Below are 57,671 nucleotides of genomic sequence, written 5' to 3' on the forward strand. Positions count from 1 at the left end.
TTACCCCAAATTTACATGAAACAGGATAATGGTATGAACATCAGTTGCATTTTCTTTTTAGTTTATTCGGTTAACAACCGAGCAAGCTCCGAACATGATCCGAATAAACACCGAATAAATATCGAATAAAAGGTAAGGTATGTGTAAATAAGAAGTAGCGAAGAAGTACAGCAGGGGTAACCTATGCAGGCGCGGCTACCGAACCCAAGCAGTGCCCAGCATGCTGTCGCGCTGACCATGAGGGACGATATACCTGGACCGAAAAACAGTTGCCATTATCCAAAAAAACCTTATCTTTGGCACCAATGCTTTAGGGGTGTTTCCCGCGGTAATACGCGGGAGGCTGAGAATAACCCTCATAACCTGCTCAGGATAATGCCTGCGAAGGGAAAAGTAACGGATTCCTCACACCTTGGTGGCTTCCTAAAGCATGTTAACACATGCTCACTATGGAAGTCATTATTAACCACCAAACAGTTGTTACAAAACCGGAGGCGCCACTTTCGGAAGTGTTGCGCACCTATGGCGTTGTACACGCCAAAGGCGTGGCTGTAGCGGTCAACGAAACCATTATCCCACAAAGCCATTGGAATACCAAACTCCTTGAACCCCGGGATCGCATCATGGTAATCAAAGCGGCCCAAGGGGGATAACCCATCCAAAATAGAACGATATGAAAACCGAAAAGCTCCCTAACGAAACCACCATCACACGGACACCATTTCCGCAATCAAAGAAGATCTATGTGTCAGGAACGCTCCATGATGTCCGTGTGCCAATGCGTGAAATTTCGCTTTCCAAAACCACAGACCGCTTCCGCAATGAGGTGGAGGATAACCCGCCCGTAACCGTGTATGATACGAGCGGACCGTATACCGACCCTAATGTCGATATCGATGTGCGGCTTGGGTTGCCCCGCATCCGCGAACGCTGGATTGCCGGACGTGGCGATACCGACATGCTGCCGGGGGTATCTTCCGCGTATGGCCAATCGCGCCTTTCCGACCCTGCACTAAACTACCTGCGGTTCGAGCATAGTGCGACACCCCGTGCGGCCAAAGCGGGGAAAAACGTGTCGCAGATGCATTATGCCCGGCAAGGTATCATTACGCCGGAAATGGAGTTTGTCGCCATCCGCGAAAACCAGCGGCTGGAGCAATGTTACCGCAAGGACGACGCGATGTGGCAGCAGCACAAAGGCCAGAATTTTGGCGCACATGTGCATGATGGCTTCATCACGCCGGAGTTTGTCCGGCAGGAAATAGCCCTGGGCAGGGCAATACTTCCCGCCAACATCAACCATCCCGAGACGGAGCCCATGATTATCGGGCGTAATTTTCTCGTGAAAATCAATGCCAACATCGGCAATTCGGCGGTGACCTCCAGCATCGAGGAAGAGGTCGAAAAACTCGTGTGGGCAATCCGGTGGGGCGCCGACACGGTGATGGATCTCTCCACGGGTAAAAACATCCATGAAACCCGCGAGTGGATCATCCGCAACTCGCCCGTGCCCATCGGCACGGTACCTATCTACCAGGCGTTGGAAAAAGTGGGAGGTAAAGCGGAGGAATTGACATGGGAAATATTCAGGGATACCCTTATCGAACAGGCCGAGCAAGGGGTGGATTACTTCACCATCCACGCGGGGGTGCGGTTGCCTTATGTGCCGTTGACGGCGAAACGGACAACCGGTATCGTGTCGCGTGGTGGGTCTATTATGGCTAAATGGTGCCTGGCCCATCACCAGGAGAGTTTCCTGTATACGCATTTCGAGGATATCTGCGAAATTATGAAGCGGTATGATGTGGCGTTTTCCCTGGGTGATGGCCTGCGCCCCGGCTCCATCGCCGACGCCAACGACGAGGCGCAGTTTGCCGAACTGGATACCTTGGGTGAGCTGACGGAAATCGCCTGGCGGCACGATGTGCAGGTGATGATAGAAGGACCGGGGCATGTGCCGATGCACATGATAAAGGCCAACATGGATAAGCAACTGGCCGCATGTAAAGAAGCCCCATTCTATACGTTGGGGCCGCTTACCACGGATATTGCGCCGGGCTACGATCATATCACTTCGGCCATCGGGGCCGCGATGATCGGCTGGTTTGGCACCGCCATGCTTTGCTATGTAACGCCCAAGGAACACCTTGGCCTGCCTAATAAGAAGGATGTCAAAGACGGGGTTATTACTTACAAAATAGCAGCACATGCCGCAGACTTGGCCAAGGGGCACCCGGGTGCGCAGCATCGGGACAATGCCATGAGCAAGGCCCGGTTTGAGTTCCGCTGGGAGGATCAGTTCAACTTAGCGCTGGACCCCGATACGGCCCGCGAATATCACGACGAAACGCTGCCGGCCGAAGGGGCCAAAACGGCCCACTTTTGCAGCATGTGCGGCCCGCATTTCTGTAGCATGAAAATCACGCAAGATGTGCGGAAATATGCCGAGGACAATGGTATAGACAGTGCGGAAGCCCGGGCAAAGGGGATGGAGGAGAAGGCGAAAGAATTTCGGGAAAATAATTTTGAACTTTATTCTTGATGGCCGTATGCAACTGCTGGTGATTACGCAAGAAGATTTCTTTCCGGGAGAAGCCGATGTGCTCAACAGCATGTTTGAAGCTGGTTTATCCGGGCTTCACCTGCGCAAGCCCCAATCGAGCCGATACGAGATGCGGGCGCTGTTGCGAAGAATCTACGCCGATTTCCATAAACGTATCGTTATCCACGGGCACATGGCGTTGTCTGCTGAATTCGGCCTGCTGGGTGTGCATCTTCCGTTGGGTGTCCTGCTTGAAAAAGGGGTGCCACCCGTTGAGGGGTTGGTGTCTTGTTCGACGCACACACCTGCGGAGGTTTCGGCGGCTGCCCGGGTGGCCGACCGTGCGTTTATCAGTCCGGTGTTTGACAGTATTTCCAAAAAGGGCTATCCGGGCAATGCGCCGTTACTGACTAGCCACCGGCCTCAAGGAAATACGCTGTGGGTCGCTTTGGGCGGAATTACGCCAGAACGGCTACCCGCCGTGTCGTCACATGGGTTTGGTGCTGCTGCCGCCCTGGGATATATCTGGAAGGGCGGGCAACCACTCCAACGGTTTGAGACGTACCAAGCGGCGGCTGCGACCCTGCGACCGGTATCGGCCATGAATTGACAATGATTAATGAGGAGAAACGTGAACACCATTGATAAATTGCATTACATCACGCACCCATTACCCGATTATCCTATTGCCCAGCAGGTGGAAGACGTCTGTCGGGGCGGATGCTCGTGGGTACAGTTGCGCATGAAAGAGGCCCGTACAGAAGAGCGGTTGGCTGAGGCGCTGCGGATACTTCCGCGAATAAGACACTACGGCGCCACGTTGATCATCAACGATGATGTCTACGCGGCAAAAGCCGCGGATGCAGACGGTGTGCATCTTGGTGCAGACGATATGCACCCATCGGAGGCACGGCATCTGCTTGGTGCCGGCAAGATAATAGGCTGCACCGCCAATACCTTGGACGATGTGCTCCGGCTTAGCCAATACGACATCGACTACATCGGGGTAGGGCCTTTCCGTTTTACATCGACAAAGGAGAAGCTAAGCCCCGTACTGGGAGGGGAAGGTATACACCGGATTGTAGCCGCTGCGCGGATCCACGGTGTCCGCATCCCGATAATAGCTATTGGCGGCATTACCCCCGAAAATATCGGCGGACTGCTAAATACGGGTATACATGGTGTAGCTGTTTCCGGAGCGATACACGCCGCCATGGACAAGGCAACCGCTTGCGAAGCCATTATCGCACAGCTGAACACCCATCACCCTTCACCGATTACCCACCACCCATCACTGACCACCAATCACCAAAAAAATGAACGACATACTAAAAATAGCTGACAAGACATTTTCCTCCCGCTTATTTGCAGGTACAGGGAAATTCGGCGACCATCAACTGATGGAAAATGCCCTGCTGGCTTCGGAAACCGAGCTTGTGACGGTCGCACTGAAGCGCGTGGAGCACACCGGGCAGGAAGAAGATACCTTGCTGCGGCATTTAGCACATGCACATATCCAACTACTGCCGAATACTTCAGGCGTACGTAATGCTACGGAGGCAGTATTTGTTGCGCAATTGGCGCGGGAAGCGCTGGAAACCAACTGGTTGAAACTGGAGATTCATCCAGACCCGAAATACCTCATGCCCGATCCGATTGAAACGCTGGCCGCCGCTGAGCAATTGGTTAAGCTTGGTTTTGTGGTGCTGCCGTATTGCCATGCTGATCCGGTGCTGTGCAAACGGCTGGAAGAAGTAGGCGTGGCAGCCGTCATGCCATTGGGCGCACCCATCGGCAGCAACAAAGGGCTGGCCATGCTGGATATGCTGCGCATCATCATTGATCAGGCCAACGTACCGGTGGTGATAGATGCGGGCATTGGAGCGCCCAGCCACGCCGCACAGGCGATGGAATTGGGTGCCGATGCCGTGCTGGTCAATACCGCAATGGCTACGGCGGGCGACCCGGTGCAGATAGCTGAAGCGTTCAAATGGGCGGTCCGTGCAGGGCGGCAGGCTTTTCTCGCCGGGCTGCCCGGCGAGCAATCGGTCGCTTCCGCAACAAGCCCGCTTACGGCATTTTTGGATTAGAAAGTATGTTTACATCGATATTCAACCAATACGATTGGAACGAGGAGCTGCGGTCTATTTACAATAAGACCGATGCGGAGGTCCGGCGGGCGTTGGCCAGGAAGCAACGGACATTGGACGACTTCAAGGCGTTGATTTCTCCGGCGGCCGCACCCTATCTGGAGCAGATGGCGCTACTCAGCCAGCAGGCCACACAAAAACGTTTCGGTAAGACCATCCAACTGTACGCACCGCTATACCTCTCCAACGAATGCCAAAATATCTGCACCTACTGCGGATTCAGCCTGGATAACCAAATCCCCCGCAAAACGCTAACAGCTGCAGAACTGCTGCAGGAATTGCTTGCCGTGAAGGCGATGGGGTATCAGCATATCCTGTTGGTCACGGGCGAGGCCCAGCAACTCGTGGGGATGTCCTATTTCCGCCAGATGCTCCCCTTGGTGAAACAACATTTCCAGCACATTGCCATGGAAGTGCAGCCATTGGACGAGGCTGACTATGCCGAGCTGCGTGCTCGGGGCGTGAATACCATCCTCGTCTATCAGGAAACCTACCACCGGGAAGATTACCGGAAGCACCACCCCAAGGGCAAAAAGTCCAACTTCGATTACCGGTTAGCATGCCCTGACCGTATTGGCCGGGCCGGTATCCATAAAATCGGCATCGGCGCCTTGCTCGGGCTCGATGATTGGCGGACCGATAGCTTTTTTGCGGCGCTGCACCTGCAATACCTTGAGCGGACGTACTGGCAAAGCAAATTTTCGGTGTCCTTTCCCCGCCTACGTCCCCATGTGGGCGGTCTGCAGCCCAAGTCGGTCATCACCGACCGGGAATTGGTGCAGCTAATCTGTGCATGGCGGCTGTTCAATGGCGAGGTGGAACTGTCCATGTCTACCCGTGAAAGCCCGCGGTTTCGCGACAACATCATCAAGCTGGGGATTACGTCCATCAGTGCCGGGTCGAAGACCAATCCCGGTGGTTATGCTGTGGAGCCTCAGAGCCTTGAGCAGTTTGAGATTGACGACGGGCGCAGTCCGGCCATCATCGCACAGGTCATCAGGGAAGCAGGGTATGAACCCGTCTGGAAGGACTGGGACCACGCGTTGCATGGCGGCGAAGCCAACGGCAAATTCCCGTTACCGGAAGAAATTGGTTAAGTTTGCCTTGAATATGGCACAGCAACTGACGCAAACGGAAATCCATTATTTCGACCGCCACCTGAAATTATCCGGCTTCGGGCGGGAAGCCCAGCAGCGCCTGAAAGCCGCCCGTGTATTGGTTGTGGGGGTAGGGGGGCTGGGATGCCCCGTGTTGCAATACCTGGCCATGGCCGGCATAGGGCACCTCAGCGTCATCGATGCCGACACGGTAAGTTACCACAACCTGCACCGGCAGGTGCTGTTTTCGCCAGGCGATGTCGGGAATAACAAAGCCGAAACGGCCGTGCGGCGGTTGGCCGCCCAGCAGCCGCTTGTCCGGTTCACTGCCTATGCCGAAGCGCTGTCAACCAGCAATGCACTGTCGCTCGTCGGCGCGCATGACCTGGTGATTGACGGCACGGACAACTTTGAAACCCGGTATTTGGTCAACGATGCCTGCGTCATCCAAGGCGTGCCGTTCGTGTCGGGCGCTATCGACCGCTACACGGGGCAGGTGTCGGTATTTAATTATGCGGGAGGGCCCACCTACCGCTGCCTGTACCCTGAGCCGCCGGCCGAATGCGGCTCATGTGCCATCGATGGCGTGCTCAACGTGTTGCCGGGCATCATCGGTACCCTGATGGTTAATGAAGCCCTTAAAGTGTTAGGGGGGTATGGCGAAGTGCTGGCAGGCAGGTTGCTTTTGGTGGATATCCGCGGCAACGGTTATCAGCAGTTCAGCTTTTCAGCCGTTGAGGAAAACAAGCATATCCAGGCATTACAGACGAGCTATGTCCCGGAAGCGGAGTCCGGGGGAAGGCCTGTTGAAGTGAGTGCTCTGCCCGGTGGCGCTTTGTTGGTGGACGTACGGGAAGCGTGGGAGTACGAAGAAGGTCACGCGGATGACCACATTAACATTCCGCTTCATGAATTGCCGCAGCGTGCGGCCGAATGGGCCGGTAATGACCGGACGGTTGTTTTTTACTGCACCACGGGGAAGCGCAGCCGTATGGCCGTGGAGGTGGCCAAGAAACATGGCATCGCCGCAATTGCAGAGCGGTTGGGGTAATTGCCGTTATTCGTCTTCCGCCGGGTGAGGCATCCCGATAAACTCCCGGTACGGGTCGTTGGGATAATGCACCGCATCAGGATTATGGCGGAAGGGAATGTCCGGGTTGAACAGCTCCTCCAGCGTCTGCCGCAGGAATACCTCGAATTGGGCTTTGATATCTTCCAATGCTGCACCTTCGGCAAGGTACCGCCCGCCCCGCCCGCTCATGTAAAACAGCGGCCCTTCTTTGCGTAGCCTGCGGGCAATGTACAGGTTGGGCTCCACGCCGCGCTTGCCTGTTACCTGCTCATACACATAGGTATAAAACAATGTCTGGATCATCGCCTTATTGCTCTTGGCCGATGCCGGTGCGAACAGCGTGTCCAGTCCATTGTATTTCACCTCGTCGCGCCCCGTTTTGTAGTCTACGATGCGCGTTTTGCCATTCACTTCATCCACCCGGTCAATAATGCCGTATAGCCGCACCGTGCGGGGCTGGCCCTGCACCGTAATGGGAAAGGCAAAGGAATAATCGCGCTCGTTTTCCAGCTCCACGATGCGCAGCGGGGCCACGTGCGTGGCATCATAATGCAGGAACACCGCGGCATACTCTTCGGCGACCTTGAGCAGGATGCGCTGCATGCTGTTGGGCGTTTGTATCCTTCCGGCCTCGCCGTATAGTTCCTTTGACAGCGCTTGCAGGCAGGTACGCGGCAACGCCTTAATTTGCTGGCGGATGCCTTGAGCCGTGATGGGGTCGTTCTCCGCTTTCAGCTGGGTATACGCATCCTCCATCGCCCGGTGCACCACGGAGCCCAGTCGGTTTAGCTCAAATTCCTCCGTCACCCTGGGCGGTTCCTTGATGCCTGCTACATATTTGAGGAAAAACAGCAAGGGCGATTGCAGGTAGGTGGTCAGCGCTGAGGCCGAGAGCTTCGGCCGGTCTGGGTTCGTATCGTCCAGGTAGCGGCTCAGCTTGTGCCACGCCGCCCCGGTTTTCGGCAGGTTGAGCGAAGGCGGTGCGGATATCGTTTTGATGGGTTGCTGCTGGCTGCGGTGGGCAAACGCAAACCGGCTTTCAAAAGCCAGCTGGCGTACAAACCGGCTCACCTCGCCGCTGTTGCTGTCATCCACCACGGCATTGTATACCACGGTAATGCGCCTGGGGTGGTGCAGCAAGCGGTAAAACAGGTATGCCGAGAGGGCATCCTGGTTTTCCAGCACCGGCAGCCCATGTGCGCGTCGGATGGAGTCGGGAATAAAAGTAGGCGCCGCCGTGATGTTGGGCAATGTCCCCTCGTTCGCTCCCACGACATACACTTCATCAAAGTCGAGGCAGCGGCTTTCCAGCAGCCCCATAATCTGGATGCCTTTTAACGGTTCGCCTTCGATGGGAGCCGACACGCCTTGGAGCGCCTTCCGGATGAGTGCACACAGGAAAGGCATCGGCAATTCAGGGTGGTTGGCCAGCCCTTCCTGCAGCAGATTGAGCGCTTTCTTCACCGCCAGGATGAGCACGGCTTCCATATGCCGCAGGGTATCGGTACGCTGGCGGTGGTGTAGCACGCCGTCCAATAAGACGTGCAGTGCCTGGAGCACGGCCTCATTGCTGCTATGCAGAACGAAGAAGGCCGGATAGCTGCCTGACTTCAGCCGGAGTTCAGCGGCGGGCACTTCAAGCCATTCGTTGGCGGTTATCTGTTCTTGCAGCGCCATCCGCTCTTCAAGCGATATACCGCTAAGCGGGTGGGTGAGCATGGCTTCCACGTCTAGGTGATGCACGAAACGGCCTTGATTGGCAGCCAGCTGCTGCTGGACGGCCAGCCACCCGTCGATGTACCCGAACAAGGTAGACTGCATGAGTGGATAGCCCATGGTCACGTTAAAATCCAGGCCATCCGGCAAACTTTGCAACACCGGAATCAACAGGCTCTCATCAGCGAGGATGACGGCCGTGCTGGTGGGCGCCTCACGGTCCGCCGCCCGGTCGGCCAACAAGTTCGGCAGGAGTTTGGCCTGTGCCACCTTGCCCGCGGTAGCCAACAGCTCAATGCGGTCGGTTTTTGCGCCCAATACGGCCGGGAAATCGCCCAGCGCATTCCGAAGGCCGTATTGCCGGATATTTTTGCGGAGGAAGAGCCCAGCCTCCTGCAACTCGTCATCGAGGTAGTAGCTGTCTGCGTCGAAATAGAACAACGCCTTTCCGGCGTCTTGCCACCGGGTGAACAGGCTTGCTTCGCAACGGTTGAGCGCGTTGAAGCCTACAAATGCGGCCTGTTTATATGCCGCAAGGAAATTAGGGTTGGCGGCGCGCCCCTCCACGAGGTCGCGGTAAATGCCAGCCGTTGTGGCCAGCCGCTGGCGGGCCAATTCTTCTTTGAACCGTTGGTACAGCCGCGGCAGGCGCCCCCACAGCTGCAGAAATTTCTGCTGGATGGCCGTTTGTTTGCCCACGGAAAACGACTCCCAAAACTGCCGCATAAACCGCTGCTGTTCGGCCGAGAGGTGGGGGAAGCGCTGCTGAAGCAGGGCGATGTCGCGCAGCTCGGCGTAAACTTCTTCCGGCTGCACGAGGTCATAGTCCAGCTGGGCAAAATCACTCAGGATGGTTTCGGCCAGGGGATAAAACTCATCCGGCGACTCCTCGGGCCGTCCCTCCTCCCGCAGCAATCCGTTATGCAGGCCATGCAGGACAAAAAATTGGGTGAGCGGACTGGCTTCCGGCAGGGAAGCCGACTGCCGAAGAAATTCCTGGATGGTAAAAAATGACGGACTCCAAAGCGGCTTGCCCGACAGGTCGGCCAGGTGCTTCCGCAGGAATACGATGGGACGCTTGTTGGTCAGCACGACAGCCACGTCTTTCAGGTCATCGCCAAAGCGCGATAATAAATCTGCTGCAACTTGTCTGAGGAATGGGGGCATGCCGGGAATCTGGAGTTTAACGTTCGCCGAGCAAACATAATGAAAATCGTTTACAAATTAACGGGCAATTGTCTTCGTTCAACCACCCATTGCAACGACCACTCCGGACGCGGGTTACAGGCGGTCGCCCTTAAGGCCGATTTGCGGCAGCAAGGAAGTTTCTGTACCTTTAAAGCCATGGATAACTTTTTGGCTGCTTTGCGAAAATATGTGCCGATATCCGAAGAGGATGCGGCATATTTCTATTCTTTTTTCAAGAAGAAGCAGTATCAACGCGGAGAATTATTGCTTAAGGAAGGCGAGGTGGCTCATGAAGTGTTTTTTGTGATGAAAGGCGCGTTGCGTCAATATTTCTTCAATGAGCGCGGTGATGAACGAACATGTAACTTTACTTTTGAGCATCAGTTTGTGACCGATTTGGAGAGTTTTTCAAGGCAGGCGAAATCGGCCACGCATATTATTGCCTTAGAGCCTGCAGCTTGTCTGGTGTTGACTTGCGAGGATGCCGTAACCTGCCTTAAGGAGTCGCCGGCTGTAGCCTCGCTGTTCGGCCTGATTGTCGAAAATTTAGCTACTGATACTATCCGGCGGATTCGATCGCTTTTGTCCAAAACGCCCGAAGAGCAGATTGAAGAACTGACGAAGACAAACCCCGAGATGCTGCGGCGCGTGCCGCAGCGGTATATCGCCCAATATCTTGGCGTGGCACCCGAAAGCCTCAGCAGAATTAGAAAACGGATGATTGCCAATCAAAAATCTTAACCCAAGTCATCGTCCGAGATAAATACCGCACCGTAGTTTTGTATAAAATTAATTGGTATGCAAACGATATTAGGTTCTGGGGGAGCAATCGGTAACCTGTTGGCGAAGGAACTGACGGCGTTCACCTCAAAGGTAAGACTGGTCGCCCGCAATCCCACACGCGTAAATGAAAATGACGAGTTATTCCCTGCAGATTTATTGGATGCCTCGCGGGTATCGGAAGCCGTTGCAGGCTCGGATGTGGTATATCTGACAGTCGGATTGCCTTATGACAGCCGGGTATGGCAGCGCCAATGGCCGACGGTAATGCAGCATGTGATCGATGCCTGCTTAGCGCATCAGAGCCGGTTGGTGTTTTTCGATAATGTATACATGTATGATAAAGACAGTATCCCACATATGACCGAGAAGAGCCGGATAGATCCGCCTTCCAGGAAGGGAAAAGTGCGCGCGCAATTGGTGCGTATGATTGATAAAGCTATGGCTGATCAGTCGTTGCGAGCACTCATTGCACGAAGTGCCGATTTCTATGGACCGGACGCTAGTAACGGGTTGCTCAATCTGCTGGTGCTGGAGGATATGGCGAAAGGAAAGAAACCCAAATGGCAAGGCGACGTTCACAAAATCCATTCGTTTACCTATACGCCCGATGCGGCAAAAGCTACGGCGATTTTAGGGAATACCGCCGGTGCATACGGCCAGGTATGGCACCTGCCTACCTCGGCCGAGCGGTGGACCGGCCAGCAATTTATCGAAACAGCGGCTGCCCTGTACGGCACGAAGCCGGCATGTATGCTGCTGCGGCCATGGATGCTGCGGTTTGGCGGGCTTTTTAGCCGGACAATTGCTGAGTTGGTAGAGATGCAATATCAGTACAACCAGCATTATTTTTTTGACAGTGAACGGTTTTGCCGCGAATTCGGGTTTACACCGACAACCTATGAGGCGGGAATGAAGGCGGTGCTGGCCTCCCGCTATTCAGACTTCCACCAACGTGCCTAACATTCCATAATACACATACCCTTTCACGTCAGGCATGCCCATTTCTCGGAGCGTCAGCATGTAATCGGATACTTGCCTGCGGTGTGCATCGTCTTCGTGCTGCGTAAATTTGAAGTCCACCACGATGGTTTCATCCGGCCTTACCAGCACCTTGTCAGGGCGCATGGTGCGGCCATTCGGCAGGATGATGCTCCGCTCGTTCCAGTGCTCATAGTCACCGCTGAACCACTGGGCCAGTTGCGGGTGGCTCAAGGTCGACAATGCGAGGGTACGTACGTCCGCCCGATCCTCTTCCATGAGCATGCCCTCCGTCTGCAATGCGTCCAAATGCGCGTCCAAATCCGCTGCCGAAACCAGTCCGGCCATCAGCTCATGCAACAATTGCCCCTGGCGTTTGGCGGCATCCAGCCGTACGATGTCCAGTTCGGCCTGTATCTCCGGCCGGACCAGCTCCTCCTTCAGCCGCGCGGAGGCGGGGTAGTAGGCAAAAGACCAGCCGTCGGGCGCGGGGGCTTCGGTTACGCGGGTATCCGGTGCTGGAACGTCACCCACCTGGATGCCGCTGCGGAACGCCACTTCCAGTTCATCCGCAATGCCGGGCAATACCTCAAGCAGCAGGTCACCGGCAAGCAGTGTGTTGATTTCGCTATCGCCTTTCTTGCCGGGAGCGGTAACATAGAGGTGTTTGCGCGTGCGGGTAGTGGCTACGTAAAGTGTGTTGAGGGCATCCATGTAGTTGAACAGCATCTCTTCGAAATATGCTTGGTATAGGCGCGACTTGCCAAGGTCGCTCTTGTACTTGACGGGGGTTTTGTGCAGCAGCGCATAGGGCGTGTCTTCGGTACCTACCCAGAAATTGCCGTTGGTACGCCCGTCGATGGGCCAGCTGCAGAAGGGAATCATCACCACATCAAACGCCAGTCCCTTGGATTTATGGATGGTCAAGACCTCTACGGCGTCTGACCCGCCCGCGGCAGGTAGTGCCCGGTCGATGCCATCCTCTTCCCAGTAAGTGAGGAATGCCGGTATTCCGCGCTCGCCAGTGGCCGTAAACGCGGCAATGAGGTCGCGGAAGGCAAAGAGGTAGGGAAGGCTTTCCTCGTTTTTCTGCAGCCCATATGCCACGATAAGCGACTCGATGAGTTCGGCCAGCGGCAACTGCGACCATGCCTCCCAATTGCTGCACAGCGGTTCGGGCAGCAGTCCCGCCAGTTCCGTGGGCTTGCAGGTGCTTATCCGCGTCCAGTCATCCGGCAATACTGCTTCGCCCGGGCGGAGCAGTTGGCTGTACAGGTGCACACAGTTGGCTGTATACAATGCCGCGTCGGGCAGTTTACCTACCAACGCGCGCAGGGTGTCTACCAGCAGCCGGATGGCAGGGTGATTGGCCAGGGCCAGCGCATCGCCCGATATCACGTCAAATGTCAAGGACGCTTCCCGTTGTTTATCGAGCAGGTACTGGATGACTTCCCGGGCTTCGTTGTTGGTGCGTACGAGGATGCCGATTTGCCCCGGCCGGTAGGTGCCCGCGGACAGCCAGCCGATGAGCGTACCGGCCAACCGGGTGAGTGCTTCTTCCTTCACTGCGCTGGCGCGGTGGTTGTTGCTCGTTACATCGATGAATTCCACCTGTACGGTACCGCCTGGCTTCTTTGCGCTGGACGGTAGTTGCTGGTGGCTATCCCGGTAAGCCCGGATGATGGTATCGTGGTTGCCGGAGGGTTTCCACCAGCGTGCATATTGCTCTTCGCCCAGTTCGGTGAGGATACGGTCATTGAGGCGTTGCTGCAGCCACTGGGGGGCACGTTCGAAAATGCGGTTGTTGAAGGCCACAATGTTGGCATGGCTGCGGTAATTGACTTCCAGTGTTTCATTGCGGATGAGTGCAGCGGTATCCGTTACGTTGAATGCCGTGCCGATCTGCTGCTCCGCACGGTCCAGCAGGATGCGCCAGTCGCCATTGCGCCAGCGGTAGATACTTTGCTTGACATCCCCCACGATGAGGTGTTCGGCATGTCGGCCCGATGCATTTCCCATGGCGTTGATGAGCAGCGGGCGCAGGTTGTCCCATTGCTTGCGCGACGTGTCCTGAAATTCATCGAAGAGAAAATGGCGGAAGCGGTTGCCCGTCTTTTCCCAGATGAAGGTCGGGTCGCCCGACTCATTAACGCCGATGTTATTGAGCAGTATCTGCGCATCACTGATGAGCTGGGCGCCGTTATCCCGGCGCCATTCTGCGAGCAGGGTACTCATTTCTTTTAGGAGGCGCAGGTAATAGAGGTTCTCGTCGATGGCTTTGGCCAGGTAGTAATCCGGGCTTTGCTCCGTGTACAGGTTGTACAGCCTTTCCAATACCGGGTTCAGCTTGCCATACAGCGAAGCCATCTGCCCCGTCAACCCGCCTTTCTGCCATTCATCCGGGTTGTGGATGTACTTCTCCAGTTTTTTAACGGTATCGTGCGGGTTCTGCGCTGAGAGGCTGGCCAGCTTACCCAGCTGGTTGCGCGACTTCCCCGCCATATCCATCACATCCACACCCGAGGCGGCGAAGGTATCGGCGGCCATTTTGAGCAGCTGCTCAAAAGCATCCTCAAACTGCTTGATGGCCGCTTTGCAGTAGCTGTCCAAGCTGGCAAACAGCTCCTGTTCGGGGATGTCCGCTACCGCCTTGTCGAAGTCCTGGAAATCTTCCTTAAAGATTTCCGAAGCCAGATCGCTCAGCGCCCAGCGGTAGTTCCAGTTTTCATCCCGGTCTATCCGCACCTGTGCGTAGTCCATGATCCACTGCAGCAGGTCCGGGCGCTCGTCCAGCAGGCGGTTGAGGCGGAGCACGAGGTCGGCTTTGACCTTGCGGATGTTCATTTCCAGTTTATATCCCGCGTCGATACCCAGTTCGAACGTGAAGCCGCGGATAACCTTCTGCGTAAACCCATCGATGGTGCTCACGGCGAAGCGGCTGTAATCGTGCAGGATTTTGCGGTACACCGCCGCTGCACGTTGCTGCAACGTGACCGCATCCCACTGCGGATAAGCTTCCAGCAGGATTTCGCGGTAGCCGGTGGCTTTATCCGTTTGCTTTCCATCCCCGATGGCCAGTGCTTCCAGCACCTCAAGGATGCGGCCTTTCATTTCGGCTGTGGCCTTGTTGGTAAATGTGATGGCCAGTATCTCCCGATATTTGGTTTCGCCTGAAAACAGCAGCGTGAGGTAATGCGCCGTAAGGCTGAAGGTCTTGCCGGACCCAGCGGAGGCTTTCAGTATTTTCAGTGGAGGTACGGTGGGCATTGTCCTGTATTTTCGGGATGAAGATAAGGAATTTTACGCACAGCCGCCTTCCTTCCTTATACATGCCGACTTACGATTTGCGCTTACCGTGCCCAGGTTGCGAATAGGAGGGCGGGTCGCTGGCCGGAAAGGTTTGCTCGACTTCCTCGTCCATCCTACGCTCTTGTTTTTCCCTTTCTTCGTCCTTCTCTGTTTCCTTCAGATCGTCTTTTTCCTCATTTTCCGGTGGTGTTGTTTTCTTGTTGTCGTTCATGGCTAACTACTTGTTTGCTGTACGGAACATTCCGTTTGAAGGAAAACAATCAGGAGCAGTCGATGTTTTCCCGAATATAAAACCACAGGCTCCGTGTATACTTTCTTTACACGAACAGCGACTGTTGTTTATAGGGGCTTTCATGTTCGAGTAACCATTTTTTCCGCCACAGTCCTCCCGCATAGCCGATGAGGGAGCCGTCACTGCCGATGATCCGGTGGCATGGCACCACAATCCAAAAGGGGTTTTGTCCGTTGGCCGCCGCTACTGCACGAATAGCTTTCACATCGCCTAACCTCCGTGCGAGCTCCAGATAGGAGCAGGTTTTCCCAAACGGGATGTCAAGTAAAGCCTGCCAAACCCGACGTTGAAAGTCGGTGCCTTTAAAATTCAGCGACAAGTCGAACGTCGTGCGTTTCCCGTCAAAGTATTCCTGCAGCTGTTTCACCGCTGGTTTGAGACTCTCTGGAACAATTGCCGAAGTTGGTGTGGTTCCTGGATCGGAGATGGAAATCGATGTAAGGCCGCTTGTGCTGCCTTTGATGGCAGTAATACCGAGCGGGGTCTGTATAAAGGCTTCTTGGGGCTCCATACGCAATGATACTGAATTTCCGTCAGCTTGCCGGATGATTTCTTTAACTTTGCCACCACCATGCAGCGTTTCTCGCATCCCATCTATAATATACCATTTGCCTTACTTTGCCTGAGCTCGCTACTGTTTTCTGCGAGTTTTAACATGCTGATTCCCGAGCTGCCGGCATACTTGAGCAGCTTGGGCGGCGGTGAATACAAAGGGCTTATCATTGCCCTGTTTACGCTTACGGCCGGTATTTCTCGCCCGTTCAGCGGCAAGTTGACCGACACGATAGGCCGTGTGCCGGTGATGGCTGTGGGATCTGTGGTTTGTTTTGTATGCGGATTCCTTTATCCTGTGCTGGGCAGTGTGGCGGGCTTCCTGTTCCTAAGGCTTGTTCACGGATTTTCCACTGGTTTCAAGCCCACGGCCACAGCAGCGTACGTGGCTGATGTGGTGCCCAGGGCGCGTTGGGGTGAAGCGGCGGGTATCCACGGGCTTTGCTTCAGCATGGGGATGGCCATTGGTCCGGCGGTGGGCAGTGCCATCAGCCAATATTATTCCATCGATGCATTATTTTATTGCTCGTCAGTTTTTGCATTGCTTTCCATCGTGATATTGATGAATATGAAGGAGACTTTAGCTCCGGAACAGCGGCAACCGTTGCGGTGGTCATCCTTCCGCATCGCGCGCACGGATATCATTGATGGCCGCGTAATGCCAGCGGCCATTGTTACCTTGCTGTCTTATGTGGCCTATGGAGTCATTTTGACGCTGATTCCCGACTGGTCGGGGCATCTCGGTGTGGCCAACCGGGGCGTGTTTTTCGTCGTTTTTACGATCGCTTCATTGTTGATTCGCTTCGTTGCTGGCCGGCTTTCCGATCAGTATGGTCGGGTGGTGGTGATCAAGTATGGGCTGATTGCCCTTATATTATCGTTATCTATATTGGGCTGGGGCGATAACCTCCTTTGGCTGATGGTGGGGGCGGCCGTATACGGGATCGCTACCGGTATTCTTTCTCCGGCGGTAAACGCTTGGACGATAGACCTCAGCCATCCTCAACATCGTGGCAAAGCAATGGCTACCATGTATATCGCGCTAGAGGCAGGAATCGGTATCGGGGCATTGGTGTCGGGTTGGATATACCATGATGCGGTTTTCCGTATACCGCTTATTCTATATGGCGCTGCTGGTGTAGCAGTCATTGCCTGGTTATATCTTTTGGGCTACCGGAACGACAGCAGCGGCGAAAAAATTACCAACTTGTGATCTCGGCCAATTCGTTATGTTTGCGTTATGATTGTTTATAGTTCCAAAGACTGGTTTCATGCTACGTTTACGTTGCATAAGTCCGATACGATACGCAAACTATTCCCGTTGCTGCTACTGATGGGTCTGTATTCATGGGGAATTGCCTATTGGGAACTCGAGTATTTAAAACTGTCCGAGCGGAGCTGGGTAAGAAACATCACGATTTTGCACAATCTATTGGGGTTTGTTATGTCTATCCTGCTGGTCTTTCGTACTAATACAGCATATGATCGCTGGTGGGAGGCACGGAAGCAATGGGGAGCATTGACCAACGCGAGCCGCAACATGGCCATTAAGTTAAATGCCTTCCTTACACCACAAGATGAGGCCAACCGGGATTTTTTCCGGAAAACCATTGCTATGTACGCCCATACGCTGTTTGAGCATCTGCGTTCAAATAGGACGAAGTTTATGCTCGATGAAAAATACCACTCCGAATTTGAAGTGCTGGACAGCCGCAAGCATGGGCCGAATCAGGTGGCTGCGCTGCTGTACACCCGTACGAATCGTCTGTATAAGGAAGGTTTGCTTACCGGCGACCAATTGATTGTGGTTAACAACGAGTTGTTGGCGCTGACCGATATTTGCGGCGCTTGTGAGCGGATCAAAAATACGCCCATACCCTGGTCATACAGCTCGTTTATCAAGAAGTTTATCATCCTCTACGTCGTTACCCTACCGCTGGGTTATGTGTTTTCCATGGGGTATTTCGTTATTGCCGCGGTGCCATTTGTCTTTTACGTGATGGCATCATTGGAAATTATCGCCGAATCCATTGAAGATCCGTTTGGGGAAGATCCCGACGACCTACCCATTGACAAAATGGGAGAGAATATCCGTAAACATATAGAAGAGATTATCCGCTGAGGGACGACCGCTCATTGCATATCAAACAGGTGTTTCTCTGCGTGGTAGGACGATCGTACCAACGGACCACTTTCTACGTACTTAAAGCCCATCCGTAATCCGACTTCTTGATAATACTTGAACTGGTCGGGAGTAATCCACTCCACCACGGGATGGTGTGCCTTGGTGGGCTGCAGGTATTGACCAAGGGTGAGAATATGCACGCCCGCTTCATAGAGGTCGGTCATCGCCTCGATGACATCAGATTCTGTCTCGCCGAAACCGAGCATGATACCGGATTTGGTACGCAGCCCGGCAGCGGCGATGCGGCGTAGGCAATCCAAGCTTCGGTCGTACTTGGCCTGTATCCGCACCTCGCGGGTAAGACGGCGTACAGTCTCGAGGTTATGCGATACCACTTCAGGCCGCACGGCCAGCACGCGTTCCAGGTTTTCCCAGTTGCCTTTGAAATCGGGGATGAGGGTTTCCAGCGTAGTGCCGGGGCTTTCGCGGCGGATGGCATTGACGGTCTCGGCCCAAATGGTGGAACCCCCGTCTTTGAGGTCATCGCGGTCCACCGAAGTGATCACACAATGCTTCACCTGCATGAGTTTCACCGATTGAGCCACCCGGTTGGGCTCATCCCAATCAACCGCCAAGGGCCGTCCCGTAGCGACGGCACAGAATGAACAAGAGCGGGTACAGATGTTGCCCAATATCATGAAGGTGGCCGTGCCGGCGCCCCAGCACTCACCCATATTGGGGCAGTTGCCACTCTCGCAGATGGTATGGAGTTTGTGTTCGTCTACCAATCCGCGCACATGCCTGTATTCTTTACCTACCGGTAGCTTTACGCGCAACCAATCGGGCTTACGTTGCAATTGGTTTGCTGGAATGACGGGAAGTTCAATCATAAAGGCAAAGTTAGGGATTAATCTTGAAATTGTCTATACCTACTCCCCGGTGCCCGATATTCTGACATTCGGTAAGCAAACATCGGCACGTTAGCCCGCCGCCCTTGCACAGATTGTTTAATTTTCCTTTGTCGACTCATACCCTGCAAGCAGGGCATATTCTGCCGCAAAGGCAAACTCAAACATCCCTTCAACGTTGTGGTTGTCTTCATTCCATCCCTGCAGCAGGTCGGGAGGCAGTAAGCCGTTATGCAGGAAATTGTCGTACCCGTAGTCAAGGTTTTGCTGATATGTATTGATATACGGGCCAACTTGGTCATAAAAGGGATAAGCCGCTACATACGCACGCATAAGTACCCCATTGAACCAGTTGTTGAAACCGCTTACGTCGTATACGTAATATCCAGGTAGTGTTTCGCTCATCTTGGCGAAGTGCCAAAAACTGTTGTCGGACAGGCTCTTTAGGTCATCCAGGTAAGTTGCTTTTTGGGTTACACGGTAAAGATCTACTGCGCCGGAGAGTATCGCCCCTGTGTTGTAGGAATATGGTGGCCCCACGCGGTCGGTCAAAGGCGTGTTGGCACGGTATCGAACGCCATTATTTATTTCGTAGGTGATTTCACAATTTCTGCAGCCTCCTAAAAAGTCGTCATACACACCATCGTTCCGTAGCAGGTGTTTTTTTTGCCAGGCATACACGGCTTCCGCAAACTGTAGGTAGTAGTCGCTCTTTTTCATCGCCTTTGTTTCACGGTTACCGTTAGTGCCGATGTAGCGGTGGGTAATTTCTTCGTTATTGTCGGCATATCGTTCATGTAGCCATACCAACGAGCTAATAAAGGGACCGTTGCTACAGGCATGTTTGGTGGTATAGCCGGGACCCCATGGGATACCACCATGCTCCTCGCCCGATTCATCGCGTGTGCAGTCCCACCCATCCAACACGTAGCTTGTCAGGTATTCAGCTTGCTCAAGATATCGGGGTTCTCCGGTGAGCTGATAGGAATGTAGTAGCTCCCTGACCAGCCATTGCTGGTCGTCGTATACATTCTCGATACCGGCAACGTTGGCGGTACCCTTGCTGGAGGAACGATGCACGCCATAGACCGACCATTCGCGGGTTTGGGTAAATGAAGTCAGTTCGAAGGTGCCCTGGTAGTAGGCCAAGTTGTCATACAGCCGGTGGAGCAGATTGCAATAACGCCCGAAGTGCGCATCATAACGTGCATGCTGCCCCTGTGCCTGTTGCGTCTCCAACGCATGCAGGATGGCATTGACGGCTTCTATTGCAGCCGTGTACATCCATACACTTCCTTTTTCCTCCGAACGTACGTCGGTATAGGGATTGTAGAACCGTGCCATGGCCATGTCGTCGCCGCTGAAGTAACGAGCAACGGCCTCATCGGCGATTTCGATGGCGCGCATTAAATTTCGCCCCGAAATATCGGCGTTGGCGGTATCAGTCATATTCCCGTCATCGCCGGCAGGGCCTTGGTTTTCCCAACTGCTTGGACCGTCACTACAGGTAACCGAGGCTAATGTAAGTGACAAATATAAGAGTATTAGCGATTTCATGTTTTTTAGTTTTGTAAGTCACGCAGTACCCTTGGGGAAACAAAAAAGGAGCTTTATAGCTCCTCTAGTTTTTCAGCGGTTACTTCCGCTTTGATTTTTGTTTCCAGTTCATCCATTAAATCCGGATTGTCAAGGAGCAAATTCTTCACGGCGTCGCGTCCCTGCCCGAGTTTGGTGTCGCCATAACTAAACCAGGATCCGGATTTTTTGATAATATTGAAGTCTACCCCTAAATCAATGATTTCGCCGGCTTTGGAGATGCCTTCGCCAAACAAGATATCAAACTCGGCGACACGGAATGGGGGAGCTACTTTGTTCTTTACAATCTTTACTTTTACCCGATTGCCGGCTACTTCATCTGCATCCTTAATTTGCGCCATGCGACGGATGTCTAAACGCACTGAGGCGTAAAATTTGAGGGCGTTACCACCGGTGGTTGTTTCCGGGTTACCAAACATGACACCGATTTTTTCGCGCAATTGGTTGATGAAGATGCAGCAGCAGTTTGTCTTGGAAATCGTGCCGGTAAGCTTACGTAGGGCCTGGGACATCAAACGGGCTTGGAGTCCTACCTTGGAGTCGCCCATCTCGCCCTCAATTTCACCTTTGGGTACAAGGGCAGCGACAGAGTCTATGACGATAACATCGATAGCTCCGGAGCGGATTAAGTTGTCAGCAATTTCCAATGCTTGTTCGCCATTGTCAGGCTGGGAAATCAATAAGTTTTCAATGTCTACACCCAGCTTTTTCGCGTAATATTTGTCGAACGCATGCTCCGCATCAATGATGGCAGCAATACCACCTTTTTTCTGAGATTCGGCGATGATGTGTGTGGCCAACGTTGTTTTACCGGAAGATTCAGGACCATATATTTCGATGACCCTGCCTTTCGGCACACCGCCGATACCTAAGGCAATATCTAGCCCGATGGAACCGGTGGATATGGCATCTATAGGCTCAACTGCAGAATCACCCAACTTCATGATCGTGCCCTTCCCGTACGATTTCTCCAGTTTATCTAAAGTAAGCTGTAGCGCCTTTAATTTATCTTGGTTGCTCATAGTTTTAGTAATTATTCAGTCAAAGGTAAAATTTATTCGGATTATATACTAATTTTTTTCGTTTTTTTTGTTGACGGCTGGTCGCCGTTATTATTCGGCTACGGCTGCACCGGGTTCTGGGACATTCAATCTTCTCGATTTTGAAATGTCTTCTGGTCTGCTAACCTGCCAACTTTCTCATAGTACCGGCACATCCATGTAATGGGGCATTCCTCACATTTGGGCTTCCGGGCTATACAGATATATCGGCCATGTAAAATTAACCAATGGTGGGCAATTGCCAAAGTGTCTTTCGGTAAATATTTGACCAATTGTTTTTCAACGGCGAGTGGAGTCTTGGCGTTATCGGTAAGTCCGATACGATTGGCTACCCGAAACACATGTGTATCCACGGCGATAGCCGGGGCGTGGTAGATCACGGATGCAATAACGTTGGCGGTTTTACGGCCTACACCAGGGAGCTTTTGAAGGTCTTCTATCTTTTGTGGTACAACGCCACCGAAATCACTTATCAGCTTTTGTGCCATTCCCACCAAGTGTTTCGCTTTGTTGTTTGGATAACTTACACTTCGGATATATGTGTAGACTTCATCCGGAGAACTTGCGGCGAGGCTTTCGACGTCAGGAAAACGGCTGAACAACGCAGGCGTTACCTGATTGATTCGTTTGTCCGTGCATTGCGCGGAAAGGATCACTGCTACGAGCAATTCATAGGGATTGCTATAATTCAATTCGGTCTGAGCATCTGGATTATGAGTAGAAAAATGGGCAACAAAGGCCCGGTACCGTTCCTTCTTGAGCATTGCTGTTTCTCATATCAATGGCGTACGCCTGGCCTTAGAGTAGGAGGTGATTTTGCTGATGCTCCGGGCATGTGGTTGACGTAGAAGTGCATCCATCTGGCCTTTTATCAGATCATAGAGCAATTCGTCATCAAAATCCAGCCGGATGTTTTCCTTGTCTAATTTTTTGATGATTCCCTGGGTAGGGATTTTCGTGGTATAAGTTTCTGTCATAAGCATCAATCAATAAGTCATACGTACATTATAACGCCATAAACAGCGTATTAGTATGATGCTTGGTGATGGTCTGGGAAATTTTGCTATTTATTAGCGGGTTCTGCGGCTTTTTCAGCAGCGAGCTGGAGTGCCTTATATGCATTTACGATACCACCTGTTACGCAAATTTCATTCATGGACACCCGCATGCTCCGGCCGTCGGGTCCGGTTACTTTTACCCGCTGGTCTACGCGTGTGACAGACTGCATGATAATGCGCTTCACCTCCACTGCTGGAAGCTGCGGATAGTAGGAGCGTATTAGCGCCGCAAGCCCGGCTACCACGGGAGCAGCCATGCTGGTGCCCTGCTGGTCCTTGTAGGTCGAGCCAGGCATGGTCGAGTGGATATCGACACCGGGAGCAAATACATCAACTGATCGGCGGCCATAGTTGGAGAACGAAGCGATCAGATTCCCGTCATTTTTCCAGTGGCTAGCGCCTACTTCTATCCATGCGTCGGCTTCTCCTTTATTGATGCCCAGGCTGTCGACGTAATTGCGGTTGGGAAAGTTGGGATTGGCGTCGTTATCCTGGCCTTCGTTGCCAGCTGCGTGGACAAGAAGTACATCATTTTCCATGGCAAACTGCACAGCGTCATCCACCACCTGCTTGTCTTTGGCGAATGCTTTGCCAAAACTCATATTGATGACTTTTGCGCCATTTTCCACCGCATACCGGATGGAATTGGCTACGTCCTTGTCACGTTCGTCTCCATCAGGTACAGTGCGTAGCACCATGATGCGCACATCATCCGCCACGCCTTTGATGCCCATGTCATTATTGCGTATCGCTCCAATGATACCGGCCACATGGGTGCCGTGATCGGCGTCCGGACCAATGACGTCGGGATTGCCGTAATAGCGTTCACGACTGTTTTCATAGTCATCGCCTACAATAGGACGGGAGTCGTACTCTTTGTTGAGGTGGTAGTTGACTTGGTTATTGAAGTGGGTAACCCCCTCTTCGAGCTCTTCATAAAATTTATTGAAATCAGGCTTGTCTTTCAGTTCTTTACGGACAATTTTCAATGCCATCTTTTCGAAATCCCCTTCGGGTCGATAGTTGTCAAAGTCAGCAAGCGTCGGGTTTTCCTTGCCCATCCGGGCCACCATCGTATCGATTGTACGTTTCAAGCCGGTGTAACTAATCTGCCCGAACCGTGCTTCCTGCATTTTGTTGGCATAGTAAGTGACCATTTTTTGGTATTCCTGGAATTCCCTGCGTTCTTCTCCGCTCATGGGGGTAGTGGGCAGCACGGATACGTACTTAGGCTCCAGTTCCCTCACCAAGCGTGTTACCTCCAAATTGTCATATTGCACGTTTTCACCGTTGGCATTGCCCAAAAAATTCCATCCATGCTTGTCGTTGATGTAGCCATTGCCGTCTTCATCAACACCGGTGATCGTACTGTCTTTTTCGTTTATCCAGATGATATCTTTAAGATCTTCGTGATTGACATCTACACCGCCGTCAATCACGGCGACAATTATGGGGGTGCTTTTTTTGTCTTTCAGTAACTGCTCATAAGCTTTCTCAGTGCTAATACCCATAACCCCATCTTGCTCATAATCCAGATTGAACCAATTGGCAGGCGGCGTATTTTTTGTTTGTCCGAAAGAAAAAAGGGGTAACAGAATGATGAAAAATGCATTGAGCAATTTGTGGAACGCCATACAGTGGTTTCTTTTAAAGTGTGCGGGCAAATATACTGTTTATTGCCGCGACGTAATGATTAAAATTCATCTTTTGCGGTAAGCTGTTCAATGGCGGACAAGCGGCCGGCAACTTACCTAACAAAGACGCGAATCGTCTCATTTTGATAGGTATCGGGGGAAAAAGTTTAATCCATTAATGAGAATTTATTCCAGATCATCATAAAACTTATTCTTCAGCGGTGGTTGGAGAGCAGTATCAGGCAAACGCATAAACACAAAAGAAAACAAACACTTGTTAAAAAAAGCAATTTTATCTTAGTTTGTATTGGAGTAACCACCGTGTGAACAAAGCATCTTATTTGACAACTGTGCTACCGTTTTTCCTAACGTGTCTGGGTGTGCCGCTCCACACTTTGCGAATAGTTGTTTCACATTGGTTTATTATTAGCTTTTACTCTCATGGATACTAAAATTATTTATATGTTGCTAATGAGCACAATAGCTTCCGCTTGTACCCAAACCAAAATTAGTCGGACACCGTATGAATGGCCTGATGCCGATGCGCCTGTGGCGGACATAAAGCCGCATGTCCGTACACTACATGGGGATACGGTGATTGATAATTATTTCTGGCTGAACGATTATTTCAAAAAGGGGCCCGATTCGGCAGCCGTTATTGCCTACCTCGAAGCGGAGAATCAGTACACCGATACAATGATGAAGGATACCGAGCCGTTGCAGGCAAAGCTATTCGACGAAATGAAAGGCCGCATCAAGGAGCAAGATGAATCCGTGCCATACTTCAAAAATGGCTATTATTATTACACCCGTACCGAAGAAGGTAAGCAGTACTTCAAATACTGCCGGAAAAAGGGCTCGCTGGATGCGTCCGAAGAGGTGCTCCTTGATATCGATGCCATGGCCGAAGGATACCCGTATTATGCAGCAGGAGGCTTCAATGTTAGTCCAGATAACAAGTTGCTTGCTTATGGTGTGGATACCGTGTCGCGGCGTCAGTATACCCTTTATGTCAAAAATTTGGAGACCGGTGAAATCTTGGAAGACGTGATTTCCGGTACGTCGGGCGGGTCTGTATGGGCTAATGATAACCGGACACTTTTTTATACAAAAAACAATCCGTCTACGTTGCTTACGGAGAAGATTATGCGGCATGCCTTGGGTACCGATAGCAAAGAAGACGTTACAGTATATCACGAGCGGGACAATACAAACTATATCGGGGTAGCCAAAGCCAAGTCAAATAGATTTATTTATATATACTCCGGGGGTACGCTGTCATCCGAAATCCGTTATTTGGAGGCGGATAATCCGGCAGGTACCTTTAAGGTGTTTCAACCCCGTATGAAGGATGTGCTATACAGTGTGACGGCGTTGGAAGATCGGTTTCTCATTGTGACCAACCACCATGCTCAGAACTTTAAGCTGATGGAGTGTCCATTGGATCGCACTGGAGTAGAAGACTGGCAGGAGGTAATCCCTCACCGGGAGGATGTGCTGTTGGAGGATGTGGAGGAGTTTAAGGATTTTTTGGTGGTGTCCGAACGTAAGAATGGGCTTGTTCAGTTGGCTATCCGAAATTTGAGAGACGGCACAGCGCATTACTTGGATTTCGGGGAGGAGGCCTATACGGCTTACGTATCCGCTAATCCCGCGTATGAAACGGCTACACTTCGCTATGGCTATACCTCACTTACCACGCCTTCGTCTACATACGATTATGACATGAATATGCGAGAAAAGAGGCTGCTGAAACAACAAGAGGTAGTCGGGGGTTATAATGTGGCGGATTATGTGACCGAGCGCTTGTATGCTCCCGCCGAGGACGGTACGCGGGTGCCTATCTCGCTGGTGTACAAAAAAGGGGTGAGAAAGGATGGCAACGCTCCATTGCTATTGTATGGATACGGCTCGTACGGAGCCACGATGGATCCATCGTTCAGCGCTGCGCGGTTGAGCTTGTTGGATAGAGGATTTGTCTATGCGATTGCTCATATACGGGGCGGACAGGAAATGGGCAGGCAATGGTACGAAGACGGCAAGATGCTAAAAAAGAAAAATACATTTACCGATTTTATTGCGTGTGGCCGGTTTCTGGTGGCGGAGCGGTATACTGCCCCCGAACATCTGTATGCGATGGGAGGCAGTGCGGGCGGACTATTGATGGGGGCTGTAGTGAACATGGCACCCGACCTATGGCATGGTATCGTCGCACAGGTTCCGTTTGTGGATGTAGTCAACACCATGCTTGACGAAACCATACCATTGACAACCAACGAGTATGACGAATGGGGAAATCCCAACGATGAAGAAGCATACCTATATATGAAAAGCTATTCCCCTTACGAAAACATAGCGGCCAAGAACTATCCCAACATATTGGTGACTACCGGCTTGCATGATAGCCAGGTTCAGTACTTTGAGCCTGCTAAGTGGGTAGCTAAGCTACGCGCGATGAAGACCGATAATAATGTGCTCCTCCTGAAAACCGAAATGGACTTTGGGCACGGTGGCGCATCCGGACGGTTTGATTACCTTAAGGAAGTGGCCTTGGAATACGCGTTCCTGTTGGCACTGGAAGGGGTTAGGGAGTAGACGAGGATGTGTTTTTTTCCTGCGCTTCTTTTTTTCGCATCTCGAAATTCTGTACGGCATTTCTGCTCGCTCTTGAAGAGGCGAATATGGCACCTGCGGCGAGGATGACGATAATGATGATCCCCCAGATTCCCTTGCGCCTGTCCTGCTTCATCAACCAGATGAGAAAGGCGATGAGTGGTATAGCGAAAATAACGATAAAAAACCAACTGGTTCCAGTCATAATGCCACAAAGGTCGGAAGAAAACCTATGGTTTGCAAATATTGGTAAATGTTAAAACAGCTATTAATCGTTAAAAAATATTTGGTTAAAGAAAAAAAGCTTATATTTGGCACCCAAATTGCAGCAAGGCTGTAATAGCTTTAACGATGAACACAAAAACTATAATCGCAGCGCCTACCGTGTCGTGCTTTCAGCGCCACACGATGTGTTTTTTGTGTGAAAAATCAACCGCCGAACGACCGGTGCTTCGATTCCGACGACCCATATTGCCCCGGGCTTAATAGTGGGGCATCCCTTCCGAAAAACGTACAGTATTAGGTCCGATAGCTGTACATCATCAATGATTTTTAGCGTTTTTTTACATCATGGAAGACACACAACTTCGGTTGGCTGTTTTCAGTTTTTGAGGTCCTTATTCAATGGAACTTTCAGATTTTTTGGTAATTCCTGCAACCGAACAGCATGTTGGTTATGCCCAACAGATTTGCGATGAAATGGCCGAATCGGCAAAAGCCAGGGGGACTGGTATTGCTCGCCGCAGTCCGGAGTACGTAGCAAACAAGATGCGGGAGGGGAAGGCAGTGATAGCGCTGCGCAAATCAGACAAAGCCTGGGCTGGCTTTTGTTATATCGAAACCTGGAGCCACGGCGACTTTGTGGCCAATTCAGGGCTGGTAGTTAATCCCCAATTCCGGAAGGTAGGGTTGGCAAAGGCCATAAAAAAACGTATCTTCGACCTCTCCAGGGAGAAATATCCCAAAGCGAAGATATTTGGGCTTACTACCGGATTGGCGGTAATGAAAATCAATTCAGAACTGGGATACGAGCCAGTGACATATTCCGAGCTTACACAAGATGAAGAGTTTTGGAAAGGCTGCCAAAGTTGTGTTAATTATGATATTCTCACGGGCAAGCAGCGCAAAAATTGCATGTGTACAGCCATGCTTTGGGATCCGGTAGAAAAAGAAAGGGAATTGCGCGAACGGATCGAAATGAAGGCGAAGGCGAAGGAACGGCTGAAACAGATTACCAAGAAGTCGTCGCTTTTAAAACGGATAGAAGCGAAATTGTGGAAATCCACCAAGAAGATGATTACGGCTTTTATAGCCCGGCATCCAAGAACGGTATAGTTACATCATTTACTAAAATAATAATGAAGAAAGTCGTATTAGCATTCAGTGGAGGACTCGACACCTCGTTTTGTTGTATTTATTTGTCAAAGGATCTGGGGCTGGAGGTCCATTCGGTCGTTGTCAACACAGGCGGATTCTCTGGGGATGAGCTCGCTCAAATTGAACAGCGGGCGTATTCCCTTGGCGTAAAGTCACATGCCGTGGTAGACGAGACACAAAACTATTACGACAGCAGCATTAAATACCTTATTTTCGGCAATGTGTTGAAAAATGCCACTTATCCGCTTTCTGTGAGCGCCGAACGGGTGAGTCAGGCTACCGCTATTGCCAACTATGCCAAGAAAATCGGTGCAGAATATGTGGCCCATGGCAGTACCGGTGCGGGCAATGACCAGGTGCGGTTTGATATGATTTTCAATACCCTCATCCCCGAGGTGGCGATCATCACACCGATACGTGATCTAAAGCTGAGCCGGGAGGAAGAAATCGAATACTTACATAAGCACGGTGTTGCGTTTAATGCTGAAAAGGCACGCTATTCCATTAATAAAGGTATCTGGGGTACTTCTGTAGGCGGGAAAGAGACACTCACTTCGCATGAAACCTTGCCTGAGGAAGCTTGGCCTACACCGGTGACTTCCGAGACGCCCCGCCGCGTGACCATTGATTTCGAAAGAGGCGAGCCGGTGGCATTGGATGGCAACCGTATCGGTCCTGTGAAGGTCATACAAGAACTGCAGGCCATCGCTCAGCCGTATGGCATTGGACGGGATATCCACGTGGGCGACACCATTATTGGTATCAAAGGCCGCGTAGGATTCGAAGCGGCTGCGCCTTTGGTTATCATTAAGGCGCATCATACGCTGGAGAAACATACACTTACTAAATGGCAATTGAGCTGGAAAGATCAACTGGGGGCGTTTTACGGCAATTGGATGCACGAAGGGCAGATGCATGATCCAGTGATGCGAGATATTGAGGCATTCTTGCAAAGCGCTCAACAAACCGTAACCGGTAAGGTCTTCGTCGAATTGCATCCATATCGGTTTGTTGTAATAGGTGTTGAATCGCCGCATGACCTCATGTCCAATAAATTTGGAAGCTATGGTGAAATGAATAATACTTGGTCCGGTGATGATGTAAAAGGATTCTCCAAGATATTTGGCAATCAAGTGTCTATTTGGCACAAGGTGAACGAAAAGCAGTGAGCATGACCAAACTTAAAATAGGCATTATTGGTTCGGCGGGATATACAGGCGGCGAACTGTTGCGCATCCTGATTTATCATCCTTATGTCGATATTGCATTTGCGCATAGTGCGAGCAATGCGGGCAATAAGGTTTCAGACGTGCACACGGACTTACTTGGTGATACGGATTTGCGCTTCAGCGACATGCACCACAACGATATCGATGTGCTGTTTCTCTGCGTTGGCCATGGCGATGCCCGGAAATTTTTGGAAGCCAATGTCATTGAGCCGCACGTGAGGATTGTTGATCTTTCACAAGACTATCGACTAAGTGATAACTCTGTTTATCAAGGTGTTTCTTTTGTGTATGGTTTGCCTGAACTGCAACGCGAAATCATTTGTACGGCACGGTATGTTGCCAACCCGGGGTGTTTTGCCACGGGTATCCAGTTGGCGCTGCTACCATTGGCTGCCAACGGGCTGCTACCGAATCAGGTTCATGTGAATGCGACAACGGGGGCTACGGGTGCGGGCCAAAAGCCTTCGGCGACTTCGCATTTCAGTTGGCGCAATAATAACTTATCCGTCTACAAAGCCTTTACCCATCAGCACCTGCAAGAAATAACAGAATCATTGGAAACGTTACAGCCTGGTTTCCTGCCGGCCGACGGAAGCTCATTGCTGCAAAGGGCGCAACAGCGAATCAATATGATCCCTCAACGGGGTGATTTTACTCGAGGTATTCTATCAGCCATTTATTTGGATAGCGAGCTTAGTGAAACCGAGGCTTACGCGCTGTATGAGGCATATTATGCCTCGCATCCGTTTACTCATGTAAGTAAGAAAGCTATCGATTTGAAACAGGTGGTGAATACAAACAAATGCCTCCTGCATGTGGAGCAGCACGGCGATAAACTGTTTATCGTAAGCATTATCGATAACCTGCTTAAAGGAGCCAGTGGCCAAGCCGTGCAGAATATGAACCTGTTGTTTGGCCTTGAAGAGACGGCCGGCCTACGATTGAAGAGCGTGGCATTTTAAGTGCATAAGCCTACGGATCAAACCGCGGGCTTATGCCGAAATACTTCATCCAAGCTTTCAAAAATTGCGCGTTTTGCCTTCTCAAGCTCAATTTTGCTATGAGCTGCGGAGACGAATCCTACCTCATAGCCCGAAGGGCCGAGGTAAATGCCCCGATTGAGCAGTTCGCGGTGAAAGGTTTTGTAGTACTCCATGCTGGCTGGATCAATGTCGCTGGCTGCCCGGATATGGGCTTTATCGGTAAACGCAAACCAGAAGATTGAACCTACGTTGAGCACGTTAACCCGATAATTTTTAGCCTTGGCATATCGCTGGATAGCGTCGGCAAATTCTTCGGTTTTGGTATTGAGATTTTTATAGAAGTTGCTCGTGCGCAATTCGGTGAGTTGTGCTATTCCTGCTGCCATAGCAACCGGATTGCCTGAAAGCGTACCCGCTTGATAAACGCCGCCGTCGGGCGAAATAAGGCGCATCAGTTCGGTTGAAGCACCGTATGCGCCGACGGGCATCCCCCCTCCGATAATTTTGCCATAGGTGATGATATCCGGCTGTACGTCATAGTGGGCAGCGGCGCCCTCAAATCCCAAACGGAAGCCCGTGATGACCTCATCAAAAATGAGCAAGCTGCCGTTTGCCTTGGTGATATCCCTCAAGGATTGTATGTACGCGCTTTCTTGGATAAGTAAACCATTGTTTGACGGGATTCCTTCGATGATGACCGCTGCAATCTGTTCTTTGAAGTTCGCGAAGGCTGTCTCCAAGGCCGTCTTATCATTCAAGGGGATAACAATCGTTTCGTCTGCAAACGCCTTTGGTACACCAGCCGAAGAGGTTTCGCCAAAGGTAACCAAACCCGATCCAGCTTTGACCAGCAGTGCGTCGGAATGGCCATGGTAGCAGCCTTCGAATTTGATAATCTTATCGCGCCCGGTATACCCACGAGCCAGGCGAATGGCAGACATCACCGCCTCCGTACCCGAACTGACGAAGCGTATTTTTTCAATGTACCTGTTGTTTTTGAGTATAAGCTCGGCAAGCTCATTTTCCAGTGCTGTGGGGGCGCCGAAGCTTAATCCTTTCGCAAGCGTTTTGGTTACCTTTTCGCGTATTTTAGGGTGATTGTGGCCCAATATCAGAGGCCCCCATGAACAACAGAAATCGATAAACTGGTTCCCGTCAGCATCCCAAAGGAAGCAACCGTCACCACGTTCAATGAATAACGGGGTGCCGTAAACCGATTTGAATGCCCGCACGGGTGAGTTAACCCCGCCCGGGAAATAATTTTTGGCTTTTTCATAAAATTCTGCAGACTTCTCCCGTGAGATATCTCCTTTCTTTCCGGCTGATGGCCGGGTGTCATCGCTTCCGCCAAAAGCTTTTTTCAGTGAATTCAGCATAATAAATATGATCGTGTTTTTCTTTATTCCCTAAAGCCATTTCTTTTCCAGCACTTCCTTCGCATGGTAGGTGAGGATTGCGGTGGCGCCCGCACGCCGTATACCCATAAGCACCTCCATCGTGGCCCGTTGCTCATCAAGCCAGCCGTTGCGCGCAGAAGCCTTGATCATGGCGTATTCCCCGCTTACGTTGTATGCAGCAATTGGTAGGTCAAAATTGTCTTTGAGTAATTTGATGACATCCAAATAGGGGAGCGCAGGTTTTACCATCAAGAAATCGGCACCCTCTTGCGTGTCCAAGTGGGCTTCTATCAAGGCTTCCCGTTGATTTGCCGGATTCATTTGATACGTCTTTTTATCACCGTGCTTTGGGGCTGAATTCAGCGCATCACGGAAGGGGCCATAAAAAGCGCTGGCATATTTTGCGGTATACGACATGAGGGATACCTTGGAGAAGCCGTTTTCATCCAGTACCTTACGGATATAGCCGATCCGGCCATCCATCATATCCGATGGGGCAATAATATCAGCGCCAGCCTGTGCATGGGCCAAGGCCATCTTAGCCAGAATGTCCAAGGTTTCATCATTGAGGATTTCGCCATTTTCAACAATGCCATCGTGTCCGTCGCTGCTGTAAGGATCCATCGCTACGTCCGTGACCACGCAGGCCTCGGGGAAATGCTGTTTTACCTCACGGATGGCCCGAAGGTATAAGCTGTCTTCCCGTAAGCTTTCGGACGCATATTTGTCTTTCAGTGCCTCGTCAATATTGGGGAACAGATCAAATGCACGTAATCCAAGGTTCAAGCACGCCTCCACTTCCCGTAGTAACCTATCAATGGAGTATCGGTAAATACCTGGCATAGACGCCACCTCTGTCTGTACATCCTTTCCGTCGATGATAAACAATGGGAATATCAGATTGGAGGCGCTTAGTCGTGTCTCCTGTACCATATCACGTATAACCGCCGATTTGCGGTTCCTTCTAGGACGTATCAGCATGTGTTCAGTATCTTTATTTTGTGTGTGCTATAGCCGTGCCGGGCATCAGGTACAGCTATAATTCCAAAATTAATAATCAAGTCCAAAAACCGCTTCGGCCAACCCAATTTCGTCCGGTGAATAGGGAAGCGTGTAAGGAAGGCCCAGCTCTTCAATCCGTTTACCTGTAGAGCGTCCGATGCAGATGATTTTTTGTCCCGGTTCGACTAAATTATCCGCAAAATAAGCTTCTACATTAGTTGGACTGGTGAAGATGAGTACATCTGCGTTGGATTTGTCTACATTTGTGTCCATCCGGGTTTGATATACCGGTAAATTGATGATTTTCGTGTCTGCGGTTAATGATTTTTGTATGGTTTCAAGCGAATCCTTGGCTCGCGGGATGAGCACCGTGGTTCCGGATGCTATCTTAGCAAATTCGGTAGCAATTTCTTCCATATTTATGCCTAACCGCTCTCCTGAAAAATCAGGAGCATGCCCAAATTGTCGTAGCATCTCCTCCGAACCCCGTCCGATAACGGCAAATTTTGTCCGTTTGCTGAGCCGTGGTTCTAGTCGGAAAAAGTTTTCTATCCCATTTTTGCTGCCGAAGAAGATCCAGTCTACGTACTTCAGGATGTAGGGATCGAGTTTATTAATGATTGGAAATATCCGGATGAGGGAGCGGCCGTCTACTGCAATGCCATGCTTGGCCATAGCGCGGTAAAAATAGCTTGCAGCTGAGATGTCCCGTGTGATGAATACCTGGGAAGGGAATTTCCGGTTTTTATCAAACTTAGCGGCAATCCGTTCGGCTAAGCCTTCGGGACTGTCGGATGAAAGGTAGAGTCGATCCGGGAATTCGTCCTCACTATCCGCTTTCGACGTCCACACTTCGTACTTGCCCTGCTGCTTGCGGCAATAGCAACCAAGGGGTGCGTGGCATCCCGCGTCGAATAAGTTTAATACTTTGCGTTCTACGGCAATTGTATCAGCTACCTCGGTATCATGAATAGCTTGCAGGACCTGATATAGCGCTTTATCGCTTTCGCGGATTTGTACGGCCAATACGCCTTGAGCCGGAGCGGGGATTATTTCCACGGGAGGCAATTCTTCCACATGAAAGTCGCTTAAGTCTGCAGCTATGCGGGTAAGACCGGCCTTGGCTAACATGATGGCGTCGTAGTTTTCATCACGCAGCTTTTCAATGCGCGTCAGCACGTTTCCCCGCAGGTCGTCAAACTCAAGGTCAGGACGCATGGCCAATAGCTGGGCTTTTCGGCGGTTTGACGAAGTGCCCACAATGGCATTGTGCTTTAGGGCCAGCCTTTTTTTGAGATCGACGCAATCTTTGTGAATAATGAGCAGTTCAGCAGGGTCTTCGCGGGAGCTCACCGCTGCAATAGTCAATCCAACAGGGTGCAATGTGGGGAGATCTTTATGCGAGTGAACGGCTAAGTCAATACCTCCACTCAATAACTCTTCTTCCAATTCCTTTGTGAAGAAACCCTTCCCTTCCAGCTTGTCTAACCGTAAATGCTGTACAATATCACCCTGGGTTTTGATAATTTTAAGCTCGGCACGGACACCTATATCGGCCAACCTGTCTTTAATGTAGTTGGCCTGCCATAACGCCAACTCACTACCGCGGGTACCTATAATAAGTGTTCGATCAATTTTTTGTGTGCTTGTTGCCGCAGTATTTACCAAGGGTTCTTCTATTAGCATAAGCAAATTTAATGAATAAAAGTATTACCCCGAACGGATATATTAAAAGAATATAAACATGAGAGGATGAAAGAGGAGCAGATAGCAGAAATTAGCCAATTTAATTGATGTCAATCTGGTTTGTTTTTACCAAGATGTCTTTCGCCATGACCATAGGTACCTTGATGTATTTTTTCTCCATATAATCAATGACTTTTTCGAGTACCTGCCTCGAATTGGCATCCAGTGCATTGACCTCGGAAGCGAAGACCTCATTGAGTGCAAATGAACGGATTTCCTTTACTTTTTCAGGTACCTCACGCATAGCGAGTTCAACGCGGCGTTGTTTTAATATTGGAATAAATTCGCGGATGTTTTCGGCAATAATCCGTTCTGCATGGGCAAGTTCTTCATAGCGCTCCTGTAGATTTTTGGAGGCTATGGCCTGTAGACTGCTTACCTCGATGTAGTGGGTCGGGTAGTGTTGCAGTACATCGGGGTGGACATCGTTTGGAATTGCTAAATCAACAATAACCTTTTTGTCTGTCTCTCCGTTGAGAAGTGATTGATAAAGGGTGGTGTCTACTATTGCTTCAGGTGCACCGGTGCAGGTAATCATGATGTCGAAGCCACCTTTGTAATGCGCCAGTTCACTCAATGGGTAAGCTTTGGCATTGAGCTCTGTGCTCAACGCGAGCGCGTTTGCTAATGTGCGGTTGAATACTACAAAATTGGAAAACCGATGCTTCTGTAAGTATTTGGCTATATTTTGATTGGTTTCGCCTGCGCCGATAATCAGGATGCGTGGATTTTCATGCAATTTCATTTCCCGTAGTTTACGATAGGCAAGCGAAACTACTGAAACGGGGTTCCTGGATATCCGCGTGTGTGTATACACTTCTTTGGCTGTCTTGACTAAACGGTTCATCACCAGCCGTAAAAAGTCGCCCGTGAATCCACTCTGTCGGCAACGCTCGTAGGCTTTGCGCACCTGGGCAAGGATTTCTTTTTCGCCCACCACTAAGCTTTCCAAAGAGCAAGACATGCGTAGCAGATGATTGAGTGCGTCTAGGCCTTCATATGTGGTTACCTGCCCCAGAAAACACTCCAGCCGCTCGGAAGGGACACAGAAATTGAGCTTATGCATAAACTCCTTGACAAACGCGGGTTTTAGTTCATGTGCTCCATAAAAGACAAACTCCACACGGTTGCAGGTGCCGATATAAAAAATTTCAGGAATGTCAAAGCTGTTTTTAAGATTAATTAGCCGACTCTCCAGCTCCTCGTTGCAGATAACAAGGTTGCCTAAATCCTTCAGATCCACATGCTTGTGGGTGAATGCTATGACTTTGAGATTCTTCAAGGTTGTACTATGCTCACTAATTTCCGGTAACAAAAGTACAACATCTATGTTCTGACCTGTGTCAGAAACGTGTAAAACACAGATATTTAGAATGGTTATAAATTAACGGTCGCCACGCCTGTCCGGCATAGCGGGCGAAAAGCCCCGCGCGTAAAGCAAAAAAGCTCCTGTGCCCAGAAACTGCCAAAATAGATCTTTCTTTTTTACTAACAGCAAAAATACACAATTTGCTATAGCGTAAAAAATAGCATAGATTTGTCCATTCGATTAGGGGTGCCTTGTTTGTTCAAGCAGACACGAATTAAGGCTGAGATCATACCCATTGGCGCCATGGTGCCAAGCACCTGATCCGGATAATGCCGGCGTAGGGAAGGTAAGTTAAATGACGGGACTGCTATGACCCCTTATGGCAGTAATGTTTAACTAAAATACAACTTCAAATGTTTAAAAGATTAATCGCAGGGATTGCGCTAGTTACGTACGCGGGCGTTTCTATCGCCCAGCACAACATCATTGTACAGGTACGGCATGCGGATAGTGATAGGCCTATGCCCGGAGCCTCCGTACGTTTGGAAGGAACCATTTATCAAGGACAGACGGATGCAGAAGGCCAGGCTGTCATCCGCAATGTGAAAGCGGGTGCATACACGATTACCGTCAGCCATCTGGGGTACACGCCGGTGGTTCGGCAGGTCGTTCTCAATCAAGAGCAACAGATCCACCTTGAGCTGCAACGGGCTACGCTGCTGACGGAAGAAGTCGTGGTGCAGGCAACACGAGCCACTGAAAATACCGCTACCACCTACAAAAACCTAAGTAAAGCGGACCTCGCTAAAAATAACCTGGGGCAAGATATTCCTTATCTGCTCGATCAGACACCGGGGGTGGTGATTTCTTCTGACGCGGGGGCTGGTATCGGGTACACGAGTATGCGTATACGTGGAAGCGACGCGCAGCGGACGAACGTAACAATCAATGGTATCCCATTGAATGACGCTGAAAGCTTGGGGTCCTTTTTTGTCAATCTGCCGGATTTTGCCTCCTCCATAGATAATATTCAGATACAACGTGGTGTAGGTACTTCTACCAATGGTGCTGGGGCTTTTGGTGCCAGCTTAAACATCCAAACCAATACGCTCAACGCTGAACCATATGCCGAATTAGACAACTCTTTTGGTTCCTACAATTCATGGAAAAATACCGTACGGCTTGGGACAGGGCTTATTGACGATCGGTTTAGTTTCGATGGGCGGTTGTCGCGTATCACAAGTGATGGCTACATCGACCGGGCAACCGCTGATTTACAGTCGTTTTTTCTTTCAGGTGCCTGGCACGGCAAAAATAGCCTGCTTCGAGCGAATGTGTTTGGAGGCAGGGAGAAAACATACCAAGCCTGGTATGGCACGCCGGAATCGCGGCTCACTGGAGACGTGGCGGCGATGAATGCCTATGCCGATGACGATGGATTGAACGACGATGAGCGCAATAATTTGCTGCGCTCCGACAGGCGGTATAACAAATACCTGTACGACAACGAGACCGATAATTACCAACAGACCCATTATCAGTTGTTGTTTTCCACAGCCTTGAATGGAAGGTTGACACTAAACACAGCGTTGCATTATACACGTGGTAAAGGGTATTACGAGCAATTCAGGGACAATGATGACTATGTCGATTATGGTTTGCCTCCCGTGGTGATAGAAGGCAACACCATAACAGCTACCGATCTGGTGCGCCAACGGTGGTTGGATAATCATTTTTACGGTGGTACGTATTCACTGGTGTTTGAGAATCATCAGGGGCTCCAACTGACCTGGGGTGGAGGGTATAATCAGTACGAAGGTGGGCATTATGGCGATATTGTGTGGTCTCAGTATCCATTGGCCACAGGGGGGATGTACCCGCCTAGTGCGCGTGGTGCATTCCGGACGGCCTATCGCTACTATGATGGTGATGCAACCAAAAAGGATTTTAATACGTATGCGAAAGCGTCGTATCAACTGGGCAAATGGTTTTTATTCGCGGATATCCAGTACCGGCACATTGATTACGCCATTGCGGGTATAGATAACGACCTACGTGACATTACACAGAACGCTACCTTTGATTTCTTGAACCCTAAGGTAGGGCTTACCTATCACTTGTCGGCCGCAAGCAATGTGTACGTTTCCTATGCTTTGGCCAATAAAGAACCGGTCCGCAGCGATTTTACTGATTGGCCTGTTGATCAAACACCCAAAGCGGAGCAATTGCATGATATCGAAGCTGGCTATCGCATCCGATCGCCGCGATTTAATGTTGGTATAAACGGCTATGCGATGCTTTACAAGAACCAGTTGGTACTTACCGGACAGCTCAATGATGTAGGAGCGACTTTGCGCCGGAACGTTGATAATAGCTATCGCATCGGATTGGAGGTTGACGGTAGATGGGCACCGGTACGTTGGTTTACCTGGGGGGCAACGCTCGCTTACAGCCAAAACAAGATAAAGGATTTTATTGAAGTGGTGGGCGACGTGGAAAATTTTTATGAAACCACCGACATTTCGTTCTCGCCGGATTGGGTGGCGTCCAGCGAGCTGCTTTTTAAGCCATGGGAACGCGCTGAACTGGCATTGTTGTCTAAATATGTATCGAGGCAATACCTCGATAATACGGGCCATGCAGGTCGAAGCATTGACGGCTTTTTGGTTAATCATGTCCGCCTTTCCTACAATACGTCCTTGTGGAATTTGAAAAATATCGGGATGACGTTACTGATCAATAATGTTTTTAACGAAAGATATTCGTCAAACGGTTATACATGGGGATACTATATGTCCGAAACCGATAGAATAGATTACAATTTTTATTATCCACAAGCGACAGCTAACTTTCTGTTGGGATTGAATCTCCGGTTTTAGTGATTTGCGCCCTAACGTGGTAATGATGAGTGTGCTATGTGAAAATAGCGGTGCACTTGTTTTTTTGTGTGTAGCCATAGCATTGATTTTTTGGCCAAAATGTCGTTATCTTTAGCGAAATTTTTCGCTATGCAATATACATTCAGATCGATAGGCGCGCTTGCGGGACTCACCTTGATGGTTTCCTCATGCGATTCGTCTGCTCCCCAGGAAAAACAGGATGTCCAGGCGGACTCAACCTATGCGCCTGTGGAAACCAAAGCTCCTAATACGGATTACAAACCGGCTTTTGAGGGGCAGACCCGAATAGCTGGTGTCAAAACCAATACGCCTTACGACGTTACGGTATTGAGTGAGGGGCTCAATAGACCTTGGGGAATTGCTGTACTGCCGGATGGTCGATTGCTGATTACCGAAAAGAGCGGTACATTACGGATAGCTGCACAAGAAGGCAAGCTGAGTGAACCGATTACAGGGCTGCCGGCGGTCAACGATGCAGGGCAGGGCGGCCTACTGGGCATTACCATTGACCCCGCTTTTGAAAGCAACCGTATGGTTTATTGGGTGTTTTCCCAAGATACGCCGAATGGAACGCTTACCGCTGTAGCCAAGGGAAAGCTGGGTGCCGACGAAAAGACCATTGAAAATGCACAGGTGATCTATCAGGCCACGCCGGCGCACAAAGGCAACCTGCACTACGGGGGGCGTATTTTGTTTGACAAGGACGGATATCTGTTCGTGAGCACGGGCGAACGCTCGGACATTGTCACGAGGCCGCAAGCGCAGGATTTGAACTCTGCATTGGGCAAGATACTGCGAATCACAACCGACGGTAAGCCCGCGCCTGGCAATCCTTTTGAGGGCAGGAGCGATGCCCGTCCCGAAATTTATTCGTATGGACATCGCAATGTACAGGGGCTTGCTTTCCACCCGGTGACCGGTGACCTGTGGGAGACAGAATTCGGTCCGAGGGGCGGGGATGAGGTCAACCTCATTCAGCCGGGTAAGGATTATGGCTGGCCCACCATTACCTACGGTATTGAGTATAACGGAAATCTGGTTGGCGATGCCATCCAGCAGCAGGAAGGCATGGAGCAACCGGTATATTATTATGACCCCGTTCTATCGCCCAGTGGGATGACATTCTTTGCCGGTAATTCGATTCCTGAATGGGAAAACAACTTGTTTATTGCCGGACTAAGCAGTGTGCACATTGCTCGACTGGTCATCAAAGACAACAAAGTGGTGGGCGAAGAACGCCTGCTGGAAGATCAAGCCCAGCGCTTTCGTGATGTGCAGCAGGGTAAAGATGGCGCGCTATATGCTGTTACAGATGCGGGACGGCTGTACCGGATTGGCAAGTAACCACTGTAGCTGCCAAAAGGCTCGAAGGAGATGAGGGCTGTTATCCAACGGGTATCTGAGGCTTCGTGCCAGGTAAACGGGGCCGTCACCGGATTGATTAAACAGGGTGTTGTCGTATTGCTGGGAATCGAAGAGGCTGATGACCGTGACGACGTGGCCTGGTTGGCACAAAAGATCGCAAACTTGCGCGTATTCGGCGATGAAAACGGACTGATGAACAGATCCATTCAGGATATCGGAGGCAATGTTTTATTGATATCGCAATTTACGTTGTTTGCACAGACAAAAAAGGGCAACCGTCCTTCTTTTATCCGTGCGGCGAGACCTGACAAAGCGATCCCGCTGTACGAGGCCATGGTAGCGGAGTTATCTGTCCGCTTGGGCAAGCCTATCGCGACGGGGGTATTCGGTGCCGATATGAAGGTTTCGCTTGTCAATGACGGGCCGGTTACCATCGTTATGGATACCAAGGATAAAGACAATCATTAGGTTAACAGCCCAACACCTTAAACGTGTTGTGCACATCAATAACACACTTATCATGACCATTAAAGAGGCGCAGGAACAAATCGATCACTGGATTAATACGACGGGCATCCGTTATTTCAACGAATTGACGAATACGGCTATCCTTATGGAGGAAGTAGGGGAGGTAGCCCGTATTATGGCACGCAAATACGGTGAGCAGTCCTTTAAAAAATCAGATGAGCAGGTAGATCTTGCCGATGAAATGGCGGATGTGCTTTTTGTGCTAATCTGCCTTGCAAACCAGACAAATATAGATCTTACCGACGCTTTGGTTAAAAATCTTGAAAAGAAAAATATCAGGGACGCGGATCGGCACCGGAATAACGAGAAGCTTAGTTAACTAAACCAAATTGAGCTTTAAAGAAAAACGGTACATCACTTTCGAGGATGTACCGTTTTTGCGTATATGATGGTCCCCGGCGCACCGGGGCAATTGTTACATCATTCCGCCCATGCCTCCACCCATTGGGGGAGCACCAGCGCCAGGTTTTTCTTCTTCTGGCTCATCTGCCAAAACCACTTCGGTGGTCAACAGCATAGAAGCGATAGATGCAGCGTTTTCCAATGCTACGCGAGATACCTTGGTCGGATCGATCACGCCTGCACCAATGAGGTTTTCGTAATCACCCGTACGTGCGTTGTAGCCATAATCTGCTTGGCCTTCTTTGACCTTCTGCACAACAATGGCACCTTCGATGCCGGAGTTGTTGCAGATTTGACGCAACGGCTCTTCGATGGCCCGTTTGACGATTTCGATACCGATGTTTTCGTCTTCATTGGCCCCCTTAAGGTCTTTCAATGCCTCGCCGGCACGGATAAATGCCACACCGCCACCAGCTACGATGCCTTCTTCTACGGCAGCGCGGGTTGCATGCAATGCATCATCTACACGGTCTTTCTTTTCTTTCATTTCCACTTCCGTAGCGGCACCTACATACAATACCGCCACACCACCAGCCAACTTGGCTAAGCGCTCTTGCAGCTTCTCGCGATCGTAATCAGACGTGGTAGTTTCGATTTGGGCTTTGATTTGGTTTACGCGACCTTTGATGTCCTCAGGATTACCGGAACCGTTGATGACAGTGGTGTTGTCTTTGTCAACAACGACTTTTTCAGCTTGCCCCAAGTAACTGAGGTCGGCATTCTCCAATTTGAATCCTCTTTCCTCAGAGATAACAGTGCCTCCGGTAAGGATTGCAATGTCTTCCAACATCGCTTTACGGCGATCGCCGAAGCCGGGAGCTTTTACTGCTGCTACTTTCAGCGAGCCGCGAATCTTGTTTACCACCAAGGTAGCTAAGGCTTCGCCGTCAAGATCTTCAGCAATAATCAGCAGTGGCTTGCCTGTTTGTACTTGTTTTTCCAAAATGGGAAGCAATTCCTTCATGTTGCTGATTTTCTTGTCATAAATCAGAATGTAAGGATTTTCCAGCTCCGCTTCCATTTTGTCTGTATTGGTTACGAAGTAAGGTGAGAGATAGCCGCGATCAAACTGCATACCTTCTACGGTTTTCACCTCAGTTTCAGTACCCTTGGCTTCTTCAACAGTGATGACGCCGTCTTTGCCGACTTTTTCCATTGCTTCAGCAATCAAGGAGCCGATTACTTCGTCATTGTTTGCAGAGATGCTGGCTACTTGTTTGATCTTGTTATTGTCTTCGCCGACTGTTTGCGATTGCGATTGCAAGCTTTCAACCACGGCTGCTACAGCCTTATCGATACCGCGTTTCAAATCCATTGGGTTAGCACCGGCGGCTACACTTTTCAAGCCGGGGGCGATTATGGCTTGCGCCAATACAGTAGCGGTGGTCGTACCGTCACCTGCTTGGTCGGCAGTTTTTGAGGCTACCTCTTTCACCATTTGTGCGCCCATGTTTTCAAGCGCGTCTTTCAATTCGATTTCTTTTGCAACGGTGACACCGTCCTTAGTGATCGAAGGTGAGCCGAATTTCTTTTCGATAATCACATTGCGTCCACGTGGGCCTAATGTGACCTTCACCGCATTTGCCAACGTGTCTACTCCTCTTTTTAGAGCATCACGCGCTTCCACATTATACTTTACTTGTTTTGCCATTTTTTTAATTGATTTGAGATGTTAAACATGCGATCCGAGATCTCCATGAGCCAGTCGCTATCTCGCAATCGTAACCTATAAGTTTACCATTAATTATTAATACCCACGAAGAAAATTACATCGAGGTCCGATTGACTAGCTAAACAATAGCGTAGATATCGGATTCCTTCATGATTAAATACTCTTTCCCTTCGTAAGTGATTTCGGTGCCGGCATACTTACCATACAACACTTGATCGCCTACCTTTACAGTCAAAGGTTCGTCTGTTTTTCCAGCACCAACGGCCACGACCGTTCCTCGTTGTGGCTTTTCCTTCGCAGTATCCGGGATGTAGATACCTGATGCGGTCTTCTCCTCTGCAGGGGCAGCTTCCACCACCACTCTGTCTCCGATAGGTTTAATACTTAACGCCATAATTGATTTTATTTAATTTTTAATATGTGTTTTTATTTTCCTCTCTCCTTACTTCATCAACTATGCCAAGTCTTCGTTCTTCCCCGTGGCCTTGCCATTTTTTCACTTTTATGACCGGTGGATGAGCAAGTGTTTCGTCATCTCGGTGTCAGGATGTCAGTGTAGTTGGCAGTAATGTGCGGCCCGAATTATTGGGTTGTTTACCAAAGAAAAGAAAAAGCCTCACGGATTTACCGGAGGCCTTCAGCCTTATGTCATGTCAGCAACGGTTATGTTGCCGTTCTTATTGTGTCGTGTCGGTATCCTGTGTTGCTCCGGGGATTTCGGCCGGCGGAACAGGGGAAGTTGCTGGAGCCGTAGGGGTGATTTGGTCTGTCAAGCCACCGCCGCTAGTGCCCGTGGAAGGTCCCATAACGTTTAAAATGAGTGAAAACACCATGATAGCAATAACCAAACCCCATGTGCCTTTTTCCAGGATATCGCCTGTGCGCTTTACGCCCATCAGGTTGGTGCCTCCGGCAAATCCAGCAGCCAATCCGCCACCTTTCGGATTTTGAATAAGCACAAGAAAAGACAATAGGATACAGGCCAAAATAATCAATATGATCAACAACGTTTGCATGTTCTGTATTTCGTTACGTTAATTTATTCTCTAATTCAGCTATTTGAGCGGCAAAGTAAGCACTTTTTTCGGGATATTTCAAACTTAATTTTTTATAGATGACGATGGCCTTTGGATAGAGCCCTTGCTCTACATATATTTTTGCCAACGTTTCCGAGACCAGTGTCAACTGATCTTCGGCACTTTTCCGGGCTTTATTTTCCAAATCAATTTTATCCGCAGAAGGTGGTTTAATTTGGGGTTCCTCGCGGATAAATCGCTCAATAATGGGGTTTATTTTTTTGGGAATTTGGAAAGACACCGTTTGAGACCTATACTCAGCGCTCAATTTTTCTTCAGGAGATTGTAAGTGGAAGATGTTTTCCTTGATTTGTTGATCCAGTATTTGCCCATCGTCTTGCTTAAACGCAGGCTTCTGGTAGGGGAGCCGGTTGTTAAGCGGTGCATAAGGTTGATAAGTATGTGCAAACTCCATTCGGGTTTTGTTGAGCCACCAAAGGAAACTATATGGCATGTGCTCGTCGTTATAAAGGCTCACGCGTTCATGCGGGGTTGCCTGAGACAGCGGTACGACGTCTTGGGGGGGCTTTTCGGTTTCTTCAAGCTCGGCTTTGTGTTCGGTTTTTTCCTCGAAAACAAAATAGTCGATACTTGCAGGGTGTTCAATCAGCTTGGCATCATCACGTACTTCTTCTCCAAGAGCAGGTTGAGCCTGATCTGGTTGCGCCGCGTCAATCACTTCTTGTTCAATGACCGTGGAGCCTGTTTCGGGTGCCGCTATATCCGGAGATGCGGACTCGACACCGCCCGTTGTCAAACCGGTATCATGGTTCTCGCTTTCCTCGGAGATGATATCGTTATGTAACCAACGGACAAATGGGGTAAATAATAAAGCAGATTCGGTATATGAACCGTGCTCTTGATAGCTTTTTCGTGCCTGAATGTGTCTCAACGGCTGCGAATACGGATACCGGTCAATGAGTTTTGACAGCGTTTCATCATCAACACCCAATGGATCGGATAATGCTTTGTTGTATAATTCTTTATAATCTTCTATGTGCTCCACTACCTGTTCTTTATATAAAGATTGCCAACGTTTAATTGTTGAGCCGGTGTTTGACTTGGTTACCAATTAGCAAATGCCCGGTTGAAAATGTCTTCAGTAAGCATCTGGTTTATATCACGTATTAATGCCTCTTCCTGAGCAGGGATAGAACCACCCGCTGAGGAAAAATCTTTAAATCGGGTGAATGCCTGCTCAAAATTATCTTCGGGCTTTTTATTATTGGTGTATTTTACATTGACTGTTATCGAAAGCCTATTGAGGGCAGCGCGATCGGTGCCCGCTTCCACTGCGGCCGGTGCAATGCTGTAGCCGGTAATCCGCCCTTCGAAAATCGCGTCGCCGTCGTTGTCTACTTGGCTGAGGCTGGATTGGTTTCGTATCCGTTCTTTGAGTGCCTCGGTGAATGACAGACTGAGCGTGGGGTTGACTATCGGCGCTGTATTTTCAAAAAACTCTACGGTGTATGTTTTTGTTCCCTCGGGGATAGATCCGCCGGTAAAACCGTATTTGACGCCGCATGCTTGAATGAGTGTAGCAGCAAACAAGAATAATGCGCGGTGACGTAGTTTTGCTCCTGTGGTATTTGGTGCTCTCATGCTACTCAATTCAAATTTAGATCCTTTATCTTCCTGTATAAGGTACGTTCGGATATTCCCAATTCTTGTGCGGCGGATTTGCGTTTGCCTTTGTGTTTTTTGAGTGCTTTTTTGATCAAATCAGACTCTTTCTCTACCAATGAAAGCGATTCCTCTTCTACTTCTTCGGCCTCTTGGGTGTGAAAATGAAAGTCTTCGCTTTGCCCTCCCGCTTGCGGATGATGAATAGTCAGCGTAGAAGGCGTCCCCAATTGTTCGGGAGCAGCGCTGTCCACCTCCCGGTATAGTTTGTTGATATAGGGAGAATTGTCTTCAACTATTCTGGAATTGATTCCATTTTGGATGATTTCGACGACTAGCTTTTTGAGTTCTACCATATCTTTTTTCATGTCGAACAGCACCTTGTAAAGCAAATCGCGTTCAGAGAAATCGTCCTTTCCTCCGGCTGCTACATGTACCGGTAAGGTATTCCGGTTATCCGTTGGCAGATATTGCTGAAGTATCTGTGCGTCAATCAGCCGCTCCTTTTCCAGTACGGCGATTTGTTCGGCTATGTTTTTCAGCTGTCTTACATTGCCCGGCCAAGGGTAGTTGCCCAGCAACTGTTGGGCATCTTCGGTCAGCTGTACATTGGGGCTACGGTATTTGTCGGTGAAGTCTGCTACGAACTTCCGAAAGAGCAGATGGATGTCTTCCTTTCGGTCCCGCAATGCAGGTATACGAAGCGGAACGGTGTTGAGCCGGTAATAAAGATCTTCTCTGAATTTGCCTTTTTGGACAGCATCATAAATATCCACATTCGTAGCTGCTACCACACGCACGTTAGTCTTTTGTACCTTTGAAGAGCCAACGCGGATATACTCGCCCGTTTCCAAGACGCGAAGCAGCCGGGCTTGCGTGCCCAGCGGTAATTCACCTACTTCGTCCAAAAAGATGGTGCCGCCGTTTACCACCTCGAAATAACCTTTTCGGGCCTCATGTGCACCGGTGAACGAGCCTTTTTCATGGCCAAAAAGTTCCGAATCTATGGTGCCTTCCGGAATGGCTCCGCAGTTGACCGCAATGAAAGGGCCATGTTTGCGTGCGCTGAGTTGGTGGATAATGTGTGAAAACACTTCTTTACCGCTGCCGCTCTCACCGGTGATTAATACAGAGATATCGGTAGGAGCCACCTGCCGGGCAATATCGATAGCCCGATTCAGCAGGGGAGAATTACCTATAATCCCGAATCTATTTTTGATGTCCTGAATATCCATATAGTATTTCGCTAACCGATAATCCTACCAATCAACGTTGCCGAAGTACATGACTCGACATGGACGTCTACATAATCGCCTTTTTTATAACGTTCGTCTATAGGAAAAACGACCATGGTATTCTGATCATTGCGTCCGCAATAATCTTTGTCCGAACGTTTGGATGTGCCTTCGATAAGCACTTTGTGTACTTTGCCTACGTATGTTTTCAGCCGTTCCAGACTATGCTCGCGTTGGCGGTCGACTACTTCAGTTAGACGCCGCTTCTTCACTTCCTCGGGAATGTCGTCGGCATATCGTTTAGCTGCCAAGGTGCCCGGGCGTTCGGAATATGCGAACATATAGGCAAAGTCATATTTTACGTAATCCATCATGGAGAGCGTATCTCGATGTTCCTCCTCGGTTTCACTGCAAAAGCCGGTGATGACGTCGGTTGATATCCCGCAATCCGGAATAATCCGGCGAATGGCGTCTACTCGTTCCATGTACCATTCTCGGTCATACGTGCGGTTCATCAGTTTCAATATCCGGGAGTTGCCGGATTGTACGGGCAGATGGATGTATTTGCAGATGTTTTCATGCTTCGCCATGGTGTACAATACCTCGTCGGTGATGTCTTTGGGATGCGATGTGGAGAAACGAACACGTAATAGCGGATCTACCAAGGCCACCATTTGGAGCAGGTTGGCGAAGTTTATATTTTCATACTTGTAAGAGTCTACATTTTGCCCCAAAAGGGTTACTTCCCGATATCCGGCATCAAAGAGGTCACGGGCTTCTTTGACAATGGATTGCGGGTCTCGGCTCCGTTCGCGGCCGCGTGTGAAAGGCACCACGCAAAACGAGCACATATTATCGCAGCCGCGCATAATGGAGATAAACGCAGTAACCCCGTTTGTGTTGAGGCGTACGGGGCTGATGTCTGCATATGTTTCCTCGCGCGACAGCAGAACATTCACGGCACGGGAGCCCTCATCTACTTTTTCAATCAGGTTGGGGAGATCTCGGTAAGCATCAGGCCCCACAACCACATCCACCAGCTTTTCTTCTTCCAGGAATTTGGATTTCAGGCGTTCGGCCATACACCCCAGCACACCTACAACCATACCTGGGTTCTTGGCTTTCGCAGATTCAAATTCTTTGAGCCTATTGCGCACACGCTGCTCCGCATTTTCACGGATGGAGCAGGTGTTGATGAACACCACATCCGCTTCTTTGTAGTCACGCGTGGTTTCAAATCCCTTGTCGAGCAATATGGAAGCAACGATTTCACTGTCGGAAAAGTTCATTTGGCAGCCATAGCTTTCAATGTATAACTTACGGCCGCTGCTTTTCTGCGGATCTTTTTCTAAGATCAGCGCCTCCCCTTGCCGTGATTCGTCGTGTTGTTTCGTACTTGTCGGTGTCTCAAACATCGCTAGTTAATTAAGCCTACAAAGGTAATAATAAAATTTTAATGAATGACAGTTTGGCAGATTGCAAGAAGCGATCGATAACAAAACAATGGCGGAACCACGGGTGGTGGGTGTAAGAAAAAATTAGGAATTTTGCAGCATGGCGTTTTCAAGCGAAATCATTGGCTGGTATCAGCAATACAAACGGGACCTTCCATGGCGTCACACCCGTGACCCCTATGTTATCTGGCTTTCCGAAGTTATCTTGCAGCAAACCCGGGTTGAACAAGGGCTTCCCTATTTTCTCCGTTTTCTGTCGCATTACCCCGATGTTATCGCATTCGCTAACGCCCCTGAGGACGAAATATTGCTCCATTGGCAGGGTCTGGGCTATTATTCGAGGGCGCGTAATATGCATAAGGCCGCTCAGGCGGTTGTTTCAGCATATGGAGGTGTCTTCCCGACGAGATATGATGATCTTATTCGGTTGCAGGGCATTGGCGAGTATACCGCAGCCGCTATCGCGTCTTTTGCGGCTAATGAAGCCCGTGCCGTGGTTGATGGTAATGTATTCCGGGTATTAGCTCGTTATTTTGGGATTGACGAACCTATCAACTCATCGAAAGGGAAAAAGCTTTTTCTGAAGTTGGCTGATGACCTGCTTGATAGGACGCACCCCGGCCTTTACAACCAAGCGGTGATGGAGTTCGGTGCTATGCAATGCAAACCTAAGAATCCGGATTGCGCCAATTGTGTACTTCGCTTGGACTGCCGCGCATTTTCTGAAGAACGGATAAGCCAGTTGCCTGTAAAATTAAAAGGAAAAGCCAGCCGCAACCGCTATTTTAACTATTTTGTGGTTGCAGCTGAGGGCCGATTGTTGATGAATAAACGAGGAAAAGGAGATATTTGGGAGAATCTTTATGAGTTGCCGATGATAGAGACGCCCTGCCTTATGGGGATACACGAATTGGCCGGTCTGCAGGAAGTGGTTGAATGTTTCGGGGAACAAGCAGATTTGCGTTTAGTGGCGGGTCCGGTCAAACACGTGCTAAGTCACCAGAATTTGTTCGCCCAATTTATCGCTGTCGACGCAAATGAAGGGTATGTTAGCAAAAAAATGAAATGGAATTATGTTTTTACGAAAGATTTAGGTACATTAGCTAAACCGAAGCTGATTTATTCGTTTTTAAAGGATTATATGGTTGAATAGCGTACCAATTATACCTAAATTATTATGTCAGGCATCAATAAAGTTATTTTAGTAGGTCACTTAGGTAAAGATCCGGAAATTCGTCATCTGGAGGGAAATGTTACGGTTGCAAGTTTTCCTTTGGCCACTTCGGAAATGTTTAATAAGGATGGACGGAAGGTTGAACAGACCGAATGGCATAATATTGTCATGTGGCGAGGATTAGCAGAAGTAGCGGCGAAATACTTATTTAAGGGTAAACTGGTGTATGTAGAGGGTAAGCTGAGAACACGCACCTATGAAGATAAGGAGGGAATTAGGCGCTATACTACTGAAGTGGTAGCTGAAAACTTTACCCTACTGGGCCGTAAAAGCGACTTCGAACCTTCGGGCGGTCAGGGCAATACAGGGCAGCAGCCTGCAAAAAAAGTAGCGGGTGATAGCACTGTCGTGGATTTTAAGGAAAACGAAGGCGAAGAAGATGCCTTGTTTTGACCTATTGCAGGGGTATTAGGCGGATATCACTGCTGATTGCGATAGCCAAAAGCTTAAGAGAATTTTCATATCTTTGGCGTCATGTTGCAAGAGAAAATACAGCAGTATTCCGAAGAGATTGAACGGTTTGTACCCCAATCTTATAACGATGTAGAAGCATTCCGGCTTAAATTTTTAGTGGCTAAAGGTGTAGTGCGTACTCTATTCGAAGAGTTTAAGTCAGTATCCCCCGATCAGAAACGTTCCCTCGGGAAAGTCCTTAATGAATTTAAACAAGCGGCCGAACAAAAATATCAGCATCTGCATGAGCAGTTCGCTTCGAATAAGCAAACTTCCAAAAAGAAGGCAGAAGCGGATCTTACCTTACCGGGCGAGGGTTTTGTGTTTGGCTCGCGCCATCCCTTATCTCTGGTTCGGAAGGAGATTGTCGAGATATTCAAGAAACTAGGGTTTATCGTTGCAGAAGGACCGGAGATTGAAGACGATTGGCACAACTTCACTGCGCTTAATTTTCCGCCTGAACATCCCGCGCGAGATATGCAGGACACATTCTTTATTAAGAAACAGCAGGGCAATGACATCGCGCTGCGTACCCATACGTCTTCTGTGCAGGTGAGGATGATGGAAAACGGCGAGCCGCCATTCCGGGCCATCATGCCTGGGCGAGTATACCGCAATGAGGCGATATCCGCTCGCGCTCATTGTTTTTTCCATCAGGTTGAAGGATTGTACGTTGATAAAGACGTGTCCTTTGCTGATCTCAAGCAGACATTATACTACTTTGTGCAAGAATTGTTTGGTGAAGATACCAAGGTACGCTTCCGCCCATCTTATTTTCCCTTTACGGAACCTTCGGCAGAGATGGACATCAGTTGTACCATCTGCAAAGGAAAGGGTTGCGCGATGTGTAAGGGAACAGGTTGGGTGGAAATTCTCGGCTGCGGGATGGTTGACCCAAATGTACTCGAAAACTGTGGCATCGATAGCGCGATATATAGCGGCTTTGCCTTCGGTATGGGTATCGAGCGCATTACCAACCTCAAATATGAGATCCGGGATCTGAGGCTATTCTCTGAAAATGATGTACGCTTCTTAAGCCAATTTGAAACAGAACTTATATAGATGATTAAAGCGGCTGGGTATATTGCGCTTTTAACGGCCGTAGTACTGCAAGTGGCCTGCAAGAAGGGGGGGTGCAATGTGGTTCAGGATGTGCCGGTCATGGAACAGGTTTCGATGGTCCAGTATTCTCAACTTTATACGCCAGGAGGGTATGCCGTAACCCAGCGGGGCGGTGTAGCTGGGCTGATTGTCGTGAATACCGGGCAAGGATATGTCGCCTATGATCGTTGCAGCACGGTGGATGCTGGAAGACGGTGTGCTGTGGAAGTAGAAGAAGGGGGGCTTGTTGCCAGGGATCCGTGCTCCGGTGCACGCTATTTATTAATAAATGGATCGCCTGCTGAACTTGCGGAGTGCCCGCTTAAACCCTATCGGGCACAACGGAATGGCGAAACCATAATCATATCAAATTGATGGAAGCCGACAAAGTAAAAGAATCGATCAAAAAGGCAGCCCGAGAATTATTCCGGCGCTATGGCTATAAAAAAACCAGCGTCAATGAAATCGCCCGGAAAGCAAAAATCGCCAAAGCTACCATTTATAAATACTTTGACAGTAAGGAGCTGGTTTTACATGCTATCCTAATGGATTACATCCGTGAGAGCGTAGACGATTTATTGGGTAAATACAGCAAGCAGGCCGATCTTGAAACGTATTTGAGCAATACCATTTTGCGTGTAAGCCGACTCACCTACACCATCTGCAACGAGTTTTTAGGTTGGGATTTCATCCGTGAATCCGCCAATACACAGGAGTATCTCCGTACTTTGTCAGACGATTTGGAGTTTTTGCTCGTCAGCTCGTTTATCGGCAATACGGAAATCGGTAAAGCAGTGGCGCCGGATAAACTTACCTTTCTTATCAAGGCCAGCAAGAACATTGTGTTTTCATTTGCTTTTACATCGGTTAGTGAGGCCGACGTGCGGAAGAATTTTGTCTCCTTCCAAAAGGAAATCTTGCCGTATTTAGTCAAAGCCACGGTAGATTAGGTTGTGGTAAAAAAACGCCGTACCTTTGCATCCTTATGAGTAAAAGAAGGATGCTGCCTGAAGAACGGCAGCTATCGGATATTTCAATTATAGACATTGCCGAGGAAGGCAAGGGGGTCGGTCGCGTAGGCGAACTTGTCGTCTTTGTAGACAAAGCCATACCCGGCGATGTGGTAGATGTAACGCTGGTTCGCAAGAAAAAGAATTTTGCTGAAGCGAAGGTCACACAACTCAAAGACGCGTCGCCTTATCGCGTGACGCCTTTTTGCCAGCATTTCGGCACATGTGGGGGGTGCAAATGGCAACATATGGATTATGGCGCGCAATTGACCTACAAACAGCAGAGCGTGGCCAATGCGCTTTCACGTTTGGGGGGTGTAGACACTTCAATGATGGAGACCATATTGCCGGCTCCACAATCTCAATATTACCGCAATAAGCTGGAATATACCTTTTCAAATAAGCGATGGCTTACCCACGTCGACGACGAACAGGCAAGCCTGGAGATGAACGCGTTAGGCTTTCACGTGCCATCCCGTTTCGATAAGATTCTTGATATTGAGCATTGCTATTTGCAGCAACCGCCGTCAAATGATATCCGCAATAAATTGAGGGCGTTTGCTTTGGCGCGGGGGATATCCTTTTACGACCTCCGGCAGCATGAAGGGGCGCTGCGCAACTTGATTATCCGTACGGCGTCTACCGGCGAGCTGATGGTTATTGTTGTGTTTGCCTACGCTGATCGGGATGTTATCGAACAAACCATGGCGTTCCTCCGACTGGAATTTCCGGCGGTTACTTCCTTGCTTTATATCATTAATCAGAAGAAAAACGATACGATCTTTGATCAAGAGATCCATGTCTATGCCGGTCGTGACCACATTTTCGAAGAGATGGAAGGGCTGCGGTTCAAAATCGGCGCAAAATCATTTTACCAGACCAATTCCGCACAGGCTTATGAACTCTATAAAATAACCCGTGATTTTGCCGGTTTTGAGGGCAATGAACGGGTGTACGACTTGTATACGGGAGCAGGCACCATTGCCAATTTCGTTGCCCGGCACGTACATGAGGTCGTTGGCGTGGAATATGTACCCTCCGCAATTGAAGATGCAAAGATCAATTCCGCGATTAATGGCATTCAAAACACTCGGTTTTATGCGGGGGACATGAAAGATGTATTAACCGACCAATTTGTTGAAACACAGGGCAAGCCGGATGTCGTTATCACTGACCCTCCGAGGGCTGGAATGCATCCCGATGTGGTGATGCGGCTTTTAGCCATTGAGGCAGCTAAGATTGTGTATGTCAGTTGTAATGCTGCTACGCAAGCCCGGGACCTGGCGTTACTTCGTGAGAAATATGAGGTAAGCCGGATTCGCCCGGTGGACATGTTTCCGCATACGCAACACGTCGAAAATGTAGCTTTGCTTACACTCAAAGGATAAGGTTATGGAATTACAAGATTTGCTTGGTGCTCAAGCGGGTGATGATGGGCAGCCGAAGAAAGAAAGCCCGTTAAAAAGCCTTAAGGCGGATTTGGATTTTTATAGGGAGTCCATTAAAGAAATTGCGGTGGAGATTATGGCGGAAGGGTTGTCCGCTTACCCGATTTTTATTGCTCATCAGCACGAGGTCAATCTGGGTGAATTGATATTGGATAAGAACGAATTGGGTACCGCATGGTCTATCCACGCTTCCACTGTGGAGGAATTCGTGTCCCGTGGAATTATCAAGGAAGAACGGAAAACTCATTTCATCAAACAGTACAAAAAGCCGGAGGATTTTATGTGTGTGTTTGTTATCGTTCCCGAAGGAGCCAATTTTGTGTTCTATCCGTATAACGTATGATTTGCCCGCTCGGATAAGAAAATAAAGCCGTTAAACGTTTAGGAAAAAAAGCAGTCAAATGGAAATAACTATGAGTCGCCGTACTAAAATAGCGCTGATTGCTTCCGTCTGGCTGTTGCCGTTTTGGCTTTACGCTCAAGAGTCGGGTATAATCCGGGGCATTGTGGTCGAGGCGGGCACGAGTAAGCGAATAGGGAACGTGACCATTGTGAATCAACGTACCGGTCAATCAACGGCCTCCAGTAGTTTGGGTACCTTCGAGATAAACGCGTCGGTTGGTGACACGCTTATCGCAAACAGCATGGGTTACCAGTCGATGACCACTGAGGTGAAAACATTGAGCGATATCTTGATTGATATGCGGCCGGGGAGTATCATGCTGGAGCAGGTGGATGTAAACCGGATGAGTAAGGAGGCCGAACTTCGTGATGCTATGCGTAGTTATAGGAAGCAAGGAGTATATTACGATGGTAAGCCGCCGGCATTGGCCTATATATTCAATCCGATCACTTCGCTTTATGAGCTATTGGGGCGTACACCGCGGAATGCACGGCGCTTTGGTAATTACATGGAAAAAGAACTTGAGGAGACCGAGGTAGACAGAAAGTTCAGCAGGAGCAAAATTCGGGAGTTGACCGGTCTTGATGGTGACGATCTCACTAACTTCATGATTTGGTACCGCCCATCTTTCGAAAAGGCACAGTATTGGGGTGAGTACGATATCACCGCTTACATCGTTGATTCGTTTAAACAGTTCGACCGAGATGGTCGCCCGGCTGCCCCAAAGCTGCCTAAACTGGAGGCCAACCCCGTCAAATAGTGCATAAGTCTCTTTTAGTGTGAATTGGACGCATCTCTTTAAGGTTAGCACAGTTTGGCATTTGGTTTGTGTTTATCCCGTACAATAAAAAAAAGACAATTGTTATGGTAATGATGAATAGAAAAATAGCCTTGATGGGACTTTCAATCGCTACATCAGCAATGCTGCTTGGAAGTTGCAGTACTATCCAGTCAATGAGCAATACCCAGAAAGGTGCAGCCACGGGAGCAGTGGCCGGTGGGGCATTAGGCGCTATCATCGGCAATAAGGCGGGCAATACAGCGGTTGGCGTGCTCGCCGGAGCAGCTATCGGCGGTGTGGCTGGTGGATTGATTGGCAAAAAGATGGATAGGCAAGCTGCGGAGATCGAACGGACGGTGCCCGGTGCGGAAGTTATCAAGGCTGACGAAGGCATTATTGTAAAGTTTGATTCAGGCATATTATTTGACTTTGATAAAACAGAGGTCAAACCTGCTGCCCGCGAAAATATCGGTAAGCTGGTTGCTTCGCTCAATCAGGAACCCAATACCGATATCTTGGTCATTGGGCATACCGATAACAAAGGGACCGACAGCTATAATCAAGGATTGTCCGAACGCAGGGCAAAAGCAGTAAGGGATTACGCGGTGTCGCAGGGGTTAGCTGCCCGCCGTATTAAGACGGAAGGGCGTAGCTTTCATGAACCCATAGGAGATAATAATACGGAAGCCGGGCGTGCTCAGAACCGCCGGGTGGAGATAGTCATCGTAGCAAACGACAGAATGAAGGAGGAAGCACTAAAGGAGGCAGGTGATTCCTAATTCCTGATTTAGCAAAATCGCTGATAGAGCCGCAATATGGAGATAGCCGTTTGCGGCTTTTCTGTTTATATTCCCCAGGCCGTAATCATCAACCTCCTGCTGCCGCCGTGATTTCGATGTTCACAAAGGTATATTCCCTGCCAGGTGCCCAATGCAAGCCTTCCATTTTCAATAGGTATGGTTACCGAAACCCCCATCATCGATGCTTTAATGTGGGCGGGCATATCGTCGGCTCCCTCGTAGTCATGGCGATAATCTGGATCGTTTTCGGGTACGGCCTTGTTGAAATAGGTTTCAAAATCCATCCGCACCGTAGGATCCGCATTTTCGTTAATGGTGAGCGATGCAGATGTATGCTTGATGAAAATGTGGCATATTCCTGATCTCCAATCGGTAATGGGGGATAGTCGTTCTTCTATCTCCTTTGTGATGAGGTGGAATCCTCTTGGCCGTGCGGGCAATATAAGCTGTTGTTGGAAGATTTCCATGGTTCGAAAGATAAGAATATCTTTGCAGTATGGCTGGCATTTATTTTCATATTCCTTTCTGCAAGCGGGCATGCCATTATTGTGACTTTCATTTCAGCACCTCGTTGAAGTATAAAACGGAAATGTTACAGGCCATGCAGCGGGAAATTGCTATGCGGGTACGTTATTTAAATGGGCAGCCGGTAGAATCCATTTATTTCGGTGGCGGGACACCTTCGTTGCTCGACGCAGATGATATCCGGCAGCTTATAGACGGCGTTGCGGCTCACTTCCCTGTTCGGTTTGATGCTGAGATTACCCTTGAAGCCAATCCTGATGATCTCAGCAATGACAAACTGCACGCACTGAAGGATTCACCTGTCAATAGGTTTAGTATAGGCATCCAATCCTTTTTCGAAGAAGATTTGCGCTGGATGAATCGTGCGCATACTGCTGATGACGCGCAGGCGGCGATCAGGCGCGTGCAGGATGTGGGATACACCAATGTCACTGCCGACCTTATTTATGGCTATCCTTTGCTGACAACTGGCAAATGGGAGTATAACATCGGCAAATTGCTGGAATTTGGCGTGCCGCATATCTCGGCTTATAGCATGACTGTGGAGCCACAGACCGCGCTGGCTGCTTTTATCCGTAAGGGTAGGCAGCCCGCTATGGATGAAAAACAAAGTGCGGCCCAGTTTGAATACTTGATGGATGCACTCCATATCGCGGGCTACATCCATTATGAGATATCCAACTTTGCTAAGCCTGGAAACTATGCTCGTCACAATAGCAATTATTGGAAGGGGGTTCCTTATCTTGGCGTCGGCCCATCGGCCCATTCATTCGATGGGCAGAGCCGGCAATGGAATGTGAGCAACAACATGAAATATATCAGGGCAATACAGGCGGGCCAGTTGCCGTTTGAACGGGAAGAATTAAGCGAACAGGATAAGTTCAATGAATATGTGATGACTGCGTTGCGGACGATATGGGGCCTCCACTTAGATAGGGTGGAGCAAATGTTTAACAAACAATACCGGGATGCACTTTATTCAGGGCTACAACCTTTTATAGCGAATGCTGAAGTCGTGCTGGCTGGAGAGGTAGCTACACTTACAAAAAAGGGTAAACTACTCGCGGATTACATTGCTGCGGAACTATTTGTTGAAAGTTCGTAAGGGCTACCACCTTTCTTTTAAGTAATTAAGTATCCGATCGGTTGCGCCCGCATGCGCCAATACGTATTGCCGTGCGATATTTCCAGCTTGCTCCCGATTTTGTCGACTGGTCATTTGGCCAAAAATAGTTGCCAATTCGGTCGCATCCTCCACACTGAAACCAGCACCTTTGGCAACCAAGTCTTTGGCTTCCTGAAATTTATGGTATTTAGGCCCAAAAATAACTGGAATCCCATACGTGGCCGCTTCCAACGTATTGTGTATACCTGCTCCAAATCCTCCGCCGATATACGCTATCGAGCCATAGGCATATAACGAAGAAAGCATGCCGATGCTGTCTATGATGAGGACGTTTGCCGGTGGTGGGGAGCCGGTGGTGAGTGATGGAGAACCTTTAGTTGATTGGCTATTGTTTGAAAACCGGATGGCTTGTGGGAATAATTTCTCAATGGTGCTGAGGTGGTCTTCGTGGATCTCATGCGGAGCGATGATGATTTTCCACGAGGGGAACCTATTGTGTAGGTCCGCTAATAGGTGTTCGTCTTGCGGCCAGGTACTTCCGGCTACCAGCACGGGATTGCCATCGGCAAACGCTTCGATTTCAGGAATAGGATTCCGTGTTTCGGGGAGCATAATTACGCGGTCGAAGCGGGTGTCGCCTGCGAGCTCTACATTGGTGAAGCCCAAGCTGTTCAGCAATACACAGCTTTCCTCGTTCTGGGTAAAAAAGTGGGTTACATAACCAAGCGTTTGACGAAAGAACCCTCCATACCACTTGAAGAATACCTGGTCAGGCCGGAAAATAGTCGAAATAAGGAATAACGGCACCTTGTTGGCGG

53 protein-coding genes and 1 riboswitch (1 of these 54 cut by a window edge) are annotated in these 57,671 nt (G+C 49.8%); of the genes, 29 read left to right on the plus strand and 24 right to left on the minus strand.

All coding sequences use genetic code 11. From position 1 onward, the window contains the following. The first annotated feature begins 302 nt into the window (after positions 1–302). Positions 303–407: riboswitch (TPP riboswitch) on the plus strand. 42 nt (positions 408–449) lie between these two features. From thiS to B5X72_RS16825, 7 genes are read left to right on the plus strand one after another with little or no spacing between them, the layout of a single operon-like run. Then, positions 450–653 carry a sulfur carrier protein ThiS gene (thiS, locus tag B5X72_RS16795; RefSeq protein ID WP_170845577.1) on the plus strand — a complete coding sequence of 68 codons (204 nt, stop codon included), beginning with the start codon at positions 450–452 and terminating at the stop codon, positions 651–653. Between the two features lie 20 nt (positions 654–673). After that, entirely contained in the window at positions 674–2,542 is a 1,869-nt protein-coding gene (gene thiC / locus B5X72_RS16800) for a phosphomethylpyrimidine synthase ThiC (protein ID WP_079718080.1), read from the plus strand. Further along, positions 2,526–3,152, plus strand: coding sequence for a thiamine phosphate synthase (locus tag B5X72_RS16805; protein ID WP_139378748.1), 627 nt, complete (start codon positions 2,526–2,528; stop codon positions 3,150–3,152). Before thiC ends, B5X72_RS16805 begins: the two co-directional genes overlap by 17 nt. A 9-nt stretch (positions 3,153–3,161) precedes the next feature. Continuing rightward, positions 3,162–3,884, plus strand: a complete 723-nt coding sequence (gene thiE, locus B5X72_RS16810; RefSeq protein ID WP_079718082.1) for a thiamine phosphate synthase — start codon at positions 3,162–3,164, stop codon at positions 3,882–3,884. Next, positions 3,859–4,632, plus strand: coding sequence for a thiazole synthase (locus B5X72_RS16815; RefSeq protein WP_079718083.1), 774 nt, complete (start codon positions 3,859–3,861; stop codon positions 4,630–4,632). The genes thiE and B5X72_RS16815 overlap by 26 nt, the downstream gene beginning before the upstream one ends. A 5-nt stretch (positions 4,633–4,637) precedes the next feature. After that, positions 4,638–5,789, plus strand: coding sequence for a 2-iminoacetate synthase ThiH (thiH, locus tag B5X72_RS16820; RefSeq protein WP_079718084.1), 1,152 nt, complete (start codon positions 4,638–4,640; stop codon positions 5,787–5,789). Between the two features lie 13 nt (positions 5,790–5,802). After that, positions 5,803–6,840, plus strand: coding sequence for a HesA/MoeB/ThiF family protein (locus tag B5X72_RS16825; protein WP_079718085.1), 1,038 nt, complete (start codon positions 5,803–5,805; stop codon positions 6,838–6,840). A gap of 6 nt (positions 6,841–6,846) precedes the next feature. Here B5X72_RS16825 and B5X72_RS16830 read toward each other — a convergent pair whose 3' ends face one another. Then, positions 6,847–9,744, minus strand: a complete 2,898-nt coding sequence (locus B5X72_RS16830; RefSeq protein WP_079718086.1) for a PD-(D/E)XK nuclease family protein — start codon at positions 9,742–9,744, stop codon at positions 6,847–6,849. A gap of 39 nt (positions 9,745–9,783) precedes the next feature. Between B5X72_RS16830 and B5X72_RS16835 the strand changes: the two genes are divergently transcribed. Continuing rightward, entirely contained in the window at positions 9,784–10,506 is a 723-nt protein-coding gene (locus tag B5X72_RS16835) for a Crp/Fnr family transcriptional regulator (RefSeq protein ID WP_200121480.1), read from the plus strand. A 57-nt stretch (positions 10,507–10,563) separates the two neighbouring features. After that, positions 10,564–11,508, plus strand: coding sequence for an NAD-dependent epimerase/dehydratase family protein (locus tag B5X72_RS16840; RefSeq protein WP_079718088.1), 945 nt, complete (start codon positions 10,564–10,566; stop codon positions 11,506–11,508). Here B5X72_RS16840 and B5X72_RS16845 read toward each other — a convergent pair. The 3 genes from B5X72_RS16845 to B5X72_RS16855 all read right to left on the minus strand — a co-directional run bounded on the left by B5X72_RS16845 (position 11,485) and on the right by B5X72_RS16855 (position 15,716). Next, positions 11,485–14,793, minus strand: a complete 3,309-nt coding sequence (locus B5X72_RS16845) for a UvrD-helicase domain-containing protein (protein ID WP_079718089.1) — start codon at positions 14,791–14,793, stop codon at positions 11,485–11,487. The two genes, B5X72_RS16840 and B5X72_RS16845, sit on opposite strands and share 24 nt — an antisense overlap. 70 nt (positions 14,794–14,863) lie before the next feature. Continuing rightward, complete coding sequence (locus B5X72_RS16850) at positions 14,864–15,046, minus strand: hypothetical protein (RefSeq protein WP_079718090.1); 183 nt, start codon at positions 15,044–15,046, stop codon at positions 14,864–14,866. 106 nt (positions 15,047–15,152) lie between these two features. Next, positions 15,153–15,716: a methylated-DNA--[protein]-cysteine S-methyltransferase gene (locus B5X72_RS16855; RefSeq protein ID WP_245826973.1), complete on the minus strand. Its 564-nt coding sequence runs from the start codon at positions 15,714–15,716 to the stop codon at positions 15,153–15,155. Here B5X72_RS16855 and B5X72_RS16860 point away from each other — a divergent pair. Further along, entirely contained in the window at positions 15,699–16,892 is a 1,194-nt protein-coding gene (locus B5X72_RS16860) for an MFS transporter (protein WP_079718092.1), read from the plus strand. The two genes, B5X72_RS16855 and B5X72_RS16860, sit on opposite strands and share 18 nt — an antisense overlap. A 27-nt stretch (positions 16,893–16,919) precedes the next feature. Further along, entirely contained in the window at positions 16,920–17,801 is an 882-nt protein-coding gene (locus tag B5X72_RS16865) for a bestrophin family protein (protein WP_079718093.1), read from the plus strand. A gap of 11 nt (positions 17,802–17,812) precedes the next feature. Here the strand turns inward: B5X72_RS16865 and lipA are convergent, their stop codons facing one another. The 6 genes from lipA to B5X72_RS16895 all read right to left on the minus strand — a co-directional run bounded on the left by lipA (position 17,813) and on the right by B5X72_RS16895 (position 24,061). Then, positions 17,813–18,694, minus strand: coding sequence for a lipoyl synthase (gene lipA / locus B5X72_RS16870; protein ID WP_079718094.1), 882 nt, complete (start codon positions 18,692–18,694; stop codon positions 17,813–17,815). A 117-nt stretch (positions 18,695–18,811) separates the two neighbouring features. Next, complete coding sequence (locus B5X72_RS16875; RefSeq protein ID WP_079718095.1) at positions 18,812–20,269, minus strand: glycoside hydrolase family 76 protein; 1,458 nt, start codon at positions 20,267–20,269, stop codon at positions 18,812–18,814. 53 nt (positions 20,270–20,322) lie between these two features. Then, positions 20,323–21,330, minus strand: coding sequence for a recombinase RecA (recA, locus tag B5X72_RS16880; RefSeq protein ID WP_079718096.1), 1,008 nt, complete (start codon positions 21,328–21,330; stop codon positions 20,323–20,325). A gap of 125 nt (positions 21,331–21,455) precedes the next feature. Beyond that, positions 21,456–22,133, minus strand: coding sequence for an endonuclease III (gene nth, locus B5X72_RS16885; RefSeq protein ID WP_079718097.1), 678 nt, complete (start codon positions 22,131–22,133; stop codon positions 21,456–21,458). Positions 22,134–22,142: 9 nt separating this feature from the next. After that, positions 22,143–22,346 (minus strand): hypothetical protein, encoded by a 204-nt coding sequence (locus tag B5X72_RS16890; RefSeq protein ID WP_139378750.1) that lies wholly within the window; start codon positions 22,344–22,346, stop codon positions 22,143–22,145. Between the two features lie 86 nt (positions 22,347–22,432). Then, complete coding sequence (locus tag B5X72_RS16895) at positions 22,433–24,061, minus strand: S8 family peptidase (protein WP_079718099.1); 1,629 nt, start codon at positions 24,059–24,061, stop codon at positions 22,433–22,435. 471 nt (positions 24,062–24,532) lie between these two features. Here B5X72_RS16895 and B5X72_RS16900 point away from each other — a divergent pair, with 471 nt between their 5' ends. Further along, positions 24,533–26,656 carry a S9 family peptidase gene (locus B5X72_RS16900; RefSeq protein WP_245826975.1) on the plus strand — a complete coding sequence of 708 codons (2,124 nt, stop codon included), beginning with the start codon at positions 24,533–24,535 and terminating at the stop codon, positions 26,654–26,656. Here B5X72_RS16900 and B5X72_RS16905 read toward each other — a convergent pair. Next, positions 26,646–26,879: a hypothetical protein gene (locus B5X72_RS16905; protein WP_079718101.1), complete on the minus strand. Its 234-nt coding sequence runs from the start codon at positions 26,877–26,879 to the stop codon at positions 26,646–26,648. The two genes, B5X72_RS16900 and B5X72_RS16905, sit on opposite strands and share 11 nt — an antisense overlap. Before the next feature lie 419 nt (positions 26,880–27,298). On the opposite strand from B5X72_RS16905, the gene B5X72_RS16910 reads away from it, so the two are divergent. The 3 genes from B5X72_RS16910 to argC are packed head-to-tail and all read left to right on the plus strand — an operon-like array spanning position 27,299 to position 30,242. Further along, on the plus strand, positions 27,299–28,009 hold the full coding sequence (locus B5X72_RS16910; protein ID WP_079718102.1) for an N-acetyltransferase: 711 nt from the start codon (positions 27,299–27,301) through the stop codon (positions 28,007–28,009). A gap of 20 nt (positions 28,010–28,029) precedes the next feature. Next, entirely contained in the window at positions 28,030–29,220 is a 1,191-nt protein-coding gene (argG, locus tag B5X72_RS16915; protein WP_245826977.1) for an argininosuccinate synthase, read from the plus strand. 2 nt (positions 29,221–29,222) lie between these two features. Further along, on the plus strand, positions 29,223–30,242 hold the full coding sequence (gene argC, locus B5X72_RS16920) for an N-acetyl-gamma-glutamyl-phosphate reductase (RefSeq protein ID WP_079718104.1): 1,020 nt from the start codon (positions 29,223–29,225) through the stop codon (positions 30,240–30,242). 17 nt (positions 30,243–30,259) lie between these two features. On the opposite strand, the gene hemL is transcribed toward argC, so the two are convergent. The 4 genes from hemL to hemA form a co-directional block, all read right to left on the minus strand. Further along, positions 30,260–31,639, minus strand: a complete 1,380-nt coding sequence (hemL, locus tag B5X72_RS16925; RefSeq protein ID WP_079718105.1) for a glutamate-1-semialdehyde 2,1-aminomutase — start codon at positions 31,637–31,639, stop codon at positions 30,260–30,262. Positions 31,640–31,669: 30 nt separating this feature from the next. Continuing rightward, entirely contained in the window at positions 31,670–32,641 is a 972-nt protein-coding gene (gene hemB / locus B5X72_RS16930) for a porphobilinogen synthase (RefSeq protein ID WP_079718106.1), read from the minus strand. A gap of 69 nt (positions 32,642–32,710) precedes the next feature. Then, positions 32,711–34,348, minus strand: coding sequence for a hydroxymethylbilane synthase (hemC, locus tag B5X72_RS16935; RefSeq protein ID WP_233632675.1), 1,638 nt, complete (start codon positions 34,346–34,348; stop codon positions 32,711–32,713). Positions 34,349–34,448: 100 nt separating this feature from the next. After that, positions 34,449–35,690, minus strand: coding sequence for a glutamyl-tRNA reductase (gene hemA / locus B5X72_RS16940; RefSeq protein WP_079718107.1), 1,242 nt, complete (start codon positions 35,688–35,690; stop codon positions 34,449–34,451). 440 nt (positions 35,691–36,130) lie between these two features. On the opposite strand from hemA, the gene B5X72_RS16945 reads away from it, so the two are divergent. The 4 genes from B5X72_RS16945 to B5X72_RS16960 all read left to right on the plus strand — a co-directional run bounded on the left by B5X72_RS16945 (position 36,131) and on the right by B5X72_RS16960 (position 40,829). Further along, on the plus strand, positions 36,131–38,596 hold the full coding sequence (locus tag B5X72_RS16945; protein ID WP_079718108.1) for a TonB-dependent receptor: 2,466 nt from the start codon (positions 36,131–36,133) through the stop codon (positions 38,594–38,596). A gap of 129 nt (positions 38,597–38,725) precedes the next feature. Further along, the gene (locus B5X72_RS16950) at positions 38,726–39,961 is read left to right on the plus strand and encodes a PQQ-dependent sugar dehydrogenase (protein WP_079718142.1); all 1,236 of its coding nucleotides are present in this window, start codon (positions 38,726–38,728) and stop codon (positions 39,959–39,961) included. Between the two features lie 30 nt (positions 39,962–39,991). Then, the gene (dtd, locus tag B5X72_RS16955) at positions 39,992–40,450 is read left to right on the plus strand and encodes a D-aminoacyl-tRNA deacylase (protein ID WP_079718109.1); all 459 of its coding nucleotides are present in this window, start codon (positions 39,992–39,994) and stop codon (positions 40,448–40,450) included. Between the two features lie 52 nt (positions 40,451–40,502). Beyond that, the gene (locus tag B5X72_RS16960; protein ID WP_079718110.1) at positions 40,503–40,829 is read left to right on the plus strand and encodes a nucleotide pyrophosphohydrolase; all 327 of its coding nucleotides are present in this window, start codon (positions 40,503–40,505) and stop codon (positions 40,827–40,829) included. Between the two features lie 96 nt (positions 40,830–40,925). Here the strand turns inward: B5X72_RS16960 and groL are convergent, their stop codons facing one another. From groL to miaB, 7 genes are all read right to left on the minus strand, one after another. After that, positions 40,926–42,563: a chaperonin GroEL gene (gene groL, locus B5X72_RS16965; RefSeq protein ID WP_079718111.1), complete on the minus strand. Its 1,638-nt coding sequence runs from the start codon at positions 42,561–42,563 to the stop codon at positions 40,926–40,928. Positions 42,564–42,702: 139 nt separating this feature from the next. Next, entirely contained in the window at positions 42,703–42,978 is a 276-nt protein-coding gene (gene groES / locus B5X72_RS16970) for a co-chaperone GroES (RefSeq protein WP_079718112.1), read from the minus strand. A 283-nt stretch (positions 42,979–43,261) separates the two neighbouring features. Next, on the minus strand, positions 43,262–43,600 hold the full coding sequence (secG, locus tag B5X72_RS16975; RefSeq protein ID WP_079718113.1) for a preprotein translocase subunit SecG: 339 nt from the start codon (positions 43,598–43,600) through the stop codon (positions 43,262–43,264). Positions 43,601–43,613: 13 nt separating this feature from the next. Next, a complete protein-coding gene (locus B5X72_RS16980; RefSeq protein WP_139378751.1) occupies positions 43,614–44,666 on the minus strand; it encodes a hypothetical protein in 1,053 nt (350 codons plus the stop codon). A 59-nt stretch (positions 44,667–44,725) separates the two neighbouring features. Further along, positions 44,726–45,262 carry an LptE family protein gene (locus B5X72_RS16985; RefSeq protein WP_079718115.1) on the minus strand — a complete coding sequence of 179 codons (537 nt, stop codon included), beginning with the start codon at positions 45,260–45,262 and terminating at the stop codon, positions 44,726–44,728. Positions 45,263–45,267: 5 nt separating this feature from the next. Continuing rightward, on the minus strand, positions 45,268–46,518 hold the full coding sequence (locus tag B5X72_RS16990; protein WP_079718116.1) for a sigma 54-interacting transcriptional regulator: 1,251 nt from the start codon (positions 46,516–46,518) through the stop codon (positions 45,268–45,270). 11 nt (positions 46,519–46,529) lie between these two features. Next, positions 46,530–47,933 carry a tRNA (N6-isopentenyl adenosine(37)-C2)-methylthiotransferase MiaB gene (gene miaB, locus B5X72_RS16995; protein WP_079718117.1) on the minus strand — a complete coding sequence of 468 codons (1,404 nt, stop codon included), beginning with the start codon at positions 47,931–47,933 and terminating at the stop codon, positions 46,530–46,532. 139 nt (positions 47,934–48,072) lie between these two features. On the opposite strand from miaB, the gene mutY reads away from it, so the two are divergent. The 9 genes from mutY (at position 48,073) to B5X72_RS17040 (ending at position 55,181) form a co-directional block, all read left to right on the plus strand. Next, positions 48,073–49,125: an A/G-specific adenine glycosylase gene (mutY, locus tag B5X72_RS17000; protein ID WP_079718118.1), complete on the plus strand. Its 1,053-nt coding sequence runs from the start codon at positions 48,073–48,075 to the stop codon at positions 49,123–49,125. Positions 49,126–49,149: 24 nt separating this feature from the next. After that, on the plus strand, positions 49,150–49,599 hold the full coding sequence (locus tag B5X72_RS17005; protein WP_079718119.1) for a single-stranded DNA-binding protein: 450 nt from the start codon (positions 49,150–49,152) through the stop codon (positions 49,597–49,599). 81 nt (positions 49,600–49,680) lie between these two features. Next, on the plus strand, positions 49,681–50,721 hold the full coding sequence (pheS, locus tag B5X72_RS17010) for a phenylalanine--tRNA ligase subunit alpha (RefSeq protein WP_079718120.1): 1,041 nt from the start codon (positions 49,681–49,683) through the stop codon (positions 50,719–50,721). Next, complete coding sequence (locus tag B5X72_RS17015) at positions 50,722–51,135, plus strand: hypothetical protein (protein ID WP_079718121.1); 414 nt, start codon at positions 50,722–50,724, stop codon at positions 51,133–51,135. Beyond that, positions 51,135–51,710 carry a TetR/AcrR family transcriptional regulator gene (locus B5X72_RS17020; RefSeq protein ID WP_079718122.1) on the plus strand — a complete coding sequence of 192 codons (576 nt, stop codon included), beginning with the start codon at positions 51,135–51,137 and terminating at the stop codon, positions 51,708–51,710. Before B5X72_RS17015 ends, B5X72_RS17020 begins: the two co-directional genes overlap by 1 nt. Positions 51,711–51,745: 35 nt before the next feature. Next, on the plus strand, positions 51,746–53,158 hold the full coding sequence (rlmD, locus tag B5X72_RS17025; protein ID WP_079718123.1) for a 23S rRNA (uracil(1939)-C(5))-methyltransferase RlmD: 1,413 nt from the start codon (positions 51,746–51,748) through the stop codon (positions 53,156–53,158). 4 nt (positions 53,159–53,162) lie between these two features. Continuing rightward, positions 53,163–53,561: a hypothetical protein gene (locus tag B5X72_RS17030; RefSeq protein WP_079718124.1), complete on the plus strand. Its 399-nt coding sequence runs from the start codon at positions 53,163–53,165 to the stop codon at positions 53,559–53,561. 58 nt (positions 53,562–53,619) lie between these two features. After that, positions 53,620–54,381: a carboxypeptidase-like regulatory domain-containing protein gene (locus B5X72_RS17035; RefSeq protein ID WP_079718125.1), complete on the plus strand. Its 762-nt coding sequence runs from the start codon at positions 53,620–53,622 to the stop codon at positions 54,379–54,381. 110 nt (positions 54,382–54,491) lie between these two features. Continuing rightward, on the plus strand, positions 54,492–55,181 hold the full coding sequence (locus B5X72_RS17040; protein WP_317043122.1) for a YiaD family glycine zipper/OmpA-like lipoprotein: 690 nt from the start codon (positions 54,492–54,494) through the stop codon (positions 55,179–55,181). A gap of 65 nt (positions 55,182–55,246) precedes the next feature. On the opposite strand, the gene B5X72_RS17045 is transcribed toward B5X72_RS17040, so the two are convergent. Beyond that, the gene (locus B5X72_RS17045; protein WP_079718127.1) at positions 55,247–55,669 is read right to left on the minus strand and encodes a secondary thiamine-phosphate synthase enzyme YjbQ; all 423 of its coding nucleotides are present in this window, start codon (positions 55,667–55,669) and stop codon (positions 55,247–55,249) included. Between the two features lie 29 nt (positions 55,670–55,698). Here B5X72_RS17045 and hemW point away from each other — a divergent pair, with 29 nt between their 5' ends. Continuing rightward, positions 55,699–56,832 carry a radical SAM family heme chaperone HemW gene (gene hemW, locus B5X72_RS17050; protein WP_079718128.1) on the plus strand — a complete coding sequence of 378 codons (1,134 nt, stop codon included), beginning with the start codon at positions 55,699–55,701 and terminating at the stop codon, positions 56,830–56,832. Between the two features lie 3 nt (positions 56,833–56,835). Here hemW and B5X72_RS17055 read toward each other — a convergent pair whose 3' ends face one another. Further along, positions 56,836–57,671, minus strand: partial view of a 3-deoxy-D-manno-octulosonic acid transferase gene (locus B5X72_RS17055; protein ID WP_317043123.1) — the 3' portion only. It continues 367 nt past the right edge of the window; 836 of the gene's 1,203 nt are visible here — the last part of the coding sequence; its start codon lies off the right edge, out of view — the gene reads right to left on this strand; its stop codon occupies positions 56,836–56,838.

The sequence above is a fragment of the Parapedobacter luteus genome (assembly GCF_900168055.1).
In the GTDB taxonomy this organism is placed as follows: Bacteria; Bacteroidota; Bacteroidia; order Sphingobacteriales; family Sphingobacteriaceae; genus Parapedobacter; species Parapedobacter luteus.

Coding starts and splice junctions, on each gene's coding strand:
- thiH (WP_079718084.1), top strand. CDS start 4,638: ATGTTTACATCGATATTCAACCAATACGATTGGAACGAGGAGCTGCGG.
- B5X72_RS16910 (WP_079718102.1), top strand. CDS start 27,299: ATGGAACTTTCAGATTTTTTGGTAATTCCTGCAACCGAACAGCATGTT.
- B5X72_RS16830 (WP_079718086.1), bottom strand. CDS start 9,744: ATGCCCCCATTCCTCAGACAAGTTGCAGCAGATTTATTATCGCGCTTT.
- B5X72_RS16890 (WP_139378750.1), bottom strand. CDS start 22,346: ATGACAGAAACTTATACCACGAAAATCCCTACCCAGGGAATCATCAAA.
- B5X72_RS16850 (WP_079718090.1), bottom strand. CDS start 15,046: ATGAACGACAACAAGAAAACAACACCACCGGAAAATGAGGAAAAAGAC.
- dtd (WP_079718109.1), top strand. CDS start 39,992: ATGAGGGCTGTTATCCAACGGGTATCTGAGGCTTCGTGCCAGGTAAAC.
- B5X72_RS17020 (WP_079718122.1), top strand. CDS start 51,135: ATGGAAGCCGACAAAGTAAAAGAATCGATCAAAAAGGCAGCCCGAGAA.
- nth (WP_079718097.1), bottom strand. CDS start 22,133: ATGCTCAAGAAGGAACGGTACCGGGCCTTTGTTGCCCATTTTTCTACT.
- B5X72_RS17005 (WP_079718119.1), top strand. CDS start 49,150: ATGTCAGGCATCAATAAAGTTATTTTAGTAGGTCACTTAGGTAAAGAT.
- B5X72_RS16835 (WP_200121480.1), top strand. CDS start 9,784: ATGAAAATCGTTTACAAATTAACGGGCAATTGTCTTCGTTCAACCACC.
- B5X72_RS16865 (WP_079718093.1), top strand. CDS start 16,920: ATGATTGTTTATAGTTCCAAAGACTGGTTTCATGCTACGTTTACGTTG.
- B5X72_RS16950 (WP_079718142.1), top strand. CDS start 38,726: ATGCAATATACATTCAGATCGATAGGCGCGCTTGCGGGACTCACCTTG.
- groL (WP_079718111.1), bottom strand. CDS start 42,563: ATGGCAAAACAAGTAAAGTATAATGTGGAAGCGCGTGATGCTCTAAAA.
- B5X72_RS16895 (WP_079718099.1), bottom strand. CDS start 24,061: ATGGCGTTCCACAAATTGCTCAATGCATTTTTCATCATTCTGTTACCC.
- B5X72_RS16945 (WP_079718108.1), top strand. CDS start 36,131: ATGTTTAAAAGATTAATCGCAGGGATTGCGCTAGTTACGTACGCGGGC.
- B5X72_RS17035 (WP_079718125.1), top strand. CDS start 53,620: ATGGAAATAACTATGAGTCGCCGTACTAAAATAGCGCTGATTGCTTCC.
- B5X72_RS16875 (WP_079718095.1), bottom strand. CDS start 20,269: ATGAAATCGCTAATACTCTTATATTTGTCACTTACATTAGCCTCGGTT.
- hemB (WP_079718106.1), bottom strand. CDS start 32,641: ATGCTGATACGTCCTAGAAGGAACCGCAAATCGGCGGTTATACGTGAT.
- B5X72_RS16855 (WP_245826973.1), bottom strand. CDS start 15,716: ATGCGAGAAACGCTGCATGGTGGTGGCAAAGTTAAAGAAATCATCCGG.
- groES (WP_079718112.1), bottom strand. CDS start 42,978: ATGGCGTTAAGTATTAAACCTATCGGAGACAGAGTGGTGGTGGAAGCT.
- B5X72_RS16900 (WP_245826975.1), top strand. CDS start 24,533: ATGAGCACAATAGCTTCCGCTTGTACCCAAACCAAAATTAGTCGGACA.
- mutY (WP_079718118.1), top strand. CDS start 48,073: ATGGCGTTTTCAAGCGAAATCATTGGCTGGTATCAGCAATACAAACGG.
- thiE (WP_079718082.1), top strand. CDS start 3,162: ATGAGGAGAAACGTGAACACCATTGATAAATTGCATTACATCACGCAC.
- B5X72_RS16905 (WP_079718101.1), bottom strand. CDS start 26,879: ATGACTGGAACCAGTTGGTTTTTTATCGTTATTTTCGCTATACCACTC.
- B5X72_RS17040 (WP_317043122.1), top strand. CDS start 54,492: ATGATGAATAGAAAAATAGCCTTGATGGGACTTTCAATCGCTACATCA.
- secG (WP_079718113.1), bottom strand. CDS start 43,600: ATGCAAACGTTGTTGATCATATTGATTATTTTGGCCTGTATCCTATTG.
- rlmD (WP_079718123.1), top strand. CDS start 51,746: ATGAGTAAAAGAAGGATGCTGCCTGAAGAACGGCAGCTATCGGATATT.
- hemC (WP_233632675.1), bottom strand. CDS start 34,348: ATGCTAATAGAAGAACCCTTGGTAAATACTGCGGCAACAAGCACACAA.
- B5X72_RS16840 (WP_079718088.1), top strand. CDS start 10,564: ATGCAAACGATATTAGGTTCTGGGGGAGCAATCGGTAACCTGTTGGCG.
- B5X72_RS16860 (WP_079718092.1), top strand. CDS start 15,699: ATGCAGCGTTTCTCGCATCCCATCTATAATATACCATTTGCCTTACTT.
- B5X72_RS16815 (WP_079718083.1), top strand. CDS start 3,859: ATGAACGACATACTAAAAATAGCTGACAAGACATTTTCCTCCCGCTTA.
- B5X72_RS16845 (WP_079718089.1), bottom strand. CDS start 14,793: ATGCCCACCGTACCTCCACTGAAAATACTGAAAGCCTCCGCTGGGTCC.
- B5X72_RS17045 (WP_079718127.1), bottom strand. CDS start 55,669: ATGGAAATCTTCCAACAACAGCTTATATTGCCCGCACGGCCAAGAGGA.
- thiS (WP_170845577.1), top strand. CDS start 450: ATGGAAGTCATTATTAACCACCAAACAGTTGTTACAAAACCGGAGGCG.
- recA (WP_079718096.1), bottom strand. CDS start 21,330: ATGAGCAACCAAGATAAATTAAAGGCGCTACAGCTTACTTTAGATAAA.
- hemW (WP_079718128.1), top strand. CDS start 55,699: ATGGCTGGCATTTATTTTCATATTCCTTTCTGCAAGCGGGCATGCCAT.
- B5X72_RS16985 (WP_079718115.1), bottom strand. CDS start 45,262: ATGAGAGCACCAAATACCACAGGAGCAAAACTACGTCACCGCGCATTA.
- B5X72_RS16825 (WP_079718085.1), top strand. CDS start 5,803: ATGGCACAGCAACTGACGCAAACGGAAATCCATTATTTCGACCGCCAC.
- miaB (WP_079718117.1), bottom strand. CDS start 47,933: ATGTTTGAGACACCGACAAGTACGAAACAACACGACGAATCACGGCAA.
- B5X72_RS16960 (WP_079718110.1), top strand. CDS start 40,503: ATGACCATTAAAGAGGCGCAGGAACAAATCGATCACTGGATTAATACG.
- B5X72_RS17030 (WP_079718124.1), top strand. CDS start 53,163: ATGGAATTACAAGATTTGCTTGGTGCTCAAGCGGGTGATGATGGGCAG.
- hemL (WP_079718105.1), bottom strand. CDS start 31,639: ATGCTGAATTCACTGAAAAAAGCTTTTGGCGGAAGCGATGACACCCGG.
- pheS (WP_079718120.1), top strand. CDS start 49,681: ATGTTGCAAGAGAAAATACAGCAGTATTCCGAAGAGATTGAACGGTTT.
- argC (WP_079718104.1), top strand. CDS start 29,223: ATGACCAAACTTAAAATAGGCATTATTGGTTCGGCGGGATATACAGGC.
- lipA (WP_079718094.1), bottom strand. CDS start 18,694: ATGATTGAACTTCCCGTCATTCCAGCAAACCAATTGCAACGTAAGCCC.
- thiC (WP_079718080.1), top strand. CDS start 674: ATGAAAACCGAAAAGCTCCCTAACGAAACCACCATCACACGGACACCA.
- B5X72_RS17015 (WP_079718121.1), top strand. CDS start 50,722: ATGATTAAAGCGGCTGGGTATATTGCGCTTTTAACGGCCGTAGTACTG.
- B5X72_RS16990 (WP_079718116.1), bottom strand. CDS start 46,518: ATGGATATTCAGGACATCAAAAATAGATTCGGGATTATAGGTAATTCT.